This is a genomic window from Paenibacillus sp. GL_099_B (genome assembly GCF_057835695.1).
Genome location: NZ_CM174430.1, coordinates 3,399,083 through 3,456,753, shown reverse-complemented (window position 1 = coordinate 3,456,753; position 57,671 = coordinate 3,399,083). Strand labels below are relative to the sequence as shown.

At 44.2% G+C, this 57,671-nt stretch carries 48 protein-coding genes (1 of these 48 cut by a window edge); 12 read left to right on the top strand and 36 right to left on the bottom strand.

The genetic code is table 11. The features are described 5' to 3' along the window. The 3 genes from AC3ITG_RS15805 to AC3ITG_RS15795 all read right to left on the bottom strand — a co-directional run. Positions 1-686, bottom strand: the 5' portion of a protein-coding gene (locus tag AC3ITG_RS15805) for an NADP-dependent oxidoreductase (RefSeq protein ID WP_489254335.1). 316 nt of this gene lie to the left of the window's left edge; only the first 686 of its 1,002 coding nucleotides appear in the window; the start codon lies at positions 684-686; its stop codon lies off the left edge, out of view. A gap of 203 nt (positions 687-889) precedes the next feature. Continuing rightward, complete coding sequence (locus AC3ITG_RS15800; protein ID WP_413378852.1) at positions 890-2,221, bottom strand: sensor histidine kinase; 1,332 nt, start codon at positions 2,219-2,221, stop codon at positions 890-892. A gap of 1 nt (position 2,222) precedes the next feature. Continuing rightward, positions 2,223-2,909 carry a response regulator transcription factor gene (locus tag AC3ITG_RS15795; protein ID WP_489254334.1) on the bottom strand — a complete coding sequence of 229 codons (687 nt, stop codon included), beginning with the start codon at positions 2,907-2,909 and terminating at the stop codon, positions 2,223-2,225. A gap of 259 nt (positions 2,910-3,168) precedes the next feature. Between AC3ITG_RS15795 and AC3ITG_RS15790 the strand changes: the two genes are divergently transcribed. Then, positions 3,169-4,203, top strand: coding sequence for a DJ-1/PfpI family protein (locus AC3ITG_RS15790; RefSeq protein ID WP_489254333.1), 1,035 nt, complete (start codon positions 3,169-3,171; stop codon positions 4,201-4,203). A gap of 49 nt (positions 4,204-4,252) precedes the next feature. Next, positions 4,253-4,894, top strand: a complete 642-nt coding sequence (locus tag AC3ITG_RS15785; RefSeq protein ID WP_489254332.1) for a DUF2306 domain-containing protein — start codon at positions 4,253-4,255, stop codon at positions 4,892-4,894. Between the two features lie 71 nt (positions 4,895-4,965). On the opposite strand, the gene AC3ITG_RS15780 is transcribed toward AC3ITG_RS15785, so the two are convergent. From AC3ITG_RS15780 to AC3ITG_RS15770, 3 genes are all read right to left on the bottom strand, one after another. Then, positions 4,966-6,111 (bottom strand): glycoside hydrolase family 5 protein, encoded by a 1,146-nt coding sequence (locus AC3ITG_RS15780; RefSeq protein ID WP_489254472.1) that lies wholly within the window; start codon positions 6,109-6,111, stop codon positions 4,966-4,968. A gap of 236 nt (positions 6,112-6,347) precedes the next feature. Beyond that, positions 6,348-6,680 (bottom strand): chaperone CsaA, encoded by a 333-nt coding sequence (gene csaA, locus AC3ITG_RS15775; protein WP_489254331.1) that lies wholly within the window; start codon positions 6,678-6,680, stop codon positions 6,348-6,350. 57 nt (positions 6,681-6,737) lie between these two features. Continuing rightward, positions 6,738-7,646, bottom strand: a complete 909-nt coding sequence (locus AC3ITG_RS15770) for a DMT family transporter (RefSeq protein WP_489254330.1) — start codon at positions 7,644-7,646, stop codon at positions 6,738-6,740. A gap of 155 nt (positions 7,647-7,801) precedes the next feature. On the opposite strand from AC3ITG_RS15770, the gene AC3ITG_RS15765 reads away from it, so the two are divergent. Beyond that, positions 7,802-8,698: an AraC family transcriptional regulator gene (locus AC3ITG_RS15765; protein ID WP_489254329.1), complete on the top strand. Its 897-nt coding sequence runs from the start codon at positions 7,802-7,804 to the stop codon at positions 8,696-8,698. Positions 8,699-8,722: 24 nt separating this feature from the next. Here the strand turns inward: AC3ITG_RS15765 and AC3ITG_RS15760 are convergent, their stop codons facing one another. From AC3ITG_RS15760 to AC3ITG_RS15730, 7 genes are all read right to left on the bottom strand, one after another. Beyond that, complete coding sequence (locus AC3ITG_RS15760) at positions 8,723-10,168, bottom strand: MFS transporter (RefSeq protein ID WP_489254328.1); 1,446 nt, start codon at positions 10,166-10,168, stop codon at positions 8,723-8,725. 189 nt (positions 10,169-10,357) lie between these two features. Beyond that, entirely contained in the window at positions 10,358-11,335 is a 978-nt protein-coding gene (locus AC3ITG_RS15755) for a helix-turn-helix transcriptional regulator (protein WP_489254327.1), read from the bottom strand. A 175-nt stretch (positions 11,336-11,510) separates the two neighbouring features. Further along, complete coding sequence (locus AC3ITG_RS15750) at positions 11,511-12,506, bottom strand: aldo/keto reductase (protein ID WP_489254326.1); 996 nt, start codon at positions 12,504-12,506, stop codon at positions 11,511-11,513. A gap of 228 nt (positions 12,507-12,734) precedes the next feature. Beyond that, on the bottom strand, positions 12,735-13,643 hold the full coding sequence (locus tag AC3ITG_RS15745) for a helix-turn-helix domain-containing protein (RefSeq protein ID WP_489254325.1): 909 nt from the start codon (positions 13,641-13,643) through the stop codon (positions 12,735-12,737). Between the two features lie 197 nt (positions 13,644-13,840). Continuing rightward, positions 13,841-14,842 (bottom strand): LacI family DNA-binding transcriptional regulator, encoded by a 1,002-nt coding sequence (locus AC3ITG_RS15740; protein ID WP_413378828.1) that lies wholly within the window; start codon positions 14,840-14,842, stop codon positions 13,841-13,843. 129 nt (positions 14,843-14,971) lie between these two features. Then, positions 14,972-15,958, bottom strand: coding sequence for a Gfo/Idh/MocA family protein (locus AC3ITG_RS15735; protein WP_489254324.1), 987 nt, complete (start codon positions 15,956-15,958; stop codon positions 14,972-14,974). Position 15,959: 1 nt separating this feature from the next. Then, on the bottom strand, positions 15,960-16,979 hold the full coding sequence (locus AC3ITG_RS15730; protein ID WP_489254323.1) for a Gfo/Idh/MocA family oxidoreductase: 1,020 nt from the start codon (positions 16,977-16,979) through the stop codon (positions 15,960-15,962). A gap of 180 nt (positions 16,980-17,159) precedes the next feature. Between AC3ITG_RS15730 and AC3ITG_RS15725 the strand changes: the two genes are divergently transcribed. Next, positions 17,160-18,011: a MurR/RpiR family transcriptional regulator gene (locus AC3ITG_RS15725; protein ID WP_489254322.1), complete on the top strand. Its 852-nt coding sequence runs from the start codon at positions 17,160-17,162 to the stop codon at positions 18,009-18,011. On the opposite strand, the gene AC3ITG_RS15720 is transcribed toward AC3ITG_RS15725, so the two are convergent. Then, positions 17,974-19,155, bottom strand: a complete 1,182-nt coding sequence (locus AC3ITG_RS15720) for an MFS transporter (protein WP_489254321.1) — start codon at positions 19,153-19,155, stop codon at positions 17,974-17,976. The two genes, AC3ITG_RS15725 and AC3ITG_RS15720, sit on opposite strands and share 38 nt — an antisense overlap. Before the next feature lie 358 nt (positions 19,156-19,513). Between AC3ITG_RS15720 and AC3ITG_RS15715 the strand changes: the two genes are divergently transcribed. Continuing rightward, entirely contained in the window at positions 19,514-20,170 is a 657-nt protein-coding gene (locus AC3ITG_RS15715; protein ID WP_489254320.1) for a TetR/AcrR family transcriptional regulator, read from the top strand. Between the two features lie 17 nt (positions 20,171-20,187). Next, entirely contained in the window at positions 20,188-21,468 is a 1,281-nt protein-coding gene (locus tag AC3ITG_RS15710; RefSeq protein WP_489254319.1) for an MFS transporter, read from the top strand. Positions 21,469-21,578: 110 nt separating this feature from the next. On the opposite strand, the gene AC3ITG_RS15705 is transcribed toward AC3ITG_RS15710, so the two are convergent. The 4 genes from AC3ITG_RS15705 to AC3ITG_RS15690 form a co-directional block, all read right to left on the bottom strand. Next, positions 21,579-22,307: an amino acid ABC transporter ATP-binding protein gene (locus tag AC3ITG_RS15705; RefSeq protein WP_413378816.1), complete on the bottom strand. Its 729-nt coding sequence runs from the start codon at positions 22,305-22,307 to the stop codon at positions 21,579-21,581. Continuing rightward, positions 22,300-23,745, bottom strand: coding sequence for an amino acid ABC transporter substrate-binding protein/permease (locus tag AC3ITG_RS15700; protein ID WP_489254318.1), 1,446 nt, complete (start codon positions 23,743-23,745; stop codon positions 22,300-22,302). The genes AC3ITG_RS15705 and AC3ITG_RS15700 overlap by 8 nt, the downstream gene beginning before the upstream one ends. Positions 23,746-24,090: 345 nt before the next feature. Further along, positions 24,091-26,232: a M1 family metallopeptidase gene (locus tag AC3ITG_RS15695; RefSeq protein WP_489254317.1), complete on the bottom strand. Its 2,142-nt coding sequence runs from the start codon at positions 26,230-26,232 to the stop codon at positions 24,091-24,093. Positions 26,233-26,513: 281 nt separating this feature from the next. After that, positions 26,514-28,457 (bottom strand): glycoside hydrolase family 127 protein, encoded by a 1,944-nt coding sequence (locus AC3ITG_RS15690; RefSeq protein ID WP_489254316.1) that lies wholly within the window; start codon positions 28,455-28,457, stop codon positions 26,514-26,516. 125 nt (positions 28,458-28,582) lie between these two features. Between AC3ITG_RS15690 and AC3ITG_RS15685 the strand changes: the two genes are divergently transcribed. Beyond that, a complete protein-coding gene (locus AC3ITG_RS15685; RefSeq protein WP_489254315.1) occupies positions 28,583-29,446 on the top strand; it encodes a helix-turn-helix domain-containing protein in 864 nt (287 codons plus the stop codon). Positions 29,447-29,461: 15 nt separating this feature from the next. Here the strand turns inward: AC3ITG_RS15685 and AC3ITG_RS15680 are convergent, their stop codons facing one another. Next, positions 29,462-30,847: an MFS transporter gene (locus AC3ITG_RS15680; protein ID WP_489254314.1), complete on the bottom strand. Its 1,386-nt coding sequence runs from the start codon at positions 30,845-30,847 to the stop codon at positions 29,462-29,464. A gap of 111 nt (positions 30,848-30,958) precedes the next feature. Between AC3ITG_RS15680 and AC3ITG_RS15675 the strand changes: the two genes are divergently transcribed. Continuing rightward, on the top strand, positions 30,959-31,849 hold the full coding sequence (locus tag AC3ITG_RS15675) for a LysR family transcriptional regulator (RefSeq protein ID WP_489254313.1): 891 nt from the start codon (positions 30,959-30,961) through the stop codon (positions 31,847-31,849). A 69-nt stretch (positions 31,850-31,918) separates the two neighbouring features. Here AC3ITG_RS15675 and AC3ITG_RS15670 read toward each other — a convergent pair whose 3' ends face one another. The 4 genes from AC3ITG_RS15670 to AC3ITG_RS15655 form a co-directional block, all read right to left on the bottom strand. Next, positions 31,919-32,290, bottom strand: coding sequence for an iron chaperone (locus AC3ITG_RS15670; protein ID WP_489254312.1), 372 nt, complete (start codon positions 32,288-32,290; stop codon positions 31,919-31,921). Between the two features lie 315 nt (positions 32,291-32,605). Then, a complete protein-coding gene (locus tag AC3ITG_RS15665) occupies positions 32,606-33,637 on the bottom strand; it encodes an ABC transporter substrate-binding protein (protein WP_489254311.1) in 1,032 nt (343 codons plus the stop codon). Between the two features lie 181 nt (positions 33,638-33,818). Further along, positions 33,819-34,412 (bottom strand): YdeI/OmpD-associated family protein, encoded by a 594-nt coding sequence (locus tag AC3ITG_RS15660; protein ID WP_489254310.1) that lies wholly within the window; start codon positions 34,410-34,412, stop codon positions 33,819-33,821. 197 nt (positions 34,413-34,609) lie between these two features. After that, entirely contained in the window at positions 34,610-35,239 is a 630-nt protein-coding gene (locus tag AC3ITG_RS15655) for a hypothetical protein (RefSeq protein ID WP_489254309.1), read from the bottom strand. Positions 35,240-35,704: 465 nt separating this feature from the next. Between AC3ITG_RS15655 and AC3ITG_RS15650 the strand changes: the two genes are divergently transcribed. Next, entirely contained in the window at positions 35,705-36,079 is a 375-nt protein-coding gene (locus AC3ITG_RS15650; RefSeq protein WP_489254308.1) for a BlaI/MecI/CopY family transcriptional regulator, read from the top strand. Between the two features lie 9 nt (positions 36,080-36,088). Next, the gene (locus tag AC3ITG_RS15645; protein WP_489254307.1) at positions 36,089-37,489 is read left to right on the top strand and encodes a M56 family metallopeptidase; all 1,401 of its coding nucleotides are present in this window, start codon (positions 36,089-36,091) and stop codon (positions 37,487-37,489) included. A gap of 267 nt (positions 37,490-37,756) precedes the next feature. Here the strand turns inward: AC3ITG_RS15645 and AC3ITG_RS15640 are convergent, their stop codons facing one another. The 13 genes from AC3ITG_RS15640 to fba form a co-directional block, all read right to left on the bottom strand. After that, positions 37,757-39,805, bottom strand: coding sequence for a glycoside hydrolase family 16 protein (locus tag AC3ITG_RS15640; RefSeq protein ID WP_489254306.1), 2,049 nt, complete (start codon positions 39,803-39,805; stop codon positions 37,757-37,759). Positions 39,806-39,963: 158 nt separating this feature from the next. Further along, positions 39,964-41,535, bottom strand: a complete 1,572-nt coding sequence (locus tag AC3ITG_RS15635) for a response regulator (protein WP_489254305.1) — start codon at positions 41,533-41,535, stop codon at positions 39,964-39,966. Positions 41,536-41,538: 3 nt separating this feature from the next. Then, positions 41,539-43,374 (bottom strand): sensor histidine kinase, encoded by a 1,836-nt coding sequence (locus AC3ITG_RS15630; protein WP_489254304.1) that lies wholly within the window; start codon positions 43,372-43,374, stop codon positions 41,539-41,541. A gap of 74 nt (positions 43,375-43,448) precedes the next feature. Next, positions 43,449-44,924 carry an extracellular solute-binding protein gene (locus AC3ITG_RS15625; RefSeq protein WP_489254303.1) on the bottom strand — a complete coding sequence of 492 codons (1,476 nt, stop codon included), beginning with the start codon at positions 44,922-44,924 and terminating at the stop codon, positions 43,449-43,451. A 440-nt stretch (positions 44,925-45,364) separates the two neighbouring features. Beyond that, entirely contained in the window at positions 45,365-46,912 is a 1,548-nt protein-coding gene (locus AC3ITG_RS15620) for a right-handed parallel beta-helix repeat-containing protein (protein WP_489254302.1), read from the bottom strand. A 50-nt stretch (positions 46,913-46,962) separates the two neighbouring features. After that, positions 46,963-47,919, bottom strand: coding sequence for a carbohydrate kinase family protein (locus AC3ITG_RS15615; protein ID WP_489254301.1), 957 nt, complete (start codon positions 47,917-47,919; stop codon positions 46,963-46,965). Next, entirely contained in the window at positions 47,916-49,217 is a 1,302-nt protein-coding gene (melA, locus tag AC3ITG_RS15610; RefSeq protein ID WP_489254300.1) for an alpha-galactosidase, read from the bottom strand. The genes AC3ITG_RS15615 and melA overlap by 4 nt, the downstream gene beginning before the upstream one ends. 18 nt (positions 49,218-49,235) lie before the next feature. After that, positions 49,236-50,060 carry a carbohydrate ABC transporter permease gene (locus AC3ITG_RS15605; RefSeq protein WP_489254299.1) on the bottom strand — a complete coding sequence of 275 codons (825 nt, stop codon included), beginning with the start codon at positions 50,058-50,060 and terminating at the stop codon, positions 49,236-49,238. A 22-nt stretch (positions 50,061-50,082) separates the two neighbouring features. Beyond that, positions 50,083-51,018, bottom strand: a complete 936-nt coding sequence (locus AC3ITG_RS15600) for a carbohydrate ABC transporter permease (RefSeq protein WP_090897861.1) — start codon at positions 51,016-51,018, stop codon at positions 50,083-50,085. A gap of 15 nt (positions 51,019-51,033) precedes the next feature. Next, on the bottom strand, positions 51,034-52,326 hold the full coding sequence (locus tag AC3ITG_RS15595) for an ABC transporter substrate-binding protein (RefSeq protein ID WP_413378772.1): 1,293 nt from the start codon (positions 52,324-52,326) through the stop codon (positions 51,034-51,036). A 70-nt stretch (positions 52,327-52,396) separates the two neighbouring features. Then, on the bottom strand, positions 52,397-53,197 hold the full coding sequence (locus tag AC3ITG_RS15590; protein WP_413378770.1) for a DeoR/GlpR family DNA-binding transcription regulator: 801 nt from the start codon (positions 53,195-53,197) through the stop codon (positions 52,397-52,399). 184 nt (positions 53,198-53,381) lie between these two features. After that, a complete protein-coding gene (locus AC3ITG_RS15585; protein WP_489254298.1) occupies positions 53,382-54,344 on the bottom strand; it encodes a 1-phosphofructokinase family hexose kinase in 963 nt (320 codons plus the stop codon). Further along, positions 54,308-55,174: a class II fructose-1,6-bisphosphate aldolase gene (fba, locus tag AC3ITG_RS15580; RefSeq protein WP_489254297.1), complete on the bottom strand. Its 867-nt coding sequence runs from the start codon at positions 55,172-55,174 to the stop codon at positions 54,308-54,310. The genes AC3ITG_RS15585 and fba overlap by 37 nt, the downstream gene beginning before the upstream one ends. 329 nt (positions 55,175-55,503) lie before the next feature. On the opposite strand from fba, the gene AC3ITG_RS15575 reads away from it, so the two are divergent. Together AC3ITG_RS15575 and AC3ITG_RS15570 are read left to right on the top strand one after the other, a co-directional pair. Next, positions 55,504-56,547 carry an SIS domain-containing protein gene (locus AC3ITG_RS15575; protein ID WP_489254296.1) on the top strand — a complete coding sequence of 348 codons (1,044 nt, stop codon included), beginning with the start codon at positions 55,504-55,506 and terminating at the stop codon, positions 56,545-56,547. Positions 56,548-56,772: 225 nt separating this feature from the next. Continuing rightward, positions 56,773-57,624, top strand: a complete 852-nt coding sequence (locus tag AC3ITG_RS15570) for an aldo/keto reductase (protein ID WP_489254295.1) — start codon at positions 56,773-56,775, stop codon at positions 57,622-57,624. Positions 57,625-57,671: the final 47 nt, after the last annotated feature.

The following is a 57,671-nucleotide window of genomic DNA, read 5'->3' as shown; positions in this document are numbered from 1 at the left end:
TTCGGCTTAAGTACTTGAAAGGATTTTTCCAGTACCTCGCCTCCTATCGTGTCATACACCGCATCATATCCCGACAGCATTTCTTCAAAATTTTCCTTGCGATAATTGATGATAAGATCCGCACCAAGGGATTGGACCAATTCGTAACCTCTATCACTGGCAGTAGTGGCAACATAAGCCCCCATTAATTTGGCCAGTTGGATGGCGAACGTACCAACTCCTCCTGATCCTGCATGAATTAATATTTTTTGGCCTTTCTGAAGGTTCAAAATATCGTAAAAGGCTTGATATGTCGTAAGTCCGACCAGTGGTATGGATGCTGCTTCTTCAAAGTTTAAGTTTTGGGGCTTCAGAGAGATGTCTTCTTCATGGACAGCAATGTATTCGGCCAAAGTTCCAATTCGGTCTTTACGGGGTCTGCCGTATACTTCGTCTCCGGGTTTATAAGCGTTCACCTGTTTACCAACCTTGACCACAACACCGGAAAAATCATTTCCAAGGATCAATGGCATCTTGTAATTCAGCAGGAGCTTTACTTTGCCCTCTTTTATTTTAAAATCAATCGGATTTAAGCTTGCTGCATGGATTTCTACCAAGACATCATGATCTCCGATTTGAGGAATAGGCATTTCTTTCTGTATCAAGGGAACATTCTTCCCGTATTTCTCAATTACCATGGCTTTCATTTAAATCACTCCATTACGTTTAAGAGTTTAAACATATGAACATATTATATCTAACACGTTAACAAATCAAGCATAATATCGAGATATCCAGACTGGAAGCTGGGATAAGGCTTACCTCTCTTCCAGTCTGAAGTCAAAATCCATCGTAATACGCGTTAAATAACATACCATAATCTTAGGAGACAAGGACCGCACAAATCTTTTTAATTCGGGTCAGTTAACGGTAAACATCCTGCCAAAACTGCTCCACCGTCAGGGTGGTTACTTACCATAAGTTCGCCTCCATGTTGCTTCATCATTCGTTGTGAGATCGTTAATCCTAATCCACTGCCTCCAGTTGCACGACTTCGAGACGTTTCCCCACGATACAGAGGTTCAAAAACGCGCTCTAATTCTTCAAAAGAGAAGCCAGGTCCGGTATCACGGATAGTAAACCTGATTTTATTGCCGTCTTTACAGCATTGGACTGTTATTGCGCCACCTGATGGCGTATATCTAACGGCATTCTCCAATATATTGTTCATCGCACGCTCCAATACATACGAATCTCCGTTAATAAAACAACCGTCAGTTAATTGGTTTAAGATAGAAATATGTTTCTGCTCAGCTTGTGGACTCACACTCTCTATCGACTTTCGGAGGATCTGTGTTAAATCTAGCGTTCTTGTGTTAAGTTCACTTTCCAAGTACTCCATTTTTGTAAAAGTGAAGAGGTCCTCAACCAATCGATCCAATTGAGCGGATTTCTCTTTGCATACGGCAATATATCGGGTGACCTTCTCCGGTGACTGAGCTATTCCTTGTTCCAATCCATCCAAATACCCCCGCAAGGCAAACAACGGTGTGCGTAAATCATGTGCAACGGCTGCGGTGACAAATCTGCGTTCTTCCTCAAGCTCCACTTGTTTACGGTGGGATTGCTCAAGTCCCTTCACCATAACTTCGAATCCATCACGGACTTCGGCAATTTCCATGATTCTGGATTTAGGTAATTGGACTTCCCAATGTCCAGCAGTAATTTGTCTGGCTGCCTTGCTCATTTTCTCAAGGGGTTTAAGAAGGAACCTTCTCATTTCAACTCCAACCACAAAGAAAGCAAGCAGCAGCCCGAAAAATGCCGCAAGCATTGGAACTACATTGGATTTAGGAAGATAAAGAACTACCCTTCCCAGTAATTGTCCATCTTTTATGACAGAAAACTGTTCAGTAGACGATAATCTACTATGGTGCTTTTGGCTGGAACGATAAATTTCCGAATTGGACGCAGATTCAATCTCCACATCCATCTTTGCTTTGCTCAACTCGGTATGAAGTTCGTTTTGCCAACCGGTATCCGTCCATTTGTTCGTACCAACTTCAATCATGTGGATCATCTCGCTGAGATGTCTTTGCAGCGTTTCATTTTGCTGTTGGCTTGTAGAGATGCTAAACGACTGAGTGTCCATAAAGTGAGCCGTGACAAAAAAGATCCAAGGCAATGTAAGCAAGAAGAATAAACAAAGCATAGTAAATGTACGAATACGGAGTTTTCTCATGTTACACTCCCTCAAAACGGTATCCTACTCCCCACACGTTGATGAGGAATTGTGGATGGTTTGGATCGGATTCAATTTTTTCGCGAAGCCGGCTAAGATGAACCCGAATGGTATGCCTGTCGCCTACACCTTCCCAAAACTTTGCAAGCAGTTGTTCGTAGGAGAAAACCTGCCTCGGGTGCTCCGCAAATAATCGCAACAACTCATATTCTTTAGGTGTAAGCTCGACTTTCCCCCCTTCGACCAGGACTTCTCTTGCAGTCAGATTCAACTGGATGCGTCCATAATCCAAGATCTTCCCTTCCATGGGTTGTCTGGAAGTAGTGCGCCGCAAAACGGCTTTCACTCTGGCAACAATTTCCCCAGGCGAAGCCGTTTTGACGATATAATCATCTCCTCCGAGCGTAAGGCCACGGATCTTGTCCACATCATCACTGCGAGCACTCAAGAAAAGGACTGGAACATTGCTGTCCCCTCGAATTCGACGGCATAGCTCAAATCCGTTTTGTCCCGGCATCATAATGTCCAGTACAATGCAATCTATGGAATGCTGTTGCAGTATTGCCCAAGCTTGTTCCGTATTACAAGCAGTCTTTACGTGAAATTGGTCATTCTCTAGAAAGTCCCTTAATAGCTCAACGATGCTCTGATCATCATCTACAACAAGTATCGTATGATACATACTCATGCTTATCCCACCTCTGCCATCTAGTTTATCATTTTTTCTTCCTTTACCAAGTCGAGACTAAATTCTGTGATGATTTGTTTATAGTTTTGTGACCTTTCTAGGACTTCCTTTGAGATATTCGTTTGTTACGATTCTAACTGTGAGTACGGACGACTTATATTCTAATTCGTCCAGTCGAATGGCTAAAGGCTAAATTGACGAGAAGAATATCACAAGCTGAAGAATCTTTTGACGAAATAAAGATAAGGGGATGGATGAAATGTTAACTGTTCAAATCGTGTTATTTGATGGCTTCGACCTATTGGATGCCGTTGCACCTTACGAAGTATTTTGCGCCGCTTCCATGCATACCGACAACGCCGTAAGAGTAGAGATGGTCACGGCTGAAGGTCCAAGACCAGTGACTAGTGGTATGAATGGTTTGACAATTGAAGCGAACAACACTCTTGACCCGGAACGTGGGGGTATCATACTTGTGCCTGGTGCAGCCGGTAATGTTGAAGGAGATGGTCCAGACTCGATTCCTGCCATTCTTGGTAAAGCCATGAATACGGAATTGACTACAATGATCAAGACAGCTCTCGACCACAAAGACATCTTAGTCGCTACAGTCTGCGGCGGTTCCCTCTTGTTAGCTATGGGAGGACTCTTGGAAGGAAGATCTGCTGTAACACATCGTTTGGGTATGGATTTACTTGGTGCGACTGGGGCAATTCCTGTCCCGGCACGCGTAGTGGATGATGGTAATCTGGTTACTGGCGGCGGTGTGACCTCGGGGCTTGATGTTGCGTTGTATCTGGTCGAACGTGAACTGGGGCCACGTATCGCACACGAGATAGAGCAGTTGTTTGAGTATGAGCGAAGAGGAACCGTTTGGAGAGCAAAAGGCATTGCACCCAGCCCTCACAAGTCGTTGACGGACAACGAACCGAACATTGTAATGAATCAAACGGTAGTGACCTCTGGCATATTGCTTAATGAGAAAACTCAGACAACCGTCTTTGATGGGAATTGGGACACAACAATCGCTACACCTGTCGGTAAACTGGAGGTCAAACTCTACATAAAGACAATTTCCGATGTGATCCAGGGCACAGCAACACAAGGTAACGAAACAATCCCATTTTTGAACCCTGTACTCTGCGACAACAAGTTAACCTGGAGCCTGTCAATTACCAAACCTATGCGTTTGAATCTGAAATTCGAAGTTGCCGTGGATGGAGATCAAATGAAGGGAATAGCTAAGGCTGGCCTTCTTCCTGCTTCCAAATTAACAGGAAAACGAATAAACTAGCCTGGTTAGCTATGTGCACAAAAAAGAGTTTCGGGGGTTGTAGTTCGATATGAAGAAACAAGGAATGTTATACGGATGGCTGGCCTGCGTCAGTATTTTATTTATTGTGTATGCTCTAGTGAAGAACTATTGGATAGACCCAGAAGCTTCAAGCTTTTTAAGCCATAAGACCGGTTCGAAGCGTGAGCTTCATCTTCCGATCTGGCTGAATGTCATGTACGTTCATGTTGCGTTTGCATGTTTGGCCATGGCGTCTGGATTGCTCAACTTCTCTAATCGAATTTTTGAAAAGAGCCGCAGGTTCCACCGTATAAACGGTTATGTTTACATTGTGTCCGTAGCGCTTGTTGTACTGACTTCCGGTTATATGGCCCCTTACGCTACTGGAGGGAAAATAAGCAGTATCGGTTTCAATGCGCTTAATATCATCTGGCTATTCATTACGATTACCGCTCTCATTCAAATTAAACAGAAACGAATGGTTCAACACCGGAACTGGATGATTCGAAGTTATGCCTTTTGCTTCACGAACATGTTGATTCACCTCATCACTTCCCTTTTTCATCTGGGATTCGGGTTGGCTTATGTTACAAGCTACACTATAAGTATTTATGGCTCTATTGCTTTGCTGCTAGTTATTCCAGAATTCATCATCAGAATGAACTTCAAATTAAGAACAGCCCCCGAATAATTTTTCGGAGGCTGTTCTGCAATCTAGGTTTAGTAGAACAAGCAATAATGCAATGGTGATCCTTCTCCATTTCACTTCCTCAGGCTTTCCTTGATCTCATTCCAAATCGGATTGTCTACCGTACCGCGTAATGGCTGCTCTCCTTTTTCAATGGCATCCCAATACTTCCAGTTAGGCTTCTCGCTACCTAATTCATAGTCCATCCCATCCCAGGTATCTTCACGAAATGCATAGAAAGCCCAATGCCATCCGTATTCATTAAAGATAGATATCAGATCCGACATGTAGCGATCTGCACCTTGAACCATTCGATTCGTCCCGAATTCGGAAGCTATAATCTGGTTTGCAGGTATGTTATGATTGGATGCCCACTTGGCGACAGGCTCGACAAATTGTTTCAGAGTCTGACGGTTAAACTCTTTTTCCGTCTCATCATCTCCAACCTTTACGCTCCCCGGATAAGAATACGTAAATCCTTTTTTCTTGTTCTGGCTTGTCATCTCATAAGGCTCATACATATGAAAAGCATACAGCACGTTAGGATCATCAATCGGCTTCAAATACGTAAAAGCCCAAGGTGTTGCGTAGAGCCCCGAATCCAGAATAATGGGAGTTGTCTGGTCTACCGTCCTGATCTCTTTGGTTATCGTATCATAGAGTGAATTCAGATCAGCTGCGGTATGTTCCACTTTGGCATACCACTCCGAATAATCCTGCGTCCAGAAGTCATGAAAACCCGTACCCGTTTCCGGATGAGGTTCATTAATCAGGTTATAGCCGATGACGGCAGGATGATTCTTCAATCGTTGTGCAAGATCCTTCCAAAACTGAGCGGCCTGCTTGTGATATTCAGTATCATTCCAGATCCGATCATCATTCTTGGCCCCGTTGAACTGCCGCCAGCGATCTCCCGGTAAGCTAAGCACCGTAATAATCACTTTCATTCCTTTAGCTTCCGCGGCGTCCAAATCCGCTTTGAGTCGGGCAAAATCCTCTTCCACGATACCTTCGTACTTATCCGAGCTGCCTATCAAAAAATCTGCGTTGATATTGGCATCTGGCTTGTCGTTAAACAAAAAATCTCGATCCTTACTCCACTTATCGGGCGCAAGCCGTACAAACTCTATGCCCTGTTCCTTGGCTGCTTCATAGTTGTCAGGAAGAGATGTGGAGTTCATAAAATTGGTCCCTTTTCGCTGTTCATTCCAGTAGCTCATTTTCTCCGAAGGAACAGCCTCCTTCTCCTCCTGACTGCTGTTCACCCCTGAAATCTCCAATGGCTTTGGAGAAGCAGAGTTAGAACTGCATCCAGCTAGTGCAACCAAAATGGCCGCCGAGAGTAAAACATTTCTTCCGATTGGCCAACTCGATTTGGTTGATATTTTCTTCATGACAATCACCTCGATAGCCATCTTACCCGTTGTCTGTTACGCCAATATGACAAAACGAGCTATTATCCAATCGAAGTTCCGTCAGGCAGCTCGATATCTGGTTTTAACAGAACGACATCCCCTTTTTCGGGTATTCCTCCCAGAACCAATACTTCTGATTTAAACCCGGCTATCCGGCGCGGCGGAAAGTTGACTATCCCTATGACTTGTTTCCCGGTCAGTTCCTCGGCTGCATATCTTTTGGTAATTTGTGCACTAGACTTTTTTATTCCAATCTCTTCTCCAAAATCAATCTCAAGTTTGATCGCAGGTACTTTCGCTTCTGCAAAAAACTCAGCTTTTGTAACGGTTCCGATACGGATATCCAGTTTCAAAAAATCATCAATGTTAGCCATATATATATTCTCCTCTTCTACTTGTCTTATGGTTAGAATAGTTGTTATAAATTCACGTCAAGTTCGAACTTCAGAAACGGTGTATCGCCAGGATTTTGCCCAAAAATACACCCCCATGCCGATTACAGTCATCATCCCACCTATAAACTGAAACAGAGAGATGGTTTCTCCCAGAAATACAAAGGCGAGTATGATGGCAAGAACAGGCTCTCCAATAATACCTACAGAAACCGTCGTTGCGCCTAAAGATTTCAACAATAGATTAATAAGAAATTGCCCAAAAATGGTTGGGATTATGGCAAGCAACAAGAAATACATCCAATCTGAAGAGTTATATCCGGTCAGGGAGATATGATTGAATAGACTGTAGATAAGCAAGACACTTCCCGCAAGGAAGAAAACAATAACGCTGTACACATTTGCATCGATTTTATGACTGACTTTTTGTCCAGCAAGCATGTATGCTGAAACCGAAATTGTACCTAGTAAAGATAATCCATCTCCAATCAGCGCCTCTCTTGATACCCCGATATCGCCCCATGCGATAATGACTGATCCTGCAAGAGCAGTGACCAGACATAGAATCGTAACCATGTTTGCTCGTTCCTTGAAGATGAAGTATGACCCGACCATTACAAATAAGGGCTGCAACGATAAAATGACCATGGAACTTGCAACGGAGGTATGCACCAATGACTCCATCCAGAATAAGAAATGTAACCCGAGAAATAGCCCCGCTAACAATACAACACTCCAATCTTTTTTGCTCATCTTAAGGTTTCGAAGACTTTTCCAAGGAACAAAAGGAAGCATTAGTATTACAGTTATGAACAATCTGTACATCCCAGCTACAGAGGTTGGTGTCTCTGAGGACTTTATCAATATGGAAGAGATCGAGATGGACAAAATGCTGATAAAAAGCAACATATACGGATGAGGCGGATACAACGATTTATTCATTTTCATACTTACTCCTTCAACATGTTCTATCCAAATTCTGTGCACAGGATTATAGTGATAAAACAAAGATTGGATATAATAATATCATCGTTAATATTTTAATTGTGTAATAATATCGCTATATTATATATAAATATCATCATTTGAAAGGATGCCATTCCATGTCAAAGCAGCTTCACGAGACGATTCTTTTCCCTGATGCTTCATTTCCATACATTATGTACACGGCTAATTCCGAGAAAATTATTCCTGAAGGTAGGGGATTTAATGACTTGCATTGGCATGAAGAGCTACAGATTACATTGGTTACTCAAGGAAGGTTAGTTATACAGGTAAACGGTATCGATCATGAGTTACTGGCTGGCCAGGCCATCCTAATTAATAAGGGAGTCCTGCATGTTACGACGCATCTGACCCACAACGGTCAATATGTGAGTTTTAATTTCCCTGAAAAGCTGTTAGCCTTCTATGCAGATAGTGCCATGGAGAAGAATTATGTATTACCATATACGGACTCATCCCTGGTGTCGCTGGTAATCAAGGGTGATGTTGAATGGCAACAGATCGTGCTAGATATGTTATGGGATATGAAAAAGAGTTTTGATACGACAAAAAAGTGGGGATGGGAGTATGAGGTTTCCATCAAAACCGTACAATTGTGGTTAATATTGATTCATAATATTACCCTCTCCTCCGAGGAGGCACCCAAATATGTAAAGCTGCAGCAAGAGCGGCTTCAACTCATGCTCAGCTTTATCCATCAACAGTATTCAATCAATATCACACTGCAAGAAATTGCTGATACAGCACATCTAAGCATCTCAGAGTGCACCCGGAGTTTTAAGAAGACCATTCATATGACACCGTATGATTATTTAATTAAGTACCGGATCAAGAAAAGCATGGAGTTATTAATTTCAACCGATTATACAGTAACCGAAATAGCTCATAGGGTTGGTTTTAACCATGTAAATAACTTCATTCAGTCTTTCAAAAAACAGCAAAACCAAACGCCTAAGAGTTTTCGGAATTCGAGTAATGAGATCAAAAATCAATGAAAGAATTAGTCTGATGCAATTACATCACTTTTCTTTTAACAGGTAAATGCAGCCACAAGCAGCAAAGGCAAGTACGCCGCTCGCGGCGCTTGAAATGGAAAAAGCTCTTACATAATCCCCAAGGCCGGCATCGGCAAGGGGCGAGCGCAGTGCGGCAGAAAACAAAATGCTGATCATTGCCACACCCAATGTGTTCGCCAAATACATAAAGGTTGTGAACAGCCCCGATCCGGTTCCTGCCGAGGCCGTTGGCACGCGATTCAAGATTGTATTGGCGAGCGGCGTTGTGGCCATGCCCAGACCAAGCCCGTACACCAAGAGAATCAATATATTGTGGAACTGGAACAAATGAACGGCGTCGGCATGCAAAGACCACATCAGCAAAAATATACTTCCACCCATGGTAAGTGTCCCTGCTTTCAATACCGTTTCTCCCCACCTTTTCACCATCCGCGAAGATAATAATGAAGTGGCGAAAAATCCAAGGCCTAGTGGCAAAAAAACAAGACTGGTTGATTGAACATCGAATTGTAATCCCGACTGAACATAATAATTTAAGATGAAGAAAAAAGAGAACATGCTCAGATATACAACGATTTCTGTGATAATACCGATCCGAAACGAGTCAATTTTGAATATGGAAAGCTCCATTAACGGCGTGCGTCCTTCCTCTTCCCTCCGTTTCTGCCGAAGAACGAATAGAACTTGTAGCAAGAGTGAACCAAACACACAGCCCCAAGTCCATATCGGCCATCCTAGTTTTTGCCCAATCGTCAACGGATAAATGAGCATAAGCAAGCCAAGCATGATCATAGCAGTGCCGAGCCAGTCAATACTCTGCTTGTAATGTCCCCGTGATTCGGGAATGATGTGGAGCCCTGCTAGTACAAGCAATCCTATAGGCACATTAAATAGAAAAACGATCCTCCAGCCAAGATTGAACAGGTTCCAGTCCACTAATATGCCACCTAATATGATCCCAAGTGTAAAACCTACACCGATAACGGCACCATAGATGGAAAAAACAAACCCTTTTTCGCTCGCCGGAAAGCTGCTCTGTATAATCGACAAAACCTGGGGTTGGATCATCGCTGCCGATAAACCCTGGATGATGCGAATGACAATGAGCAGCGTTGGATTAGAACCTACGCTTCCGAGCAGCCCCATCAGGGTGAAGCCCAATAAGCCAATCCATAACATCCGTTTTCGACCATATAAATCGCCCATTTTCCCACCAAGAATCAATGCAACTGCAAGCCCTAACGAATATCCAGAAAAAATAAGCTGGGCCTCGCCAAAGCTTGCTTTTATGCTGGACTGCATCATTGGAAGAGCCACCTGAATCATGTAATTGTTCAGCGAAATCAGCAGCGTTGGCAATAAAATCAGGACTAAAGCCATCCAGCGGCGCGGGTCCACCTGAGGTGCAGTGTATACTTCTCTTGTAACTGTTGCAGTTGATTTATGCATGATCATGATCCTCTCCCATCCCTCTCCAATTGATAATAATTATCAGTTATTGATGGAAAGAGGGTCTACCTGCATAGGGATTTTCTATCCCTATAAAAGGAGCGCGGGCAAAAATAAAAAAAGGAATTTCGACATGATCGTCATGTCTGAAATTCCTTCTGAATTGCCCTAATCGGTTTTTATATCTCGCTAAGGTAACATTTTGAGGTGCTCACTGGGGTTATATCCATAAATCTTACGAAAGGCTGTCGCAAAATTACTGACATTACTGTAGCCAACGGATACCGCCGCTTCTCCGACATTCATTCGCTGTACTTCCATATAATAAAGCGCCATTTCCATTCTTTGCTTGCGTACCAGCTCAAATACAGTCATGCCAAAGCGTTCGCGAAACCCCTTTTTAAGCTTGAATTCATTGAGCCCGACCTTTCTGGACAGCTCCTGAATGGATAAGGGTTGTTCAAAATGGCGAATAACCAATTCCCTGGCATAATCAAGATTCGCCAGATCATCTCGGCTCAGGAAGCTTTTTTCATTCAGCGCCTGATGCCCTTCTACTTCACCAAACAAAGCAATCAATTCCATGGATTTGCTCTCCATGTACAACCTTTTCAAGGCTCCATTATACGTGCAATTCAACATATTCGAAACACATCGATGAATCTCCGGTGTATTGGGATAGTTATCAATGTTCCCTTTATATCGCTGCAGCCAGGATTGCATTTTCTGTTCCTCGGTTACATCTGAAGCATAATACAACAGTTCCTGCGGGGATAAGCGAATTTCAAGCATATGATGCCGGACGTCCGCTTTTTTCTCTTCATATACCAATTCATCCTCGAAAAATAACACGTTGCCTGTCCAATGATGGGTATAGCTTTCCTTCCCTTCCCACTCACAATAGATATCGCCATTAAGACAATAACTTATCTCAAATAACGGACAAGCCTCCTGAATACGAAGTTTCATATCCTGGACATAGGTCACATCGGTTATAACAATTTCCATACCCGGACGGATACGTGTTCTGTGTATGCTTCCTTGGCCCATCTCTTGCGGAATTGTAATATGCTGCTCCCATGTCTGAAGGCGGGATTGTGCTTGTATCAGACCAGTAAATTGATCAAAAAGGCTGTGTACCTCGCTGTTAACTATATTTAGAGTCAAAAAGACACCTTCTCATATCCATTTAGAAATCCTGTGTGCTACTTCCTCTTTGCTAAATTCAATATTTCCCGAGGCCCTTAAAATATCATGTGTTGATATATATACCACAAAAAAGGAGTTTATCAAAGATGAATCTGGCATGTGTTAGAAACAACACCTGAGAACGTATGGGACCTTATGAGCTAAATCCAACATTAAGTCCATATACCGGATGAGGCACATACGGCTCTTCCAAACAAGCCATTTCTTCTGATGTTAACGCAATCGATATAGCTTCAGCTGCATTTTCGAGATGGGATGTCTTCGTAGCGCCAATAATCGGCGCTGTAACCGGATTCTTGTGCAGCAACCAGGCAAGAGCGATTTGTACCCGGGGAACGCCGCGTTTTCCTGCGATTTCTGCAACTCGCTCTACTACCAATCGATCGGTGCTGGCTGTCGCATCGTATTTTGCCTTTTGAACCTGATCCGTTTCGGAACGTTGTGTTGTTTCCTGCCAATCTCTGGTCAACCGGCCAGAAGCAAGTGGACTGTAAGGAATTACACCGATTTTCTCTTCCTGACAAAGAGGCATCATTTCTCTTTCCTCTTCACGGTAGATCAGGTTATAGTGGTTCTGCATCGATACAAAGCGGGTCCATCCATTTCTCTCAGCGACATATAAAGCCTTTTGAAATTGCCATGCTGACATGGCAGAAGCACCAATATATCTTGCCTTCCCTGCCTTCACCACATCATGTAATGCTTCCATGGTCTCTTCAATAGGGGTATGGTTGTCCCAGCGGTGAATTTGATACAGATCCACATAGTCCGTTCCCAGCCTCTTGAGGCTCTTGTCGATCTCACTCATAATTGCCTTTCGAGAAAGTCCAGCGCCATTCGGACCATCATGCATGCGGGAAAACACTTTTGTCGCAAGGACAATTTCATCTCGATTAGCATAGTCCTTGAGAGCCCGACCCAGAATCTCCTCACTTGTTCCGCCAGCATATACATTTGCTGTATCAAAGAAATTAATGCCTAGCTCCAACGCTTTCTGAATGACGGGACGACTATTCTCTTCATCCAACACCCATTGATGAAAACCACGTCCTGGTTCACCAAATCCCATGCAACCAAGGCAAAGTCGAGATACATCCATGCCTGTATTTCCTAATTTCACATATTCCATTGGTTAATCCTCCTCAGACATTTAGGTTGAGACAACGTTGTAACGCATGTGTCAAGAATAACAAGAAAATAGATGCATTTCTTTGCTGCTAAGCTCATTGGATTTGTTTATTTAGCTCATTTGTCTCGAATAAGGAAAAAGCGTTTCACGATATTTTATCGCGAAGCGCTTTACACAAAAGTTGCACATAGTCACTTGTTATTAGAGTATGGACAGAATATACTGGCCCTATTTAATCTTTTCCTCGCTTCGTTTGCATTGCTGTCTAAACTCCGAGGGCGGAAGCCCGAACTGTAGCTTAAACACTTTGGAAAAATGGGCAACGTTTTCGAAACCTGTTGAGAAACAGACGTCGGTGACGGACAGAGACGTCTCGGCCAACAGTTTCTTGGCTTTGTCCAGCCTCTGATTACGAATCCACTTCAAGGGTGAAGTGTGGTATAGCGTCTGAAAATCCCTCTTGAAGGTAGACAGGCTTCTGCCGGACAAATAAGCCAAATCGCTTATGGAGATGGGATTCGTGATATTCTCCTCCATTATTTTGCCGAAGTTACTGTTTTGATTATGATTCGGTTGCAGTAGTTGATGTAAGAATTGTTCATTGGCTTGCGCCAGATGAAACAGAAGTTCCATGAATTTAAGCCGGATCAGTCCATCTTGTACCTTGTCTGGATTTTCGAAATAGGGTTTCAATGACGCTATATAAGAGCGAGTGAGTTCATTGACCGGAATAATGGACACCGGAGTGATTTCATTCACGCTATTTGTCTGTTTGAAGCCAGAAAACTGAACAAACTCTTCGAGCATACTTTCATTCAGGAAAAACATCATATAATCCAGCATAAATTCAGAGCCGGGTTCACCCGACTTTATGTAATCAATACGAATCGATTTGTGAAGAAACACCATTTCATCACTGCGCACAGTGTACTCCTGATCCTTGAATCGGACCGTATACACACCTGATATAACGAACAACAACATGTGATCTTTCAGAAAAAATGAACCTGTTGTCCCCTGTGTATGCAAACAGAATTGAATAACGGATAACCCATTCTGTTTTAAGCTTCCTTGCTTGTCTGGTGCACGTTCCAGCTCTTGTGGTGCTTTGATTATCTTTCCGTTTCTCATGGACATGGATAGTCCCGCCTTTTTAGCTTTTAATAATAGAATAACAGGAAACGGAAATCAATGCTTTTGGAATGATGTCCATTTGAATGAGACTATATACCTTTTTTACAGTCTCAGAAGGTCTACGAGTATAATTTCGTATTAAAAAGAAAAACAGCCCGTGATTAGGGCTGTAAGGGTGGTCATTGAAAATGTATGTGCACTCATCCTTCAGAAAGGATCATCTGCGAAACAGAGTCACGCTCGACACACTGTATATTGATCCTATAAGTAGACTCAACAGCTTCTCCTTTTAACATTTGAATGAGTACATGTCCAGCAAAGGAGCCTGCATCTGTTTTGGGTTGTCGAAAAGTCGTAAGAGGTGGATTTAAGTATTCGGTCACATGTATGTTATCAAATCCAATAATGGATAGATCTTCGGGTATGGAAACCTGGTGTTCTTTAAAAGCCTCTAAGCCACCAATGGCCATTTCATCATTCGCAAAAAAGACTGCCGTTGGAAGCTCTCCCTCCATTAGCAACTTGGCTGCATTGTAGCCACCTGTTTTCAGAAATTGGCCGCCAAGTCTCCAATTCTCATTTTCTTCCACCCCAGCTTCATGCATAGCTCTCAGATAACCCTGATATCGCATCAGATTACAATCCGAACTTAAAGGTCCACTAATGTAGGCTATTGCGCGGTGACCTTTATCCAGAAGGAAACGGGTTGCCATATAACCACCCTGCTCATCATCCATCAGAACATTTACAATATGCTCACTATGGAGTTCCCGGTCCATCACAACAATAGGAAATCCCGTTTCGGCAGCCTGTAACAACAACTCATCTTCAATATTTTCAGCGATTACAATCACGCCGTCCAGCCTTCTCTCCCTGATAAAGCGTGCGGCTGTCGATCGCTCTCCGCCTAAAGAGCTGCATACGATCAGGTCGTATCCCTGACTAATCGCGCTGGATTCAATCCCACTCACCAAGTCGGAAAAATAGGGAACGGACATATCATGAACAATAACACCGATCGTTTGTGTGTTTTTTCGCTTTAATTCGGATGCGGCTCCATGCTTGATGTAATTAAGCTCACTTGCTGCCGCAAGTACTTTCTGTCTTGTCTGCTCACTTACATGTTTTTTGCCGTTGAGTACATAGGATACGGTTGAACTCGCGACACCCGCTAACTTTGCTACATCTTTAATCGTTATCATTAAATACTCCCCAAGAAGACTGTTATTGGTTCACTGACAAATGAATTTTTATATCTTTCACCGCATTTTAACACAGTCATCTTGGGAAATGCACAAAAAGATACAATCATACTGGAATTTCAGAATATATTATCGATCAGGTCCAAATACAAGATTTGCGGACTGTTTGGCTTGTTCAATAACATCCATCACCTTCTCGCTATGCTCAAGCATAACTGTGACTTTCTCAAGATCTTGTTCACGAATCATACGCTCGAATTCAACAAACTCGTCATACATGCGATGAGGATGATCCTTATCATCAACCCGAATCGGCGCTTCCTTATGAAGCGCAAGATCAAAGGATTCACATTTGTTCGCCGAGCTCGTCATATGGATATATCCTTTATCCCCCTGGATGTTCATTGCATTGGGGGCTGTGCTGTCTTTGGAGCCTATGCAAACACACTTGAACTCACCGTAGTCCAAAAGCAACATACCTGAAGTGTCAATCCCGCGTTCCATGTTGGCCCAGTATTCCACCTTCTTCGGGCTTCCGAAAAGCCCTACGACCAGATGAATATTATACAAATTAATATCCATCAAGGCTCCACCAGACATTTCCGGATTAAATGCCGGCAGCACTTCTCCAGCCTGAAAAGCCTCATAGCGGGATGAATATTGGGAATAGTTACACTCCACAATTTTGATGTCACCCAGTTTGCGCAGATTCTCCTTCATGGACAAATAGTTCTTCAAATATTGGTTTGTGATGGCTTCGACCAACACTAGCTGTTTTTGCCGTGCAATCTCTTTAAGTTCCAGAAATTCTTGCAGGTTGGAAGTGAACGGCTTCTCACAGATAACATGTTTGCCGCCCAATAACGCTTCTTTGGCATATGCATAATGAAGATGATTCGGAAGTCCAATATAGATCGTATCCACTTCATCATTCGTAATCATTTCGCTATATTCTGAATGTATTCGAGCAATTCCATACTGCTCTTGCAGAGTCAGCAATTTATCCAGATGAGCAGGTCTGGAACATATGGCCTCCAACGTAATCGCAGGAATTTCATGAATAAAGCTTAATAGATCCCTTACAATCATTCCGGCTCCGACAATTCCCAGATTCATATTAGTTACACTCCTCCATACCTTTTTCTAATATTTCCATAACCGCGATCGTTTCTTTGTCTTGAATCACTTTTTCTTTGCCATGGTTGATGGCTTCATAGATATCGTCATACACTCTTGCATAATCGCCTTGTTCAGAGATCACTTTTTCTTCATGGTATATTCCTGCGTCATCCAGATACGTCAGTACGCCATAGTGCTGAGGCAAATCCTTACCAAAATCGGGATGTCCTTTGGGAAGGTAAAATAACTTCAGATGTTCCTCTTGACGATCCTCAGTTTGTTTTACGAATACTCCCTTTTTGCCGTATACTACAAAACTCGGGCGGGGCTTTAAGCGGAAAAAGCTAGATTTGACTGATACTTTCAGCGAAGCGTAATAAAAGTCCAGATCGAAATAATCATTCATTCTGCCAGGACCCAGCAATTGACGAACATCGTAATGTATCTTGTGCGGTTGCCCGAAATAGGATAATACCTGATCAATGGTGTGAACACCGTGCCCGTATAAATAACTTTTGTATTTGGAAAAATGGGTGGTAGCATTGGGGATCTCCGGTCGATAATAATCGTAATGCATCTCCACTTCCAGCAAATCGCCAAGCTTTCCTGACTCAATCACTTTCTTAGTCGTCAGAAAATCCGAATCATATCGTCGGTTCTGATAACATTGAATCAAGAGATTTTTTTCTTTGGCGTACTGGAAAATGGATTCGGCTTCTTCCTTGGTCAGCATAAAAGGTTTTTCAACAAGTACATGTTTTCCGTGGTCGAGCGCCATCTTTGCATACTCATAATGGGATTCGGTATGTGTACAGACCACTACCAACTGAATGTCATCGTCTTTCATTAAAGCTGCAAGATCATCTGTATACAGAACGCCAGGAGCCTTCTCCCACTCCGTTTTCTCCGGATGGCGGGCGTATATCGTTTTTACTTTCAAATGATCCCGATTCAATGAAAAAGGAAGATGATAACGATTTGTACTTTTGCCATCGCCAATGTAACCGATGGTCAACATATGAATTCCCCCTTAGGCTCTTTTTCATTTATTATAGAAGAAGAAAATCCTCCGGAGGAGCTTTGAAGAAATTACGGTACATTTGACCAATAATTCGTATTTCAGATGCCCTCTTTTTAAACAAAATGTTTACTGGACGCTCTACATCAACGTTATTTCAATGAACCCGGGGTGAACCTGTTGAAAATATTGACCCAATTAGCTGACATGAACCACTTTACACCAAATGAAAAAAGCATCGCTTCTTATATTCTGACTCATAAGGAGCTAATGCTTCACTTAAATATTCAAGAGCTTGCCAAAGCTACATACACGTCACATTCTGCCATCAACCGCTTGACTCATAAGCTTGGACTTTCAGGGTTTAAGGAGTTCAGCATTAAGCTTGCCCGAGAGTTTCAGCAGGATGCTCAGAACATCTCCAATATTGATCCCAATTATCCGTTCGCACTTGGTGAATCTTCACTTCAGGTGGCAAAAGATATTGCTGAATTAATGAAAGAAACGATTGAGAAAAACTTTGCTTTTATGGATGAAGCCTCTCTAACAGAAGCAGCCCATTTGCTGGATCAGGCGAAACGAATCTTCATCTATGCGTTGGGGGATTCTCAAATCCGCGCGAAGAGCTTTCAGAATAAACTGATTAAAATCAATAAATACGTCGTGATCACAACAGAGCTGTCCGAATGGGCTTACCACACTATAAATCTTACGGCACAGGATTGCGCCATTTTTTTGACCTACCATGAAAAATCACCCATTTTCTTAAAAGCAGCTCATCATTTCTCTCGCGAAAAAATTCCATTTATCACGATTACCGCTAATCATCAAAGTGAGTTGGCCAAAATGAGTACGATCTGTATCCAGGTGCCGAATGACGAAACAAAACATGCAAAGATCGGTACATTTTCATCACAAATTGCCTTTGATTACGTATTAAACGTGATATATTCCTGTATTTTTCAAATCGACTACGCCAAAAACATGCAAATGACTACATATTCGTTGAAGAATTTCCAGTTGGATGAGTAATATGCAAGGAGTTCCTCAGTAAAATAAAGACTAAACTCAATATCAAGAACAGGAGTCCGCCTAATACGACGTACTGTGTACCCATTCCTGAAATAACGAGTCCTCCAACAGATGTGCCTGTAGCTACCCCCAAATTACCGGATGCTAGAAACAATCCATTCGAAAATTCGGGGGCTTCCGGTGCTGCTGATGTGATCCAGTATTGACTAATGTTATTTCCTACAGCAACCATTATTCCAAAAACAAAAACAATGAAAGCCATGGGTCCAGTGAACTCTCCCATTAAGAATAATACAATGTATACCACTCCCAAGATAAATGGGAACAAGGCTACAGATTTCAAGGGATTCGTAGTAAGCACTTTGCCTGCGACAATGTTTCCTAATATACTTGCCCCGCCAAATATGAATAACATTAAACTAATTGTGCCCCCATTTACATTCGTAATGGTTTCAAGGTACTCCGCCAGATAACTGCTCACGCCATACATCGCTGCATTAATAAAAATGACACCAATAATGGATAACCAAGTTATTGATTTTTTTAATACACTTAATTGCGATCCATAAGATAGCCTTTCCTGAACAGGCATCGAGGGTACAAACAGGAGCACAGCAATGAATGCGATAGCGTTCACGATCGTAAAAAATATCATGGCCATCTCGATTGAAGTACTGCTGCCAATAAAACTTGAGATAGGTGCGCCAAGTACCATCCCTCCCGTTACTCCCATAAATACTTTGGAAGTCGCTCTTGGGGCGTCTTCCCTGCTAACTGAGGCTGCTGCCGCTGTCAAAGCGATAGAGACATAAACCGGGTGTAAAAAAGCAGGAATGACGCGGGCTATTAAGGCTACGTTGAAGTTTGTCGCAAATATGGACACAATACTCCCCAGCACAAAAACACCAAGTACCAGCAACATGACCTTCTTGCGATTAAAACCCGAGAACAATAACGGCAACGTAGGACCAGATATTGCAACAGCAATGGCAAAGAGACTAACTAGTAAGCCAGCTTTGGATACACTGATATGAAAGTGATCAGCTACTAAAGGTAATATTCCCACGATACCCATTTCAGTATTTAAAATACCGAAGACACCTATGGTTAATATAAAGATGAATAATGATTTCTGTTTTTCCATAAAAATTGATCTCCTGCTTCCTATTCGTATCTTGTGTTTTGGTGCATTCATTTTGCTAGACTAGTTGAGCTATAAAAATGCACACCAACTAATTAATGACCATATGTATATTATTATAAACAAGATCATAACATCTACAATTATTAAATAAGTCCGATTTGTTTAATAATGTACACAACTATTCAATCTGTTAATTTAATTTGAAGAGGTAAGGAATTGGACTAAACTACAGCATCCATTTGATATACGTGCGCTGCATCATATAGCACCTGGAAGTTCTCTCGTCTTGATTATTTTATTTTCTATTGCAAAATGAACTTTGTGTCATTATTATTAAAATGACATGAGGTTCATTTTGATGAAACGGGAAGGAAGTGGTGAAATGTCACCCAGACTAACAGATACTCAAAAAGAACGGAGAAATCTGCAAATACTTGAAGCAGCTAAGCGGGTGTTTACCGAAAAGGGTTATGGCGCGGCGACGTTAAAGGATATCATTCAGGAAACCGGAATGAGTCGAGGCTGGATTTACTTGTATTATCAGACCAAAGAGGATATTTTCGAAGCATTACTGGATTATCAGGACGCAGATTATGAACAGTATATCAATCAGCTAATGGAGTCCTCTTCCTCCATATGGGAAATGGTGACTACTATTTACTCCCAGCAGTTGCAGGAGCTCCATCGTTCTCCTCACGGAGGGTTGATGCCTGCGTTCTATGAGTACTTTCTGGTCGGATGGCGCGATGAGCCACGCCACAAGCTGCTTCTTGAACGGTATGAAAAGGGAATCGCACAATTTGCGGAGCTGCTTCGGATCGGTGTGGAACGTGAAGAGTTCTCACCTGTCATGGACATCATGGATATCTCCAGACTCGCAGCTTCCTTTCAAGAGGGAATTATGACCCACTACATCACAATTGGTCCTGAAAAAGCAAACACCCGGATGCAGTATGATGCCCTGATGCTTTATTTAAAGAGTCTGCTCCATCCAGTATCGATCAAAGAAACGTAACATTAGGAGGAGAAGGAATGAAGTCGCTTTTTCGTAATCCAACGTTCTGTAAGCTTTTCATTGCGGCTTTTGCGTCACAGCTAGGAACCGTGATTGGAAATATGGCATTCGCCTTTTATTTGGTAGACAGGTATAGTGAGCGCCCATCACTCGCTACGATGGCAGAGCTGATGTATTCATTGCCCACCTTGACTGTGTTCTGGATCGTTGGTGTCATCGCTGACCGATTCGACCGCAAGCATATTGCCGCCTACAGTGACTGGATCAGGGCAGGCCTTACCCTACTGCTGCTATTATTTGTTCATTATGACATGCTGTTCTTCTGCTTTTTGATGCTCTTCTTACGCAGCTCGATATCCAAATTTTTTGGTCCAGCAGAAATGGGATTGCTGCAAGGCAGCATTGATCAGGATCAATACGTTCAGGCCTCCGGCCTCAATCAAATGATCATGGGGATGTTCATGCTCTTTGGCATGAGCTTAGGAGCAGGGGCCTATCATTTTATCGGCATTAAAGGTGCCTTTATCATCGACTGTGTCAGTTTCCTGATCTCCGGTCTTCTGTTAGCCTGGGGAGATTTCCCCGAACGTGCCCGTATCCCCAACGGAAGAACCTCTATTCGGGAACTACGGCTATCACTTCTTTTTAAGGATTTCTGGCATGGCCTTCGGTATATTGCCGGGAATCGATTGCTTCTCGTACTGATTAGTGGATTTCTGTTTTTCGGTATTGTAAACGGTGTCTTCTCTGTACTCCCCATCTTCACCATGAAATACAAGCTAAGCCCCGACAATTACGTCGTTCAGTCTTCGCTCATTACTGTCTTTCTGGGGATCGGCTTTCTGATTGGCAGCATCATCGCTCCTCACTTCATCCGGCGTTTCACAAGAACTCCGATTTTGATATCTGGGCTATTCATTTCCAGCCTGCTCATCGGAGGACTTGGAACAACTGTGCGGATTGAAGTCTATCTTTTTCTCATCCTGTTGGCGGGAATCGCCATAGCTCCTATTAACATCGCGCTTGGCAGCTGGATGCCAGAGCTTGTTCCCCCACAGAATATGGGCCGAGTTAATTCATTGATCGAGCCGATCATGATGCTTGGGCACTCACTGGCTTTGGGATGTATCGCCCTCGCCTTTCCAGTCTGGTTATCGGTCACCTGGCTGCATTACATGCTAGCATTCTGCACGATAGCCGTCAGCTTTTTCTATCTGAAATTCCTGCCCTCACTGGTTCGCAACCAATTGGTTTATTCGACGGCCGAAAAGGCCATCACAGATGGAAAAGAAGCCTAAACAAGATTCATCTTGGTGAATGCCGGCTATGTAATTCAAATCTATAACTAAATCAAATGCAAACCAAAAACCCCTCAAGAACTGATCTTGAAGGGTTTTGATTTGGATTTTTAGAGTACTTTTTCCAGGAAGCTGATCGTCCGTTCATTTTTTGGATTTCCGAATATTTCAACAGGAGTGCCCTGCTCTACAACATATCCACCGTCCATGAAGACAACCCGATCCGCAACTTCACGGGCAAACCCCATTTCATGGGTCACGATAATCATCGTCATACCTTCGCTCGCAAGATCCTTCATTACACCAAGGACTTCGCCTACCATCTCGGGGTCAAGCGCCGAAGTTGGTTCATCGAATAACATAACGTCCGGATTCATGGCAAGCGCACGAGCGATCGCTACGCGTTGTTTTTGTCCGCCCGAAAGTTGGTTGGGATAGCTGTCTGCTTTATCCGACAAACCAACCCGATCAAGTAAACGAAGTGCCGTATCACGTGCTTCCTGTTCTTTTAATATCCCAAGTTCTCTAGGTGCAAACATGATATTTTTGAGCACGCTGAAATGAGGAAACAGGTTGAAATGCTGAAACACCATTCCAATATTCTCGCGTGCTTTGTTAATGTTCGTTTTGGGATCATTTAGATCCCGATCATCTACGATAACCCGTCCAGCTGTGATCTCATCTAACTGATTAATGCAACGCAAAAACGTACTTTTACCCGAGCCGGAAGGTCCAATGACACAGACAACTTCACCTTCGTTGACCGATATATCGATGCCTTTCAGCACTTGATTTGTGCCAAAACTTTTCTTTAATCCTTCAACTTTAATTTTACCCACGACGAACCTTCACCTCCAGGTAGTCAGCAATCTTAGTCAATGTGATGATAACAATCAGGTACATAATCGCAACGGTCAACCAAATGTCGAAAGAGGCGAATGTTCTTGCGATAACAATCTTACCGGATTGCGTCAACTCCACCAGTCCAATAACGGACAAGATCGATGTATCTTTCAATGTAATAACCATCTGATTAATAAATGAAGGAATCATAACCCGTATGGCCTGAGGGATTACGATCTTTATCATGGCTTTGCGATAAGGAAGTCCCAATGAGCGAGCGGCTTCCATCTGTCCACGGTCAATCGATTGAATACCCCCGCGAATAATTTCCGTTACGTACGCCCCTGCATTCAAACTCAATGTCAGAATGGCGGCCAGGAACAGTGGCATGGTGAAGCCCATGGCCTGAGGAATCCCGAAATAGATAAAGAATGCCAGAACGATCAATGGTATGCCGCGGAAAATATCCACAAATACGGTAGCAACACCACGAAGGAACTTATTTTGACCCACTTTCATAAAGCCAAAGATCAAGCCGATGATAAAAGCGAAAAACAGCGAAATAATCGTATATAAGAGGGTATTTCCCAGACCTTTGAACAGTGCCGGCAGAGATTTTTGGACTAATTCCCAACGACCTTGGTTTGCAACAACGGCATTTTCACCAAGGTATTTCTCTTTAATACGGTCATACTCCCCGCTCACCTTAATATTTGTTAGGCCGTCATTAAACATTTTTAGGAGTTCCTTGTTCTGTTCCTTGCTAACCGCAAATCCGTAGGAAGCCCCGTCTTCTTTCTTGGTCACGATTTTCAAACCGTTATTCTGATTTGTCCCGAATCTTAGAACTGGTTCATCTTCAAAACATGCTATCGAGTTTCCAGTTTTCACATCATCATACATTTGCGAAGAATCATCGAATGGAACAATGGTAAAACCATATTTTGAAGCGATAGATTCAGCAAAGCTGTATCCTTCTGTTCCCGTTTTCACGGCGACCTTTTTACCGCGAAGATCTTCGTAGCTTTTTACAGTATCATTATTGGCACTAATCCCCATTACAACGCCTGATTCATAGTAAGGCTCTGAGAAATCAAACTTTTGTTTGCGCTCATCCGTGATACTCATCCCGGCAATGACGCCATCCACCTGATTGGACTCAAGAGCTTGCACAGCCGCATTAAATCCCAAGGCTTTGATTTGATAATTGAAGTTTTGGTCTTTGGCGATCGCATCCAGCAAATCCATATCGATGCCTACATAATCCCCATTTTCATCTTGATATTCAAACGGTGCAAATGTGATGTCCGTGCCGATCACATAGGTTTTACCTGAATTGGAGTTTGCATTGGCATCCCCCGACCATCCGGATAACCCCGCCACTAGGAGCAGAATTAGTGATAGTACAAAAAATGAGACCTTGGTTGTTTTCATATGTCCTCCTCATCTCGGTGTTCTCCGAATCCTAATCATTTTCTTGTTATTGATGTTACTGTCGTACAGTTTTAGGTGTCTTTGCACATTATATTGTTATTATTTGCAGTATATTAACAATCAATGCTTTCCCTAACATTCTTCATGTTCCTCCGCAGCGTTTTATTTGACATCCATTTAAAGATCCACGTTATATTTACCCTTCAGGACAGGTTTTAGAAACCTAAATTGAACTTAAATAAAAAAAGTCGCCATATAGGCGACTCTGTAACAGACAATATGATGATCTTCCCATGACAATTGCCAAGGTATTTAATCTTTCTTTATAAGAATGGACTCTTCGGGTTATTCTTCAGCGAAAAATTTTGAAAGTGGATTTTCCACTTTTTTATCCAATGTTACCTTGCCCGTCTTGTCCAACATATAGTACTGATAATAAGCGCTGCTGAATCCAATGGATTGCTGCATCTTCATCATAAATGGTTCAAGACTCCCACTGCTCAGATGATCTTCATTCCAGAAATAGTGCAGCATCAAACGATTTTGATTATAAGGGTGTTTAATCACATAGGCTCCCGCAGCAGACGGTTGGTTCATAGTCGTTTTCCATTTAAACCCGATACGGCTAGCACGGTCCATAATGCTGGATTTTAAAGCTTGTACAAAACCATTTGATTTGGCGTTGCCAAGTACAATCAGGTTGCTGGTAGCCAGTTCCTTTTTCATTTTTTGCTTCAATTCCTGCCGGTCCTGGATCAGGTCATACTTCACTCCAGTTAAATCCAGAAGAGTTGTCAGTTGATTTACCATAGCTTCCTGTTGTTTGTTCGCTGCCTTGCTCACCTGATCACTGAGCACAATGGCTAATGGCTCACCTTGAAGGGCTTTATCCATCACACGGCTCATAGTTTCAAAAGGTAAATTCGGAACCTGAGTTAATGCTGATTCATACAGCGATTGAAATTGATCATGCAGATATGCCGTTTTCTCCTCATTCGACAGTTGATATTCGGGCTTCAGCGTAAAATTGGGCTCATATAATGCCGTCTTCATATCATCTCGCGCCTCTTTCCCCAGTACATCTTCTATCGTTTGCAGAAGTCCGTCAATCGTAGCGTTTTGGTACACATAGCGTTTAAAATACTCTTTCATAAAGGCATCGAATTTCTCTTCCCCGACGGAACGGTACAATTGGTATATCGCTTGACGGCCTTTATCGTAATAAACTGGGCTTGCCCAATCTCCCACCTCGTCATTAGTTGAAGCAATGGCCTTATCCACAGTGGAATCGTCAAATTGGATGGACTTGAAGCCATTCATCGTATCCCCCTGCTTCTCAGAAAAATACACTTTGGAGAAATCTGCAAATCCTTCGTCCAGGAAAGACTCTGTCTCCGAATTATTCCCGATTAACGCGTGAAACCACTGGTGCGCGATTTCATGCACAAATACGGTGTCTTGTTCTGGAGCAGAATTTATTCCGATTTGCCCCATTTGGATAAGTCTCGAATACTCAATAGCTACCCCTTCGACATACGATTCAACAATCCGGAATTCAGGATAAGGGTATTTACCGTATTTATCACTGAAAAAATCAATGGCTTTGAATGCTTGATCAACATACCCATCAACGATTTTTTTCTTACCTGGCTGGTTGTCAAAATAATAATACTCTACGGTGAGGCCATTTCGAGTTACGCTGTCCACTTTGAAGTTCGGGCTGGCAAAGAAAGCAAATTCCCTCGTATTCTCGGCTACGGTCGATACCACTTTGCGTCCAGTCTCTGCATCATCCCGTGTGGTTATCGTACCAGGCATCACTACCTGATATTCATCGGGAACATTGAACTGAACTTCATAATCCGCGGAAGTATAGTAATCCGTTTCAAATGTTTTACTATAAGGTTTGCTATCCCATTCATGCTTAGCCTCGTCATAGACTGACATTACAGGGAACCAATGAGCCCCATTGATAATATCTTTGTAATACGATAAGCGCTGTGAGCCATAGGGAATCTTCAGATTAAAATGCACTTGAACCGATACGGATTCACCAGGCAGAAGGGGTTGCTCCAATTTCACCGACATCGCTTGGTTTTTATTACTGAAATCAAGGGCTTGTCCGCCGGTCGTCACCTTCTCAATATCAATTCCTCCAAGAAAGTCTTCCGGTTTCTTATCAGGGTTATTTTTGCTAATCTCTTCATTGGAATGTTTAAACATGGTCGTCTGTGTCGATTCCGAAAGGTTAGCATCAGCATAAGTATGAAAAACCAATTGCTTCAATGTATCTTTACTTGTATTGCGGTAAGTAATGAATTCACTCCCCTCTATCGTCATCTTCTTCTCATCCAGCCGGGCTTGAATTCGATATTGGATAGGCGCTTGAGCCTTAATATCTTTTGTGGCTTGTGAAATAGCTGATACAGGAGCTGCATTAGCGGCAGCACTACCCGTACTTATGATCGGGCATGCGGTCAGAATCATAGCGAGTGCGCTGATGGCTGTTATTCTGATTCGATTTGATGTGAATGAACGTGAATGATTGATATAAATCTCTCCCTCGAATGATTTTTGAAGCTCAGATGCAAGTATAGAAGATCAACCTTACACTGGTTTAATGCGTATCTTAAATTTCGTTTAAAAAAAGTGGCTGATTGCATTAAATGAGCATGATCTTAAAGCAAAAAAGTCGCCATTTAGGCGACTTTTAGTAATTGTGTCTCTTACCGATCTTCAATTAAAGGTGTCACATACGAATTATAGAATCAGGTACGAAGCCAAACATTCATTTCTCCGGCTTGTCGATTTCCCCATAAATAATAAGGGATTGCTGTGAGTTGTACTGGTTTGACGTTTTTGTGTAGCGGCTGGTAAGGTTGATTATCCAACCATACCGATTCATCCACAAGTAGCCCATTAACTTCTACAGTAATGCAACCACCAAGCAGTTCAGGCGTTTCGTGTTCTCTCAACTCTGGCTCCTCGGCAAAGGAGAATGAAGACAGTGGAGATCCATTATCCACTTGCTCTAGGCAGTAAACGAGCGGGCCGCGTTGGATGGCAGCTTTTCCAGCATCTGGCCGGATCAGAGGATGAGCAGCGATCAATTGGGTCTCAAGTGGCAATATCCACTCTACTGTATCACCATCGGACCACGCACGTTCCATTTTTGCATAACCATTATGCTTACGATAATGTTGGGGTTCCCCGTTGATCTTTAATATTGGATCCTTGCTTTGAAACCACTGAGGAATTCGGAGTGCAATCTCAAATGGAGCAGCTTTAGCTTGATTACCAGTCAAAGAAATCGAGAACTCCACCTTTCCATGCCACGGTAATTCAGATCGTTGGTGTACTGTCACTTGCAAACCGTCTCCTGTCACCCATTGAAGCTCACTACCGATAAACAAGTGCACGTACAACGTTTTTCCGTCATCAGATATGTCATAAATATAATCATGAAGTGAACTTAATAAACGAGCCACATTAGGCGGACAGCATGAACAACCAAACCATTTCTGCCGTACGGGCTTCACATGATGTTTGTCTGGATTTTTTTCACTTGCATCCGGGTATACCTCTAGTGGATTTACATAGAAGAAATGTTGTCCATCCTTGGACATGCTGCCAAGTACATTATTGTATAATGATCTTTCCATGACGTCAGCATAGTCACTCTTGGCTTCCAATTGCAGCATCCGACGTGCCCAGAAAATCAGTCCAATGGAAGCACAGGTCTCTGCATAAACCGTATCGTTAGGCAAATCATAGTCAAACGTGAATGCTTCCCCCAGATGTGTTGCACCTATGCCGCCGGTAATATACATTTGCTTGCGAGTTGTATTGTTCCATAGCCGCTCACAGGCTTCACGCAAACTTGAATCATTCGTGAGGCGCGCCAAATCGGCCATTGCGGTGTACATATAAACGGCACGAACTGAGTGACCTACGGCCACCGATTGTTCTCTCACAGGCAGATGAGACTGATATACCTCAAGATTGGGAGTTCCTTGTGACCAAATATTCTTCCTTCCCCGGCGTTCCCATTCTTCCACAAAATAACTGGGTTTGTTGCCACGTTCATTAATGAAATAGCTGCTCAGATCCAAATAACGTTGTTCCCCTGTAACGTTGTACAGTTTAACCAGAGCTAACTCTATCTCCTGGTGCCCACAATATGCCTGAATTTCACCTTGCTCGGTTCCAAACAAGCTATCAATGAGATCAGCGAACCGACATGCGATGTCGAGAAATCTGCGCTTCCCTGTCGCTTGGTAATATGCAACTGCTGCCTCAATCATGTGACCAGCACAATATAGCTCATGAGCTTCATACAGATTGGTCCATTGTCTTCCAGGCTCTTTAATGGTGAAGTAGGTATTTACATAGCCATTTTCATGTTGAGCTTTACCAATCAATTCAATCACTTCATCAGCAATGCTCTCAAGCTTGGGATCAGGATGGTTACCGATTGAATAAGCAACCGCTTCCAACCATTTGTAGAGATCACTATCCTGAAATACCCATCCCCCGAATTCACCTTTCTCCAAGCCAGCTGCAATTCGGAAATTACGGATGGCATAGCTCGGCTCCGCGCCTTCGATTCGGTCATTTAGCGCTTCCCATTGATAAGGAATGACAGTCTGACGGACCAATTCTGAATATTCTTTCCAGAAGGTGTCTTGAATGGCAACTTTGGTTTTTGGCATTATGAATTCCTCCTATAAAATTGACTCTTGTGGTTTTCAATTATAAGCTGTGATTACATGGGAAAATAGAATTGAAATGAACTTTTTTCTATAAAATTTAACACTAATAGGGAGGGCTATCTGTTTTGAATGAAGATGGAATCATAGAGCTTAAAGTCCCCCAACTCCCCTATTATTTAGGAGCAGGATGTTCTGAATATGAAATCGGAGATCATCATCCGAACCGAAAAAAGCTTGGTATCTACGATGTACTGATTGTGGTCAAGGGAGAGTTATATATTGGAGAGAATGATCAGCAATGGACTTTGGAAAAAGGAGATTCACTTATTCTGTTGCCAGAGGGAGAACACTATTCGGTCAGGCCGTGTACGCAGAAAACGGTGTTTTACTGGCTGCATTTCGAGCATGTTGAAAGATATGAAAGTTTGCTAACCTCTTCTGTCCATGAACCGGAGTTGCAAGATTCCTCCAGACCGTTTGGCAACCCTTATATCTTAAGGCTTCCTAAACATTCCAGATTAGCCAATCCACAAGCGGCTTTCAACCTTCTGGAGCAATTGTTGACCCCGGAAATGGATAGCTCCTTTTGGCAGGAGCAGCGCTTGCTCGGTGAATTGCTTTCCATGCTGGAAGAAGGCAGCTTACGGGTTATGGACTCCGTGCAGAATCGATTAGCAGAACTAGCAGTAATATACATTCAACAGAATTACAAGACAAAGGTCACGAATGAAACCTTGGCAGCAGCTCTCCATTTTCATCCCAACTATGTTATCCGCTGCATGAAAATGAAGTATGGTAAAACGCCAATTGAATATTTAAATGAACTTCGCTTAGAACGTGCAAAGCGATTACTGGTTACTACAGACTGGTTAATCGACCGCATCGCTGAAGAAGTGGGCTTTCGTTATGCTCCATACTTCTCAGCCTGTTTCAAACGGTATATCGGATTGTCTCCGCTTCAATTTCGAAAGCAATACATGACTACGTAATAATGTGATTTAACACTATAACGTCTGCGTGGCCGAGGATCGCTGGCGTCGTAAGGTTATCATGATTAAAGATGCAGCTAATACCGTCAGGATGATTCCGAGCGTTTGAAATCCTATAAAACTGAATGTGTCTCCCATGACAATTCCAATCAACAACGACGACAAAATGGTACCCAGATATCTCGATGTATTAAAAATACCTGATGCGACACCGATCATTTCTTTGGGTGTGCTCTTAAATAAAGCCGCCTGCATACCAACACTGTTCAACCCGTTACTTATTCCAAATACAGCTAAAGGCAAGATGACATTCACCACTGGTGAAGCATTATCCAATGCCACAATTAAGACAGACCCGAGCGTCATTAAAACCGCAGAAACGATCAAAGCTGGTCGCGTACCTGATTTGTCAATCCAGCGTCCTGCGAGAGGAGAACTGATAAGTGAACATAAACCGAGGGTTAGCATAATTATTCCTGTATGAACTTCGTTCAGATGGCGTACCTGCTGCAAATAAGACGGTATTCCAAAAAACAGAGCGTAAAACAGAGTGTTAACCAGCATAAATTGTACATTCACCCAAGTCATTTCGGGATATTTGGCGAATACCCTCAGCGGGATAAAGGGGGATGGTGTTTTCAATTCATGTCGTATAAAAATTGCTAATGCAATCAAACCGATTCCCCCTACCATAAGGTGCCATGTTGAAAGATGTCCGGTTGATTTAACTGAAAGCACGCTCATTAGCAGAGTCACCAAAGCGAGTGTGAACAAGAGTATGCCTGGCGCATCAATCAGCAGGAACCATTTTCTGATGGACATGTCACCAGACGTGGATTTGAATGACCCCTCTTTGGGAATGGCTTTCCAGGCGAAGATAAAGCTTGCGATTACCAATGGAATATTCACAAGGAATATGCTTGGCCAGTCCCACCAATGAATCAATACACCACCAATAAAGGGGCCTACCGCGGCTGCACCGGACAGGAACATCGCAAGGATAGACAAGGCGGCTGCCTGTTTCTCAGTAACGTGGATTCTTACAATCGCCATCCCGACGGCTACCATCATGCTTGTGCCAACAGATTGAATGATCCGGAATACGATGAGCCAAGAAAAGTCTGGAGATAACGGAGCTAACATGGAGGATACGAAGACAACAACAAGACCGATAAGGAAAATCTTTCTGCGGCCGAATAGATCACTACACTTGCCCATGACCGGTTGAGCCACAGCACTTGCGATGTAAAAGGAAAAAATAATCCACGACACGGCCGTAACATCAAGTGAAAAATTCTGTTGTAATCTTGCAATCGCTATAGATATCATGGAGGAATTTAACGGATTCAACATGATTCCCAAACCGACAGATGTCATTAACCATATATTTCGAGCGTTCATTATGGATATCCCTCCTTCTTCTGTTGTCATCTTAATGGAAATCCGTTATTTATTCCAACGCATTTTATGTTATGATTTGATGAACTAAAAGGAATAAGAGAGTGGTGCGAAATGGAACTTCTTCAGCTACGCTATTTTCTGACATTAGCCCGATGTGAACATGTTACGGAAGCTGCGGGTAAGCTGCATGTCACCCAATCCTCACTGAGCAAGACGATACAACGTTTGGAGGATGACTTGGGTGCACCTCTATTTGATCGATTGGGCAGAAAGCTGCGGTTAAACGAATTCGGAAGAACATTCCTTCGACGGACCGAAAAAGCCCTATTTGAATTGGAACAGGGAAAACAGGAAATTGCTGATCTTTCCAACCCGGAGCACGGTACACTTCAATTGGCGGTCACTACAGCAAGCACATTACCAGGAATCTTGCGGGAATTCCGAAAAAATAAACCGAACGTTCAGTTTCATGTACAAATGGTTACTTTGGAAGACATGTCCACGCTTCTTCACCGAGGCGAAATTGATTTTTGCCTGTCCTCCCCTCCAATCCAAGGGGATGATATCGAATGTCAGATGCTGTTCCAGGACCCTATTGTAGTAGCTGTGCCTCTAGGTCATCGATATGCGGATCGAAGCAGTATCACATTAGCAGAGCTTAAGGAAGAGTGGTTTGTGGGGGTGAAAAAAGGATATGGTATTCGTGATCTGGTGGACTCCAAATGCCAATCCGTCGGGTTTGTACCGAAGTATGTTTACGAAGGAGATGAGCCTGCAAGATTAACTGCACTTGTAGAGGCGGAGATTGGGCTTGCCTTTATACCAAATACAGCAAGAAACTCACAGGAACGCATTGTATATCTTCGGATCGAGGATCAGAACCTTGTGCGAGAAATTGCTTTATTGTCGCATAAAAACAGATATATCTCGAAAGCAGCTATCGCGTTTCGCAACGTAGTTATAGATTATTTTGGTGCAATGTCCAAACCATTTGCTGAATGACCATAACAAAGACCCCGCTCACCGTTGTATGTGAGAGCGAGGTCTTTTGTTATTGGGTATCCGCCATGCCTATTTCCGCCAAAAGGTTGAACAGTCTGCCTTCTCCGTGATGTTGAAATCAATCATTCTTTCCAGTAATGAAAAATCAACCGGTCCATCCCACCGGATACGCACCAACTCCTTGGTGTGCTCATAACCGGCCTTCACAATTTCATCGGAAAATTGATTAATCCCTGCCTTTTCAGGCGCCACAGCCAAATGATGTTTGGATACACTAAATCCAATAATAAATGTGCCATGATCGGTAAACATGGGCTGATTCCACGCTATTTTTGGTACTAAATTTGGGTACTTCTTGATAATCCACTCTAGAATTTCTTCCGTACGATCCCGATGTCCCAGGTTATCAATTCGTGCTAGATATTCTGCAAAAACGTCCATGTTATCTTCTCCTAACCCAGATTTATTTCGCATACTTCATCTTATATTATCATGAAAATGAAATTGAAAACCCCTTTGGTCCAGATTCACCAAAGGGCCTTATTCTAAAAAGCAAATTGATAAAAGGGCATTAACTATTTTATATGACCAATATGTAATAACCTTACTACTAAGCTAATGTGGTTTTACTACGACAACGGAGTACGATAGTTAAAAGACTATGTCAGGGTTAGGGGCAGCGACTGCGACTTAAGATCGCCAAATAAAGAGGTCCGTGCTAGAATGCACGGACCTCTTCAAACATTCACCCAAGGACTACTTCACCGAAAGCAGGCTGTCCGAGATAAACTTCAGTTGACCTTCAAGCGATACAGGGTCGTTGTATGTATCGGAGGTCGGATCAAGCTGGAAAACATAGCCCTCTTTGACTGCAGTTAGATTTTTCCACACTGTATTATCATAAACAATCTTCGGATCGGTTGTATCTCCCGACCATGGGCTGGTGAAGATGATGTCGCCTGCATATTCCGGTAACACTTCCATCGAGATTGAGGCCCAGCCTGTGCCACTATCAAGTGCCTCTGTCTGGGCCCTTTTTGGTGCCTTGAGACCAAATTCGTCATAGAGTATTTCACCACCACGACCGTAATTATGACCAAATACAAATAATCCTTTGGCGTATGGATTCAAAATGGAGACTGTACGATCTCCCACAGCTGCAAGTACTTTTGGCTTCAGCTCATTAATTTTCGCTTCCCATTGTGTGATCCAGTCTTTTGCTTCGGCTTCTCTATTGGTCAGTTTACCCATCTCCAACATGAGATCCTTGAAGTTGCGCTTACCATATTGTAACTGTACCACTGGTGCAATCTGCGACAACTTGTCGAGACCCTCCATACCCGTGTATGCGATGATCAGATCAGGCTTTAAGCTGATCAGTTGCTCGGCTGTTGGCAGCTCTCCCAGATCTGTTGTCCCCTCACTTTTGAGCTGATCCTTGATGTACTTGTTGTTTATTGCACCTGATGTTGCACCGACGACTGGGGCATCGAGTGCAACAAAGTAGCCTGTTGAAAATGCGGTCAGATCAATAATCCGCTTCGGATCCACAGGTACTTCCACTTCACCTGCATCCGATTGATATGTAACAGTCTCTCCTTCGGCACCTGTAGTTGTATCGGAATCAGACACAGAAGTTGAGTTGGTTGATGATTCCGTGTCCGCAGCTCCGGTTGTGTTTGTGGTCTCCATTGTATTGCTTGATGTTGCGGACTGACCGCATGCACTCAGTACAAGCAATATAATGAGAGCAGACAAAAGCCAGATCGAGTTTCTTCGTTTCAGCAAAATAAACCCACCTTTTTCAAATGATATTGATAATCGTTATCAACGATATCATGCAATAGTACATTTGACAAGATGATTTCATATTCGACAAATGACAAAACAAAAAACACCCACCAATGCGAGTGTTTCAACGTATATAAATTAATTTTAATATAGACTGCTTCCCGGTTACATTATCGGCTTAATCATTTAACCCTTTTCCACCCAGAATCTGCTGCGTAGATTTCTCAATCCTGGACACGCGGGTTTTGGATTGCTTGGGTTGCGAAAAATAAAAAAGGTAAGCTCGTTGACGTCCAGGCGTCAGTGCTTCAAATGCCGTTTTCAAAGCAAGATTTTCATCCAGTTTAGTTTGAAACTCTTCTGGAACATCATATTCTGTATTCTTTTTGAGTGCCACTTTTAATCCGGCCTTTTCAACCTCAATGGCTTCAACAATATACTCTTTCAGGATAGTTTCCATGTCAACAATTTGTTGAAGATTGGTGAACCGGATCTGGCGAGCTGCTTGTACATTTTCTGTTTGTTGGATTAGAATACCCTGCTCATCCTTTAACAGAGCTCCTTTGTGGAAAAGAAGCGCACAATATTCCTTGAATCCATGAATGATAACGACGTTTTTATTCTCCAACGTGTAACAAGGATGCATCCACTTAAAGTCTTCGGTCAGGCCGCAGGAAAGAACGATCTCTCTTAGCTTCTCCGATTCTTCCTTCCACTTCTTTGCTTTCTTTAAATATTCATCAACTTTGGGATTTGTTTTATTAGTTGTCATCAGGGACCATCCTTCATCATGCTAGTCATATTATTGTATTTTCTAAAATGATTATCTCCTACATATGATTGCCAAGAAAAAGCCGTTAATTTCATTCCCTACCATGTAGTGTCGCTTAAATATTATGACACCATTTGGCGTCTGGTCAACACTAACTATTATTCACCTCATATACATATTGTCCTTTGTCGCTCCTCTTATCCCTTTTTTGCATAATGTAAAATAGCCGCCGCTGCACGGATTCGCAGATCCTCTTCTTCGCTCTGCAATGCCTTTTTTAGAACATTGAGCGCTTCTTGAATAGTGCCTTCATCTACTCTAACTGAAGAATGATTAGCTCCTTCAGGCGTTACAGAGGTGATCATAACCCAGGGCTCCAATTGAGCCTGCGAAATTGGATGTTCGAATTTCGCAATAATTGAGTAATGACTTACAAGTGCAAGTACTTTGTCATTTAACTCTGCTAAGGGGATGCGTCCCAGCCAGGTAACTCCTCGTCGGTGGCATATGTATTCCTCTCCGGTTCCGTTGGAATCATCGTAAAAATAATCGCCCAAATCCCCAACATATGCCCATTCTTCATCGTCTATCAAGACATAGTCCCCATCCTGCATAACGTAGACAAAAGTATGGAGCGTATCTAGGACATCACTAAGTTCCGTCTTTCCTATCCTGTAGCGTTGAACTAATTGCTCTGTCCATTCTTCTGCAGGCTCGTGCTCCAAATCTCCTGTCGCAGGCCAACCAATGCCGATAAAGTTATTCTCCAGGAACGACGCGGTCCAGTCGGTCTCTTGCAGTGTAGATTGTATATGAAACAAATTCATGTAGTTCCTCCCTATAGTGATTTCAGGATTTAAGACTAAGTATATACTCCAGACATTCGTCTTTGCATTATAATAAATCAAAGATTGAGCTTACTATATATTTTCAACTAAACATTTACACAAGAACGGAGAGGACAGAAATAACCTGAAGAAGCGAAGCGTTCGCCTAAAAGCTTTCTGAAAGAAAGCTACATCGGAAGCATATGCTATCCCCGGATTTCCCCGTTTCAAAAAGGAATCAAAAAAATCTGGGGATAACAGCGATCGGAAGGTTGTTCTGTCATCGGAGTGTCAGTGTAAATAATCATTAGTTGAACTTATATAGCTAGTACAAACCTGACTCTGGTTCCGCAAAATCCATTCAACACTTGACTATCTACTACACGTTGTAGTAATTTATATCTACTACGTAGTGTAGTAATAACCTTCGATATGGACGCATAACGAAGTTAAGGAGTGTTCACCGTGAACCATCTTCAAAAATTATCGGATACTGAAATGGAGCTGATGGAAGTGATCTGGGAGTGTGATCCACCTGTCACCTCCACCGAACTGCTGAACATGTTTTCCCAAAGGGGTAAAGCTTGGAAGGCGCAAACGATCTCCACCTTTCTCTCTCGGCTAGTAGACAAAGGGGCTCTTACAGCTACAAGGGATGGACGTACCAACAAGTATGTCCCTCGTATTTCGCCCGAAGACTACAAGCTATTGGAGGCACAACAAGTCCTGGATGGATTATATCAAGGCTCTGTAAAAAATTTGATTTCAGCTTTGTATGATGGCGACAAGCTTTCTGATCAAGACATTGCAGAGCTGAGACAATGGTTTTCAGAAAAGTAGGTGTAGTCTATGAATACCATTCTTGTATTACTGTCTACGCTGACTGTTGCCGGAAGTGTCGTTGTCGCTTTCATTCTGTCTTTGCGCCTTGCTCCCTTTCAAGTCATTCCTGCAAAATGGCGTTTTGGAATTGGGAAAATGGCTTTAGTTTTGTATCTATTGCCCATCTTTCTGGTCTTTAATTGGATTTTTTCGTTGTTCACATCCAGTACTACAGTAAACGAGTTACCCTTAAATGTTCAACAAGTGTTACCTGGACCATTCAATCCGGCTCCTGCCATCCAGGTACAGACCATTTCAACAAACGTAGCTCTCGCTTTAATATGCTTATGGGTAATCGGGGCCATAGCTTTTGCAGCATGGCAAACATATAGTTATCTCAGGTTTCTCAAGACATTAAAACTTACGCGAACCATCGTTCCGAAGACCAGCGAAGTTGCTATGCTGCTCCCTGTAATCAAGGAGAATCTGGGTCTCAAGAGCGAGGTTCGGCTTGCTTGCAGCGCTCTAATTCGCAGTCCTTTTCTAATTGGGTTGAGGAAACCTACTATTTATCTGCCTATGAAGAATTCTGCAAACGTGGATATGGGTATGGTGTTCCATCATGAACTGATCCACCTGAAAAGGAAAGATCTATGGATCAAGGCACTCATATTAGTAGCCCGTGCATTGCATTGGTTCAATCCATTGGTCCATATGCTTTCCAAAGATATTCATACGTGGAGTGAACTGTCCTGCGATGAAGAAGTCGTAAAGGGAATGTCCCTTGCGGATCGTAAACGATATGGGGAAACCATCCTGAACGTAGTGGCAGGATCAAGGAATCTACCTATACAATTCTGCTCCTCTTTATCCGGGGACGGTAAACAACTAAAAAGGAGATTAACTTTTATGCTTAACGTAAAGAATGTGAACAAGAAAACCTTGGTTATAGCGATATCGACGCTATTCTTCGTTGCTGCAATCAGTACAGTGACAACGGCTTGGGCTTCCAGCAATACTCCGAGGGTGGTTGCAAGTGAAGAAGCTTCCACGGTAACGCGTCCATCGCAGCAAACGGCTGTCCGTGAAGAAGCTCCTGCAGTAACACGTCCATCAGCTCAAGTGACAGCTCGTGAAGAAGTTCCAGTAGTAACACGCCCATCAGCTCAAGCGGCAGCTCGCGAGGAAGCAGCTAGGGTAACACGTCCTTCAGCTCAAGCGGTAGCCCGTGAAGAAGCTCCTGAGGTAACACGTTCGGCAGCACAAGCCACAGTTCGTGAAGAATCTCCTGTAGTAGCACGCCCATCAGCTCAAGCGGCAGTTCGTGAAGATGCAGCTTTAGTAGCACGTCCATCGGCACAAGCGGCAGTTCGTGAAGAAGCTCCTGTGGTATCACGCCCTTCGGCACAAGCAGCTTCCCGTCATTAAAAGCATTTTCATGGAAATACACAATAAATAGGCATGATATAAAACTCCAAGCAGCCTTCGTTCAATTGTTGAACGAAGGCTGCTTCATTATTGTAGAGAAGAGAAATTTCGCTTGAGACTAACCGGCTACCTTCTCAAACGACAAAGACCAACAACATTTTTGTTGTTGGTCTTCCCTGTCTTTTCTTCTCCGTTCAACTTGCCTCATCACCCATAACTATGGTGAATGGCCTCGACACGACCCCAATCGCGGAAAAAGCTGTTTTATTACTGTTCTTTATACACACGTACATAATCCACTTGCATAGTTGCCGGGATATCGGACGCGTTCGGAGTACGGCCTCCGTCGAAGTTTCCGCCGACTGCCAAGTTCATAATGAGGTAGAACGGCTCATCGAAAGGAGCATTCGGATTATTCGGTGCAGCTGTGGAATACCACTGCTGGTTAGTGACTTTATAGAAAAACTTACCGTCTACATACCATTTAATGTTGTCTTCTTCCCAGACTACGGAGTATACATGATAATCATTGGCAAAAGTTTGCCCTTCTGGGAAGTGATAATCGCCACCCGAAGACTGGTTCACGGGCCATTGTCCACCAAAGTGTATGGTACCGCTTACAGACCCTGGAAGACGTCCTCTCGCTTCCATAACATCGATTTCACCTGATGCAGCCCATGTGCCGTATACAGAATCTTTTGGAAGCATCCACAGTGCTGGCCAAACGCCATCACCAGTAGGAAGCTTGGCACGAAAATCTACTCTGCCGTACTTCAAGGAAAGTTTATCCTTGGTGTTAATCTTACCGGAGGAATACTGTGCATACCGATTCGGATCCTGCGGGAAAGATTTGCTATCATTCATAGCCTTGATATTCAGCTTTCCGTCCTGTACAAATACATTTTGGGTGCTGTTTGTGTAGTGCTGCAGTTCTGCATTTCCCCATCCCCAGGTAGCAGGATCGTTATTGAGATAATATCCTGTTTCATAGTTCCATTTACTTGTATCCAGCGTAGTTCCGTTAAATTCATCCTGCCAGATGAGATTCATGCCCGCGATAGCCGGATCGGTTGGTGTTCCGATCGCGATATCCTCTTGATCGGATACATCCGGACGCGGAGCATTTGGATTACCGATGAAGGTATAGTTGACGAAATTGTTGCCAATATTTCCACCCGCCTGTCCGTTCAGCGGATATCCGATACGGATTTGCATATTTTCCTGGATTGGCTGGAACCAAAGACCATAGATATAATCGGCCCAGTACCCCCACTGGTTGGCATCAGACATATTGTTGTAGCCATTAGCCGAGTATGCAAACTTGCTCTGACTGGAGTTACTCAAATCCACCCATTGCCCATTGATGTTAATCTGGTATACGAAATTGCCCAGTTCTTTGGCGATTGGCGCACCCCCATCAATTTTGGGAAGCGGGATTCCAATGGAACCATTCGCATCTGCTGTGAAGGTTGTTCCTTCGTATGGCGTAATGACATATGAATTTCTTGTAGGTTCATTAAACGTAATTGTATAAACAAGGTTAGCCGAAGAAGTCTTTGATTCCAATTTGACGTTGATCGATTCCGTTACGTTAAACCAGTAACCTCCTCCACCGTCAGTGAATTGGCCGAAGTTGTGATCATAAATCCAGCCGCTGGCTGCATTATTGTCAATATCAATCCATGAGCTGCTGTTTACAGGTTTTACATACACCTTCAAATCATCCGCTACTGCTTCATAGGTTACCGCAGAATCATTGTTGAACGTTGGATATGTAAAGCCTGCACCGCCTGTGAAACTTGCTGTAATTTGCGGCCCTTGTGTCGGATTCATCGCTGTTATGGTTGTTTTGTTAATGTTTTGGAATACAAGTTGATATTCAAGCTTAACACCATTCGCTTTGGAGTACAGTTGAATTTCGGTTGTTGCGGAAAGTGTGAACCAATAGCCATTGAAACCGCCATCGCTCCAGTGCCCCCAGTTTTGGTTATAGATATAACCTCCGGCTTGATCAATATCAACCCAGTTGTTACCCACTTTCACATTGACACCCACGTCACTGTAAACATCGTTCCACGTAGCGGAGCCCCCATTGAACTTAGGCATAACAAATCCGTAGCTGGCTTTGCCAACCCCTGATTTTGAAATAACAGGTCCATCTGCTGGTGAGAAGTACTCCATTGAGGTAACTGTCGTTCCAGCTGCTTGAACTTTTGAAGTTGGCAACACGCCAACACTAGCCAGCATCACAACCACTAAGAACAAACCAAGTACCTTTTTCATAAACCGTTTCTCCGTAAAGTGAGATGGTTTCATAATTGCCCTCCTTTGATAGGATAATAGTTTCTCCCAATCTATGCGTATAAAGGTAATCGCTTACATTGGGGAATATCTTTATTCTATCGAATAGGTTAATCTGCTGAAAAGGTACAATTATTTTTGTTATATCCCATTTTTTTGGGTTTTGATTCAATTTATATATTTGTACTGTGGTATTGTACTTCACGTTCTACCTTTTGGCGCATCATTTGTCGATACTCTGTGGGTTGAATTTCCATCACAAGGCGGAACGCTCGCGTAAAGCTTTTGTAGCTTTCATAGCCTACCATAGCAGCCACTTCAACAATCTTATGGTCGGTTTCGGCTAGGAGACGCCGCGCTTTATCCATACGTACATCTCTCAGGTATTCGGCAAAACCTTTGCCAATGTTCTTCTTGAACAGATTTGAGAAATAGGCGTAATTAAGCGACACATGATTGGATACCATCGCGAGGTCCAGCGGCTTATGATAGCTCTCGTGTATAAAACGGATGGCTTCATTTAAATCCTGAGAATTGCGATAACTGTGCTTATATTCAAAATAGAACTGATTCAGTCGAAGCAGCTGCTGTTGCAGCGCTTGAATATAATCGCGCATCCCCGGATAATCAAAGAGATTACGCAAAGATTCAAGATCCAGCGCTTCTTCACCCATGTAGGGACGAATAACTCGCTCGTATTCCTCCATCATCTGCACTGTGGCGCCGCAGAGCTGTTGGGTATAGCGAATATGATAGCGTTGCAGCACATTTTTGTGAAATATTGCGGAAAGGCCCTGAGCGATTCTACCACTATCGTCGGTCCCAACAGACTGGAACAGTTCATATAGCTCTTCATAGGGAAGTTGCCACTGCTGCTCCATATGCTCAATATGTGCTGGCAGGATGATATATTGATCTGGAAACAAGTAACTATGGTGGTATAGCTCATGTACTTGTGTATAGCTGCCGGGCAACATCTTTAATCCTTGCTGCGGGTCAGTCATAACGGTTATAGCATCGATCATTCCTTCCTTGAGCGACGCCGGCAAAGCATCCGGATCTAAAGCGGCATTCACTGCGAGGATCAGATACGGGCTGTGTTGCAGGCAAATGCAACCTTGTCTACCGAACACACCATAGGCAATAGCTTCCATGCTATGGACGCTGCTGGCACCCGGCTGGTTGATCCAACATTTCTCTCGCAGCAAACATAAGCGATAATTGTGCCATATTGCAGGATTTTGTTCCTGGATTTGGAGGATCCAGGCCTCATTGTTTAACGCTCCCTGCATAAACATTCGTAATTCTTTACGATCTGTCTCTCGGGCGAGACGGGAGACATGCTGCATGTTGTGGGTAAGAGCCTGACGTGTCTGGATTTCTTGCCATACATGCTCTAGTGAAGTTTGCAGATCCTCTCGCTTCAGAGGTTTTAACAAGTATCCCTTTGCCCCAAGTTCAATGGCTCTTTGAGCATATGTAAAATCACTATAACCGCTAATAATGAGGTATTCCACTTCGATGCGCTCCTCTTTGGTCTGTGCCATCAGTGCCAGCCCGTCCATGTCCGGCATCATAATATCGGTAATAACGATGTGAATGTTATGCTGGCGCAAAAGGATTAGCGCCTCAATCCCGCTTGCGGCACAGTAAATGTTGTTCAGCTCCAGAGGAAATTGATGCAGCATCGCCTGCAGACCGTCACGTATGTGCTTTTGATCGTCCACAACCAGAATATTGATCACGTCCTACCACCCTCCAAGATTTACATTTTCCCAAGGCAAACGTATCGTTACACAGGTATAAGCGCCCTGAACACTATCAATCCAAAGACCGCAATCCTCGCCAAAATGAAGCTGCAGCCGCTTATTCACATTTTCCAAACCAAGTCCGTTCTTGCTGGTAACAATCGGCGAATCAGAGTCTCCCCGCAGTGCCGCTTGCAGTCGAACTAACATCTCCGGGTCTAACCCCTCTCCATCATCTCGTATGTTAATGAGCAAGCGGTCATTCTCCACTGAAACAGTGATCTGAATACACACACTCCCGCCTGAAGGTGCAGCGTGATGCACTGCATTTTCAACGATAGGCTGCATGCACATTTTAGGAATCGCATAGTGGAGCACCTCCTGCGGAAGATCTGCCGTCAATATGATGCTGCCGCCTTCCATTAAATTAATAAATTGAACGTAACTTTGAATGTTGGCAAGTTCCTCGCGAAGCGCAACCGTATCGCTGCGCCACTGCATGCTGTAGCGAAGTTGCGAACCTAATGATACCAATGAATTCGCAATAGCAGGTTGCCGTTGAACCTCCGCGAGCATTCGAATAGATTCCAGTGCGTTATACAAAAAATGAGAGTTGATCTGCGAATGCAGTGAATGCAGCTGTGCGTTTTTGGCGATCAATTGTTTATCCACGACCTGTGTCATCAGACGTTTGACCTCATGTAACATTTTGTTGTAGCTCACAGCCACTTCATCGATCTCATCCCCTCTTTCGTTCTCATCAAGGCCGGTATCAATCGTTGCATCCAGTTCACCCTTCCGAACCTGACGCATTGAAGCCAGTACGCTGTCCAGCCGACGGAAAATGCGCCGAGTTGTATGTGATACGAGCAGCATGATGAGCAGCAGTACACATAATGTAATCGTTACCACAAATGCGTACCAGCTGCGTGGCCCCTTCATCAATGCCTGATGGGAGGCAATATCGACCACATAAGTGTTTAACGGAGCGATGTAACGGTACAGTGCATAGTAGCTCTGATCTCCTACCTTAATCTTAACTGGACTTTCATGTGGCAGTACATCCAACTGGCGATGAATACCGCCAAGGATTTCGTCCAGTCCTTCTCCGGCTTTTCGAGAAAATTCATGCTGGGGATTATAAACATATTGGGGAGGATCGCTTTCGTTCATCAAAACAGAAAAGAAGTCTCCCTTGCTCTCCTGGAGCAGGTCGCTGAAAAACATACTGTGCGGAACGCGAATTTCCATAATACTAGGTCGTTTTTTCTCCTGACCCTGAAGGCGAACCAGCCGGTAGTATGATAGCGTATGTTCACCATCCTTAAAAGAAAATAAGCGGTAAGCCGCACCACCTTCATCCCGAAGCTTTGCCCAGTAATCCTGCGGCCAAAATTTCTGATAATGATAGATTTCAGGCCAGATTTCATACAAGTTCGGGTTATCCACGTAAAAGCTGAACTCACTGATCATCGCATTACTTTGAATGATGTTTTGCATTTGCTCAAATTGGTTTTGCTTAAATTTCACCAGTCGCAGTCCATCCACAAGCATATTGGAATGTATAAAATCCACAAATGACTTTTGAGTGAGTGCAGTGTTGGAAGCGTTATCAATGATGTCCATTCTGCTGCGCAATTGTTCGTTTAGCCACGAAACGTGGCTGTTGCCTGCTGCCATAGCGTCCTTGTATAGCTGGGTTTCCTGCATGCGAATATATAAAAAGGATACTAAAATAACGGGTATGGCAATCATCAGGCTAAACGCCAGAAACAGCTTTTGGGATATAGGGGCATTGCGGTAAAGTTTCCTCAATCTAGTCAGTAGGTAATTCATTCTGAAACCCTCACCACCTTTGTTATACCATATATTACAAGTTAGCTGATAGAGAGCGAGGATGTTGGGGTATATTATTCAGCCATCTTGGCTTTTCTCGCCTCCAGCTCGATCTGACGGTATTCCATCACCTGATTAAAACCGTAATTCACACGGCGGGCCAAGAAATTTTCGAAAATTTTATCAAAAGCAGCTTCATCTTTGGCGGTAATCAGTTCAGGCAGAACTTCTTCCCAATTCTGAGAAATACGCGACCAGGATAAGGCTATATCGGAATCTCCTACAGGATCTATTCCCTTATAGATACCGCTGTCCATATCGGCCTGTTTGTTCGCGAACTCCTCCATTTGCTTAACGGATGGCGCCTTTTCTGGTCTCCACTGGTTAACGAAGGCAGGGTTGCGCAGCATCCAGTAGGTATCCATGATACCGTATTCCTTTTCCAGCCTCTCTCTATCTGTGTCAAGCAATAGGACCATTTCCGTATTCAAATACGGCTTGCCATTTCCCATCGCCCATGTTTCGCCTTCTTTGCCCAGAAATATATCCCTTTGGCCTTCTTCACTGGCCAGATAGGTCAAGAAGCGGATGGCTCGTTCAGGGTTTTTGGTGGATTTGCTAATCATCGTAACCATCCAGCCGTCCATGTTGCCAGGGAACAGTCTGGCGGAATCACCGTGGCTGTTTTGCGGTCCATCCACAGCGATGTAGTACGAATTCGGATATGCACCCGCGGCCAATATCGGATTGATAGCCGCCATGCCAGTCCACTCGCGAATCATCATAAAATAACGAGCATTACTGGTTTTTTCCTCTACCTGAGCATTCGAGTCCACCATAAAATCCACATTAATCAAGCCTCGCTCATATGCTGTGCGGAAAGTTTTCAGCCAGGTGATATAGTCCGGGTCGGTCATACGATCGTTAAATTTGCCGTCCTTTTCATGCGGAATAGCCAGCAGGTTTTGCAGGTACTCGGTCATCCCGTAAGAGACATTCCCCTGAGCAAAGAAAGGACTGATGAGCTGACCTTTATACACAGAATACTGATCTTTCAATAGTTGCAAAGCGTTTAAGAAGCCTTCCGGATTGCTTAAATCCGGTCTTCCCATAGCCTCATACAGATCTTTTCGCACCAAAAAGGTTTGGTTCGCAGCCGTCAAACCGGTGGCCTGCATCAGGCTGGGGCTGTATGAATCATTTGGAATGCCATATGTATTGCCGTTTTCCTGACGATACCACTTCAATGCACCGTCCCCCGCGACCTTGAAAAAGTAGGGATCATATTTCTCCGCCAGTTCATTTAAAGCATATACCTGATCGCCTTCCCACAACTTATTAATTGCACTTTCCCACGAGCCTATTGTCATCAAATCCGGCAGCTTACCGGAAGTCATCATGAGCGCAATTTGTTCGCTGGCTTCGCCGGATGGCACTTCGAATTTGATGTTGACGCCTGTTTTCTCTGTTACAACCTTGGAGGTCATGCTCTCACCCCATGTGTGACCATACCAGTTCGCGCCCACAAACCAGGTCAAATCCACAGGCATATTATCAAGCTTCCATGTGGGTTCATTTGGGTTCGGCTTGTATTCAACGGGCTGTTGTAAAGGTTGAGCAGGCTGTGGAGGTGGCGGATTCTCACTTTGCTCTGATTGGGAACATGCAGACAAAACTAGCACTAAGATTAAGCTCCAATATATGACCCTGCAGTGCTTTAGGGAATCGAGTTTCATTCCATACCCTCCTTTCTTTGCTACAGTTGTGAATTAACCTTAGCATTAATCATGCTATAACCGATTTTACTATCCTTGGCTCGAAATGGAAATGCCGCTCCCTACCTAAATATGAGTTTACGTAAGGTCTAATACAGGTACAGCTATTTAAAGAGGATTATTACTCTTAAAATAAAATAAACAAAGGCAGCTGATCACTCAGCTACCCTTGTCAGTTTGTCTTAGGGAAGAATCTTCCCATTAGATTATAAGTCTCATTCGTAAGCGCCGATATTCACAGCAGCTCCCTGTACTCTTGGTTTCCCCTCAATGTCCAGTGTTCCAATAATTGCATTGTCCGTGTTCCCGGCATCAATCGCTGGAGATGTAGATTGAAGATGGAAATCGTATCCTGAAGCATTCACAAATTTGGGATCAATGAACAAGGAATGCGCGTCATTGCCAGTTCCCGTTTTATAAGCGGAGAATCCTGTGTAATCTTTATTTTTCCAAGTCCAGTTGGCTCCATTGCTACCGGCAGGGGCGAAATAAAGATTATAATCCACAACGTTTCCGGAATTCTTGGTGTATTCATTGTAAATCAATACATCTGTAGAGCTGGCTACGAAAATGTTGTTCTTAATTACGTTATTTTGTGTATCGTATTGAACGTAAAGCTGGCCGCTGCCATCGCCAAGCGTGTCATTTTTGTATACGGTATTGTTAACGATCTTACAGTTTACTGTGGAGCCGCGTTTGGTATCGTACCCGCCCATCGCGATGCCGGTGAGTCGGTTGTTGTAGACTGCGTTGCTGCGAACTGTAATATTGCTGGTAGATTTACCGGCATGCTCGGACGCAATCTCGATACCGATATCATTGTTGTAGCTGTAGTTCTGTTCAATAATACTATCCTTGCCACCATCGACATAAATGCCATCGGCCGCATTACTGTTATTCGGAAGTGACTTTCCATACGAAGGATTATTATTGGAAGAGATATTGTAGACTCTGTTGCCCTTCACGAGTCCGTTCCGTACCTGATCGTAAGCCGTATTCGGCGCTTTACCCTCAAAACCGATGAGATCAATGCCGATGTTGTCGTTATCGTGAATAACATTATTAGTCACCGAGAAGGTGTCCACGTTACCGTTGAGAACCAGCGATTCGCTGGAGCCGAGCACAAGATTGTACAGTTCATTACCATTAATCGTAATATCGTGAATGGATTCAGGTGCCTTTGTGCCGTATACGGCGATCCCATGTGCGTCACGGCCAAGCAGATCACTGCCGGTTGGGGTGGCCGTGTTTTTGATATCATGGACTTTGTTACCGGACAAATTGATAAAGCTTCCTGATCCGTGAACATAAATGCCTACGGGCATGACGTCCTTAGTAGCTGTAGTATAATTGCGAATTTCAAACCCTTGAAGGGTAACGTAATTCACATCGGTCAGGTCAATCAACCCTTCAATCCCGCTAACAGAAAGTCCTGTGCCGTCAATAATCGGAGTCTCCGTGCCATCGTTAGTGAATACAATCGGCCCCTGTGAAGCGGAGCCTGAGCGGGTGATCTTCAGCTTCTGGTTGTACACACCGCCACGAACATGCACTGTACTGCCTGCAGGAACAGCATCCGCTGCGTGCTGAAGCGTCTTCCATGGCGCGCTGCTCGTTCCCGCATTGGAGTCATTTCCGTTTGTCGCTACATAGTAATCCGTACCTGCTGCGGCAGCAGATGAGGACCATTCAATCCCTGAAACCAAGCCTATCCCTACCGCCATACTTAATCCCACGAGCAATGTTTTACCGAACTTCAACATTTCCTCAACTCCCTTTGATCAATTTGGTTGTGTTAGATTAAAATCAGGATTTATTGTTCATGCTCTGCTTGCAAAAGAAGAACAGCCTCCATCGTCGGCAGGCTTCCTGTCCCACCAATGCCAAGTGTGGACAATGCCCCACATGCATTGGCAAATCGCAGCAGTTCTTCGCTCCTCATCCCGAGCAAGTATCCATATATGATTCCTGCGTTGAAACAGTCGCCTGCTCCTGTCGTATCGACCGGGGTCAAAGTGTAAGATCCGGCCGATATTCTCCGTTCGTCCAGCTCGCGCAGTGTAGCACCTTTTGACCCTTGTTTGACCGCTACAATCCCTGCCACAGCAGGAAGCATGGAGTCAAGCAAATGGGCTACCCCGTCGGCAGGGAAAATGTGCAGCAGTTCATCCTCGCTGGGAATAAATAAATCCGTCACCGTCAGTAGTGCACTTATGCCCTCGTGGTCCCATTGATTGGATACATCCCAACCTGTATCAAAAGACGTGCTGATCCCATTTGCCCGCAATCTTGTAAAGAGCTCTCGCCAATGAGGTCTCATTCCATCCTGCAAATAATAGGAACCAAAATGAAGATGTGTGGCCTGCTGCAACAGAGACTCTGGAATATAATCCGGTGTCAACAACGGGATGCTGCCAGCGTAAGTTAACAACCCGCGGTCGTCAGGTGTGGAGAGCGACAGGGTTACCCCTGTCTTGATGCCAGACAATCGGGTTACATGCTCTGTATTTACGCCCATACGCTGCAGCTCAGCTATACAGAATTTTCCGAAATCGTCATCCCCCACTACGCTAACGAATCTCACATCCGCTCCCAGGCTGGCCAGCGCACAGGCCGTAATTGCTGAAGAGGAACCAAGTACAATCTCGAAGCCATCAACCATTTTCTCTCGATTCCATTCCGGCATCACATCTTTTCCGGATACAATGGCGTCTACATTTAGCTCGCCAGCGATAACAACAATGGGACTTGTTTCCTGTCTCTGCATCATTTCAACACCGGAACAAATCCCTGTTCCGCCTCATACAGTTCATCGAACATGCTTCCGATCTCCTCCAGGGAGCATACCGCAGCAGATAGTGGGTCCAGCATCAGTGCATGGCGAGCCATTTCCCTGTCACTCCTCCGCACAGCTTCCACAGCCAGGTCAAAAAAAGCCATGTTCGAGCGGCACAATGCGGCCAAATGCTCGGGCAGTCTTCCAAAGCGACAAGGCTGAACTCCTTTCCCATCAACGAGACAGGCCACTTCCACCACACCATCAGGCTGCAGATTTTCAATCAATCCCCGGTTAGGAACGTTACCATAAATGACTTTCGGCTCATTTTTCAAGACTGCTTCGATGATAATGGCTGCATATTCATTGCTGGATTTCAGCTCAAGCGGTGCCGTTCCCTCAAGCTGTGAAACGATCTGCTCATCATTTTCTCTCCGCCAGATCGGCCAGTTGTCAGCGTAGAATCCCGTAGCTCCGTTATAACCTGAGTTGCAGTGCTGGTCGATAAGCGATTGGCGTTTACGGTAATACGGGATATATTCCGAGAAATGGCCGCTGGATTCCGAGACGAATGTACCCAGGTATTTCATCGCATCAAAGCGGACCGGATCCTGCCGCAGCAGTTCAGGAGTTTGTATTTTCTCCAGTAGTACTGGATACAGATCCCTCCCGGCGTGCGACAGCTCCACGAACCAGGACATATGGTTAATACCTCCGGCTTTCCAGGACATCTCTTCATATGGAACTCCTGCATATTCGGCCAGTTGAGCCGACGTGTTCTGGATGGAGTGGCATAGTCCCACTACCGGAATATCCGTAATGCGGGAAGTCAGGAGTGTAACCGCAGACATCGGGTTGGTATAGTTTAGAATGATGCAGTCTGGGCAGAGCGCTTCAATGTCTCGTACGATCTCCATCCAGCTGGGAAGGGTACGGAGTGTCTTAAACAGTCCTCCGGGTCCCAGCGTATCGCCAATGCACTGCTTTACCCCGTATTTCAGCGGAATTTCATATTCATAACGAACCGTCTCCAGCCCGCCTACTTCAATTTGGTTAATCACGAACTGTGAACCGCCGATGACCTCTCTGCGATCAGTAGAGGCAATCACCTCCCACTTCTTCCCTGTCCGTTCTACGATTTGAAGCACCAACCTGCGTGCCAAATCAAGCCGCCGTTCGTCAATATCAACCAGGGCAATGGTGCCACCCTCCAAGCCTTCAATCAGCAGGATATCCATAGCAATCTCTCGCGTAAATGCACTGCCTGCTCCGATAATTGAGATTTTAGTCATAACTCTTCTCCTCACCCGTTATTTCATGCCCGTCATAGCTAGGCCTTTAATAAATTGCTTCTGGAAGATCAGGAACATTATAATAACCGGTATTGTAATCAGTACCGCAGCTGACATAACGACGTTGTAATTGACCTGATGCGTTCCGTTAAAATAGACCAATGCCAGCGGAACGGTCATCTTGCTCTCATCATTTAATACAATCAGTGGCCACAGGTAGTTATTCCAGGAGTTCATAAACGTGAATATCCCCAAAGCTGACAGCATCGGCAGAATAAGCGGCATAACGATGCGAAGCATCAGCCTGAATTCACCAGAACCATCCATCCTTGCTGCCTCCAGCAACTCCTGTGGAATCTCTTCTATGAATTGTTTAGCCAGAAATACACCGTAAGAGCTGACCAGATTGGGCAAAATAATTGCCAGCAAATGGTTAACCAGTCCAAGCTCAGCCGTGATCAGATACGTGGGAATCATAATAACCTGAAAGGGAATCATCATGGTTGCCAGGATCAGAATGAACAGCAGTTTCTTACCTCTAAACTGATGCTTGGCAAAGACATATCCGGCTAGAGCGCTAGTAAACAAGGTGACCACCGTTATGATGACGGAAGTCACCAGACTGTTCAGCAACCACGTGACAAACGGCGCCTCGCTAAAAACCGTTCGGTATCCGTCCAGACTCGGCTTACTTGGAAAAAAACCGCCTGAACCTGAGACGATGTCCATGTTACTTTTCAGAGATGACAGCACCATCCAGACATAAGGCAAAAGCATAACACAAGCTATAACTGCAAGAACTGCGATAGTAAACCCTTCCCACAGGCTAAATTTACGCGGCATCGGCTTCTTCTCCCCTCTCCTCTCAATGTTCCCATTGCGTGCGCCCCCATCGAAGTTGCAGCAGCGTCACAAGCAGGATGATCATTAGAAACACGGTTGCCATAGCGGATGCGTACCCCATATTGGAGCTGGAGAATGCCTGTTCATAAATTTGCAGTGACAGCACTCGGGTTTCGTTAAAGGGTCCGCCCTTGGTCATAATCTGAAATTGTGGGAAGGCCTGAAAATAGGAAACAACTGTCGTGATGGAAACAAACAGCAACGTTCTGCGCAGCAATGGCAGTGTAATGTGAAGAAAGACATGCCAGCGGCCCGCCCCCTCCAGCGTCGCTGCTTCATAGTACATATCCGGGATGGAATCCAATCCGGCAATGAAAAGAACGATATTATAGCCAATATCAGCCCACAAGGTCATCATAATGACGGAATAGAGCGCATAATGCGGATCACTGAGCCACTGGATCGGCGCCATATTCAGCTTGGCGAGAATCATGTTGAACAAGCCGTCATTGTAATTGAACATGGTATTCCATACGATGGCTGTTCCCGCCAGCGGAGCGATCGTGGGAAGAAAGAATACGGTCCGAAAGCCATTTTTAAGCCACGGGATGCGGACTCGCTGAATCGCTGAAGCAATCAAAAGCGTAATGACAATGTTGATCAGTACGGCGATAAATACAAATTTGAAGGTTACCCATAGTGACTTCAGAAAGATGGAATCCTGGAACATGCGGATATAGTTCTCCGCCCCCACGAATATCGCGTTTGAGCTGAGCGGGTCATACTTGAATGCGGACAAGCCCAGGCTCCATGCGATGGGAAGGAAAGCAAACACCCCGAACAAAAGCAAGATCGGTACGAGTGAGATGATGATGAACCTTCGTTTTGCCCTGTAAGCCGTTGACTTTACCGCTGGGTTAACCTTGTCCGCCTTGTTGGTAGATATAGCAGTACTCATGCCCCAGCACCCCTATCACTTATGTTGATCCTGATTATCATTGATCGTCTGTTCGATATTCGCCAATCCGTCCTCGACACTCTGCTGTCCACTGGCCATCAGTTGGAAATTGTCGTTAACCTGCTTGAAGAAGAAATCCCGGTCTGCTATTGGGCCGATCCATTGACCTAACGCCAATATGTCCAGCGAGGGCTTTAGATGAGGATTGTTCTTCAGGAATTCCGGGTTTTCGGCAATTTCTTTTTTGGCTGGAACGGTAAAGGTGTCCGTATTCCAGGTCGAGAGGTTGTCCTTCTCCGAGATGAATTGGATGAAATCAAGCGCAGCCTCCTGCTGTTTGCTTTTCTTTGACACCGCAAGCCCCCAACCGGATTCGGCAGCAAAAACGGGTGGATTTTCCGTAAAGGAAGGCACAGAAACGTATTCAAAATCATCAACCTTATAGTTGTTTTGTCCCGCAGCAATCGTCCAGGGACCGCGATAGGTCATGGCTGATTTCCCCTGAAAAAAATAGTCGGAGGTATCCAGCTCACCGCCGAACGTGGTTAAATCCGCAACTTTGTCATCGGCCACGAGCGAAACCAAGGTGGACATCGCTTTGTCCGCTTCCGGTGTGTGGAAATTAACATGTCCGTCTTCACCCATAAAACTTGCACCTTGCTGCAAAATAAGGGATAAGAAAGTAAACGTAATATTGTCTGCCGATACAAAATCGAAGCCTTTGACTTTAATGACATTGTTATCACGGACAGTCAATTTTTTGGCGTAATCCACAAGCTCTGTCCAGTTCGACGGTGTGTGGTCGAAGCCTTGGTCTTTGAGCATTTGCGGGTGAATCAGCATGCCACCGTTCTCAATGTTGTATTCAAGTGGCAGTCCGTATAGCTTTTTATCCCGCAAATATCCCCCCAAGGGGGCATCATAGTATGCTTTTTTTACATTTTCACTATCAGGGATTTCGACAAGCAGATCGTTCTTGGAATATTCGGGCACCCACGTGCCGAAGAATTCGGCAATATCGGGCGGTTTCTTCGCGGAGAATGAGGCTTTCAACTTCTGGCTGTATACATCATATGGAAAGGTCTGATACTCGATCGTTATATCGGGGTGTAAGGTCTGGTATTTGGATATTAATTTCTTGTATGCGCCCACAATGGCGTCTTCCTGATGACTCCAAAAGACCAGATTCACCTTACCTTGCGGGTCTGCGGATGTATCGCCGCCTGAAGAGGATGAGCTGGAACAGCCCGCTTCAGCGAATACAACACAAACCATCGCAATGATCAGCATAAACTTGGAAAAATGCATTCGCATATCCTCCCTTGTCCTGCAAATTAGCCAGCATATGAAGGGAAGGGCGTTTGAGTATTAAGCGTATTTATATAGAAGCAACGTGGTCTGTAGTTGTATGTATCGCAATCTGATGCTCCCGGCACGCCTGCTCAAACCATCCCTCCGGCTGTTTATTCGTAATTACCCCTGTCACCTGAGTTAAGGGAGCAATAGTAAACAAAGCACTTTTCTCAATCTTGCTTTGATCGAATACAGCATAAACTTCGCTGGAACGTTCCATAGTTAATTGGGCTATACGGGCTTCAAGCTCGGAATGCATCGTAAAGCCGAAATTCTGCGTTACTCCGTCCACCCCGAGAAACATTTTCGTAATGTTAATTTTGTCGATCACGCTTTCCGCCAGCGGACCACATAATTCGTAGCTTTTGGAACGCATAACGCCACCAATGACCACGACCTGAATATCTTCGGCATCAGCCAATTCATAAGCAATATTCACCGCGTTGGTGACAATCGTAATATTACGGTGCTTTTTGAGTGCCTTCGCAATAAAGAACGTCGTTGTACCTCCCGTCAGGCAGATAATGTCTCCCGCTTTAACAAGGGCGGCGGCCGTGGCGGCGATCCGTTCCTTATCCATCCGTCTGAAATCGCGTTTTGCTGCAAAAGGCAGCTCCGATACCGCCGACGTCAGACCCCCTTCATATATGGCTCCCCCATTTGTTCGAATAATCTCGCCCGCTTTTTCAAGTGCGTCCAAGTCACGTCTTGCAGTTGCTTCTGAGCAGCCAACCGTCTGGACAATCTCTTGCAGCGATATTTTTCCATGCGATTTAATCAGTTCCAATGTTTGTGCTCTGCGCAGTTCACCCTTTGAATATTGCATAAGTCTCTCCTTTAATATGTCTGGGCCTGCATGATATCCGTTAACTTCAGCCCGTGCTAGCTCTATTGTGTAGGATGAAAGGATGGATTGCAATATGTCGACGTGAACTGCATCCCATAAGAAAAGCATCTCTCTAACGGTTATTCATGAGGGATATGAAGCTGATTTTCAAAACCTTCAACCATTATAAAGGTATAATTTGCACCTGATGTTCGTATTCCTCAAACAGAACATAGTCGATGTCACCTGCTTTAGAAGACATTGCATTCGTAGCAGCAGCCGTGACAGCCGTACGCAGTCTGGACTCAGCCGAATCGCCGCGCTCTCCTGCATATGCCATGCCGGCAACAAAGGCGTCTCCGCAACCTACCGTATTCACAGGCTGAATGGATGGCGGCTTCACCATATATGCATTTCCTTTTAAAATAGCCAGTGCACCGTCACTGCCGAGTGTTATGCACACCTCGTCAATGCCTTGATCCGCCAACCTGTGCGCTGCACGGGCCCATTCGCTCACGTTTCTTGGCTTCTGCCCCAGCCATTCGGCCAGCTCCTGCTCATTCGGCTTCACGAAATGGGGTGTTGCACTCAGCCCAATGCTGAAACTTGTTCCACCTGTATCCAGAAAGGCTTTCGCGCCTGCTGAACGAACAATACAAATCAGTTCTGCGTACAATGTGTCCGGTGCACCTGGGGGTAAGCTTCCAGACATGACAACCGCACTGGACTGGGTGGCAAGCTCCTGTACTTTTTTCTTGATCGCTTCAACTTCGGCTTCTAACATGGTTGGACCCTGCCCAAGCAGCTCGGTAGAGCTGCCACTGGAATCGTCCACAATGTTAAGGCAGACTCGGGAGTCTCCCGCTGATTGGATAAAAGCAGTCCGTATCCCCCGTTCAGTCAGACTGCTCTCAATAAATTCACCGTTATTGCCAGCAATAATGCCTGTGGCTGTGACTTGTCCCCCGAGCTGCCGGATCACCTTGGCTACGTTATTGCCTTTGCCACCTGGCTCATTAACCTGTCGGGTCACCCGATGCACTTGGCCTACGCCAAACTTGTCAACGTACAACGTCCGGTCGATGGCCGCATGGAGTGTGACTGTCGTAATCATCGGACTACGCCGGCTTTGCCAGTGCTTCCACATAACCGTATTTTCTCCATGGCAAGCCGTTTAACTGCTTCCTTCGCCGGAGCCATGTATTTGCGTGGATCATTCTCTTCCGGATGAATTAAAAATACATCCTTGATAGCTTCGGAAAAAGCAATACGCAGCTCTGTGGCTATGTTTACCTTGGACATCCCCAGTGCAACCGCCCGATGAATCTGTTCAGCTGGTATGCCCGAACCACCGTGCAGTACCAAAGGAACCGATACTCGATTCGCAATAGTTTCAATTCGTTCAAAATCTATGTTCGGCTGCCCCTTATATATACCGTGTGCGGTACCGATTGCTGGAGCGAGTGTAGTTACGCCGGTACGTTCAACAAAATGCACGCAATCTTCAGGATCTGCTAGGGAAGCATGCTGTTCCTCAACGACAATATCGTCCTCAACGCCGCCGACCTTGCCAAGCTCCGCCTCCACGTTCACGCCAGATGCCTGAGCAACCTCCATCACTTTACGGGTTAGGTTCACGTTTTCTTCAAAAGGGTACATGGATGCATCGATCATAACAGAGGTATAACCTGCTCGAATGCATCGGATAATCGTCGAAAAATCAGTGCAGTGATCCAAATGAAGTGCGATGGGCATATCCGTCAAGTCCGCTGCGGTTTTAGCCGCATGGGCAATGTAATCCGGACCCAAGTGGTTGACTGTGCCCACCGTGGTTTGAATAATTAGTGGTGATTCGGTTTCTACAGCCGCTTCAACGACAGCCTGAAGCATCTCCAGGGTATGTACGTTAAATGCAGCGATGGCGTATTGGTCCCTGCGAGCTGTTTGCAGCATTTCAGTGGACGAGATCAGTGGCATATCCATTCCCCCTTAAAAGGTTTCGTCGCTTCCTGCTTCAAGGATTCGAGTTAAAATAACATCTTCTATCAGGTTACATAGCGACGATTTGAACGATCCTGCACCTCCCTTCACGGGTCAGATGAGATTGGGAAACATTTGATAATTTCTAGCTTGTGATCATAATAATCTTTTTATTTGATTAAATCAATCATTATTTTGGAAAACTATTGCAATTTAGAGGGATATAAAGGCATAATTATGATTAACACAATCATTTAACTATACATTTGATCGAAAAGATCACAAACTGAAGTTATCAATCTAAATCGTTCCCGGGAGGTATTTTTATGAGTTTGACGTATCGTGAAGTAAAAGAACAATATAAGGCCCTGCAGCAGACCTACAACTATTTACTGGCCAAGCGCACGGAATTTACTGCCTTTGTCCAAGCTCAAGGGATTACCTCCGTAACCTTTGTTGGCGCCGGGTCCAGCTATTGCTTGAGCGAAGCGGCCGCTTTTTCCTTCCGTTTGCGTGCTGGCCTGCCTGCGATGTCACTTGCCGCTGGTGATCTCATGCTCCATGCAGACCGCTATCGTCCCATGCTGGAGGGTAGCCTGATCATAGCGCCGTCACGATCTGGCAGCACTAGTGAGGTCGTTGAAGCGTTGCGTTTACTCCAGTCCGATCAACGTATTCCTTTATTAACGATTTCTTGTGTAACGGACTCGCCGTTATCCAAAAGCGCTGATTTCCCTCTGGAACTGCCATGGGCTTTCGACCATAGTGTTTGCCAGACTCGCACAGTAACCAATCTGTATGCAGCCAATCTGCTTCTTGCCGCTTTTCTTGCTGATGATGATGAGCTGATTATCGATATGCAGGAAGCGATTCACCAAGGTGAAGCCTACATGGCACGTGTAGAGGACAGCATCCGCCACGTCTCCGACTTCAACTGGACGAATGCAGTCCTGCTTGCAGACGGTGAACTACAAGGCCTGGCAGCCGAGGGTGCCATCGCTCTGACCGAAATTGCCAAGACACAAGCCCACGCATACCATCTTCTTGACGTTCGGCACGGGCCGATGGTGACCGTGGGTTCGGATACTTTAGTGATCGCTGCCTTGTCGGACAGCGGTATTGAGCATCAGCGCAATCTGTTGAGGGATATTAAGGAGCGTGGAGCCACCATTATTACGTTTACCGATCGTGCGATGGGCATCCCACAGGAATTTATCGACCTTGAGATCACAACAAGTCATCCGCTCAATACAGCGGTGCGGGGTATCCCTTTCATTTTCATCTCTCAAATCGCTGCTTTGGCAAATGCCGAACGCAATGGTATTAACCCGGATCAACCCGATGGGCTGGTGGCCTGGGTCAAGCTGTAAGAAGAAAGGTTAGTTCTTTCGATCCGCTTGGATGGTTGGAAAAGTGGAAAATTCTGAAGGAAATCCAAAGACTTCTATTCGAGGCAGAATAGAAGTCTTTTATTTGAAAGTCAGGAGTGAATTTCATACGTCCTGTGAGATAATTAGGCAAACATTTGATATGAATGATATAACGCTAGAATTATGATTTGGTACATAATAAACCTATAATAAGGAGGGCTTAACATGGAAAAAGTAATACTTAACAATGGTGTGGAGATGCCTATTATGGGTTTTGGTGTTTATCAAATTGCAGATCAAAATGAATGCGAACAAAGCGTTTACGATGCCATTATGGCAGGATATCGCCTGATTGATACAGCTGCCTCATATCTGAATGAAGAAGCCGTTGGTCGAGCCATTAAACGAAGTGGTTTCGCAAGAGAAGAGTTATTTATTACTACGAAGCTTTGGGTTCAGGATACTGGATATGAAAACACTAAAAAAGCATTCGAAAAATCTCTGGAACGATTGCAATTGGATGTGTTGGATCTGTATTTGATTCACCAGCCATTTGGAGATGTGTACGGCTCTTGGCGCTCAATGGAGGAATTGTATCGTGAAGGAAAGGTCCGTGCCATTGGGGTTAGTAACTTCCAGATGGATCGTCTGATCGATTTAATCATTCATAATGAGGTAGTTCCTGCAGTAAACCAGGTTGAAACACACCCGTTCAATCAACAAATCGAGAGTGCTGCATTTATGAAAGAGAATAATGTTCAGATTCAATCCTGGGCACCTTTCGCTGAAGGAAGAAATGATCTGTTCCAGAATGAAGTATTGGTATCCATCGCGGAAAAGGTGAATAAATCCGTTGCTCAGGTCGTGTTACGCTGGTTGACACAAAGAGAAGTCGTTGTAATCCCGAAATCTGTTCGTAAAGAAAGAATTGTTGAGAACTTCAATATCTTTGACTTTGAATTAAGCCAAAATGATATGGAATCGATTACTGCATTAGATACGAAGCAGAGTCTGTTCTTTTCTCATAACGACCCAGAAATGGTGAATTGGCTCGGTACACGTAAACTTGATATCTGACCATTCGGGGAGATCATTAAGTTCCTTTTCATTGAAGCTTTCATATA

Bases quoted from the DNA above. Each gene is read 5' to 3' on its own strand.
- AC3ITG_RS15800 (WP_413378852.1), bottom strand. From the start codon at position 2,221: ATGAGAAAACTCCGTATTCGTACATTTACTATGCTTTGTTTATTCTTC.
- AC3ITG_RS15795 (WP_489254334.1), bottom strand. From the start codon at position 2,909: ATGAGTATGTATCATACGATACTTGTTGTAGATGATGATCAGAGCATC.
- AC3ITG_RS15790 (WP_489254333.1), top strand. From the start codon at position 3,169: ATGTTAACTGTTCAAATCGTGTTATTTGATGGCTTCGACCTATTGGAT.
- AC3ITG_RS15785 (WP_489254332.1), top strand. From the start codon at position 4,253: ATGAAGAAACAAGGAATGTTATACGGATGGCTGGCCTGCGTCAGTATT.
- AC3ITG_RS15780 (WP_489254472.1), bottom strand. From the start codon at position 6,111: ATGAGCTACTGGAATGAACAGCGAAAAGGGACCAATTTTATGAACTCC.
- csaA (WP_489254331.1), bottom strand. From the start codon at position 6,680: ATGGCTAACATTGATGATTTTTTGAAACTGGATATCCGTATCGGAACC.
- AC3ITG_RS15770 (WP_489254330.1), bottom strand. From the start codon at position 7,646: ATGAAAATGAATAAATCGTTGTATCCGCCTCATCCGTATATGTTGCTT.
- AC3ITG_RS15765 (WP_489254329.1), top strand. From the start codon at position 7,802: ATGTCAAAGCAGCTTCACGAGACGATTCTTTTCCCTGATGCTTCATTT.
- AC3ITG_RS15760 (WP_489254328.1), bottom strand. From the start codon at position 10,168: ATGCATAAATCAACTGCAACAGTTACAAGAGAAGTATACACTGCACCT.
- AC3ITG_RS15750 (WP_489254326.1), bottom strand. From the start codon at position 12,506: ATGGAATATGTGAAATTAGGAAATACAGGCATGGATGTATCTCGACTT.
- AC3ITG_RS15745 (WP_489254325.1), bottom strand. From the start codon at position 13,643: ATGTCCATGAGAAACGGAAAGATAATCAAAGCACCACAAGAGCTGGAA.
- AC3ITG_RS15740 (WP_413378828.1), bottom strand. From the start codon at position 14,842: ATGATAACGATTAAAGATGTAGCAAAGTTAGCGGGTGTCGCGAGTTCA.
- AC3ITG_RS15735 (WP_489254324.1), bottom strand. From the start codon at position 15,958: ATGAATCTGGGAATTGTCGGAGCCGGAATGATTGTAAGGGATCTATTA.
- AC3ITG_RS15730 (WP_489254323.1), bottom strand. From the start codon at position 16,979: ATGTTGACCATCGGTTACATTGGCGATGGCAAAAGTACAAATCGTTAT.
- AC3ITG_RS15720 (WP_489254321.1), bottom strand. From the start codon at position 19,155: ATGGAAAAACAGAAATCATTATTCATCTTTATATTAACCATAGGTGTC.
- AC3ITG_RS15715 (WP_489254320.1), top strand. From the start codon at position 19,514: ATGAAACGGGAAGGAAGTGGTGAAATGTCACCCAGACTAACAGATACT.
- AC3ITG_RS15710 (WP_489254319.1), top strand. From the start codon at position 20,188: ATGAAGTCGCTTTTTCGTAATCCAACGTTCTGTAAGCTTTTCATTGCG.
- AC3ITG_RS15700 (WP_489254318.1), bottom strand. From the start codon at position 23,745: ATGAAAACAACCAAGGTCTCATTTTTTGTACTATCACTAATTCTGCTC.
- AC3ITG_RS15695 (WP_489254317.1), bottom strand. From the start codon at position 26,232: ATGATTCTGACCGCATGCCCGATCATAAGTACGGGTAGTGCTGCCGCT.
- AC3ITG_RS15690 (WP_489254316.1), bottom strand. From the start codon at position 28,457: ATGCCAAAAACCAAAGTTGCCATTCAAGACACCTTCTGGAAAGAATAT.
- AC3ITG_RS15680 (WP_489254314.1), bottom strand. From the start codon at position 30,847: ATGAACGCTCGAAATATATGGTTAATGACATCTGTCGGTTTGGGAATC.
- AC3ITG_RS15675 (WP_489254313.1), top strand. From the start codon at position 30,959: ATGGAACTTCTTCAGCTACGCTATTTTCTGACATTAGCCCGATGTGAA.
- AC3ITG_RS15670 (WP_489254312.1), bottom strand. From the start codon at position 32,290: ATGGACGTTTTTGCAGAATATCTAGCACGAATTGATAACCTGGGACAT.
- AC3ITG_RS15660 (WP_489254310.1), bottom strand. From the start codon at position 34,412: ATGACAACTAATAAAACAAATCCCAAAGTTGATGAATATTTAAAGAAA.
- AC3ITG_RS15655 (WP_489254309.1), bottom strand. From the start codon at position 35,239: ATGAATTTGTTTCATATACAATCTACACTGCAAGAGACCGACTGGACC.
- AC3ITG_RS15645 (WP_489254307.1), top strand. From the start codon at position 36,089: ATGAATACCATTCTTGTATTACTGTCTACGCTGACTGTTGCCGGAAGT.
- AC3ITG_RS15640 (WP_489254306.1), bottom strand. From the start codon at position 39,805: ATGAAACCATCTCACTTTACGGAGAAACGGTTTATGAAAAAGGTACTT.
- AC3ITG_RS15630 (WP_489254304.1), bottom strand. From the start codon at position 43,374: ATGAATTACCTACTGACTAGATTGAGGAAACTTTACCGCAATGCCCCT.
- AC3ITG_RS15625 (WP_489254303.1), bottom strand. From the start codon at position 44,924: ATGCCTGTGGATTTGACCTGGTTTGTGGGCGCGAACTGGTATGGTCAC.
- AC3ITG_RS15620 (WP_489254302.1), bottom strand. From the start codon at position 46,912: ATGTTGAAGTTCGGTAAAACATTGCTCGTGGGATTAAGTATGGCGGTA.
- AC3ITG_RS15615 (WP_489254301.1), bottom strand. From the start codon at position 47,919: ATGATGCAGAGACAGGAAACAAGTCCCATTGTTGTTATCGCTGGCGAG.
- melA (WP_489254300.1), bottom strand. From the start codon at position 49,217: ATGACTAAAATCTCAATTATCGGAGCAGGCAGTGCATTTACGCGAGAG.
- AC3ITG_RS15605 (WP_489254299.1), bottom strand. From the start codon at position 50,060: ATGCCGCGTAAATTTAGCCTGTGGGAAGGGTTTACTATCGCAGTTCTT.
- AC3ITG_RS15600 (WP_090897861.1), bottom strand. From the start codon at position 51,018: ATGAGTACTGCTATATCTACCAACAAGGCGGACAAGGTTAACCCAGCG.
- AC3ITG_RS15595 (WP_413378772.1), bottom strand. From the start codon at position 52,326: ATGCATTTTTCCAAGTTTATGCTGATCATTGCGATGGTTTGTGTTGTA.
- AC3ITG_RS15590 (WP_413378770.1), bottom strand. From the start codon at position 53,197: ATGCAATATTCAAAGGGTGAACTGCGCAGAGCACAAACATTGGAACTG.
- AC3ITG_RS15585 (WP_489254298.1), bottom strand. From the start codon at position 54,344: ATGTGGAAGCACTGGCAAAGCCGGCGTAGTCCGATGATTACGACAGTC.
- fba (WP_489254297.1), bottom strand. From the start codon at position 55,174: ATGCCACTGATCTCGTCCACTGAAATGCTGCAAACAGCTCGCAGGGAC.
- AC3ITG_RS15575 (WP_489254296.1), top strand. From the start codon at position 55,504: ATGAGTTTGACGTATCGTGAAGTAAAAGAACAATATAAGGCCCTGCAG.
- AC3ITG_RS15570 (WP_489254295.1), top strand. From the start codon at position 56,773: ATGGAAAAAGTAATACTTAACAATGGTGTGGAGATGCCTATTATGGGT.